The sequence below is a fragment of the Brenneria sp. L4-2C genome, from assembly GCF_040240335.1.
In the GTDB taxonomy this organism is placed as follows: Bacteria; Pseudomonadota; Gammaproteobacteria; order Enterobacterales; family Enterobacteriaceae; genus Brenneria.
This window is the reverse complement of record NZ_JBEIAC010000009.1, coordinates 172,561-218,911: the sequence shown is the minus strand read 5'-3', so window position 1 is coordinate 218,911 and position 46,351 is coordinate 172,561. Positions and strand designations below refer to the sequence as shown.

The following is a 46,351-nucleotide window of genomic DNA, read 5'->3' as shown; positions in this document are numbered from 1 at the left end:
CAGCATAACGACCCCAATGCCTATATTACCGGCGGGGGAGTACGCAGTGATAACAAAGGGCTGACCGATTACTGGCCGGAACGTTGGATGAGCCCGTCGGCGCTGCAACAGTATTCCGATCTATTCAGCCTGGGCAGTATGTACGATATGATGGTTGAGATAACCGTTGCTTCTCGCTGGAAGGAGGGGTTGTTGACCTACTTATATGATGAAGAGTTTTTTGGTCCGTTGGATTTACCTGCGCAGATCCCCCGCTATCAGTTGGATACGTCCGTGGTGCTGGGGCCGAATGACCCGGTGACGGTGACCGGGATTTACCTGCCGGATGTGGAGTATGCCTGCGCGCAGTTTTTTCATCCTTTCAGCTATTTGCCGCATGTCGCCCCGCAGGGAAAGGCCCGAAGCGACTATATCAGCCCGGAAGGGAAACGGGATTATCACTGGGAGCAAATCGAAAACGTGCCGGCCACCTGGACGCTGATCCGCCGGGTGGAGAATGAATTTATTCCGGTGCCGCCGCAGGGCTTTTTCCTGACCGATCACCCGGATGGATTGTATCGCTGGCCGGAGCGGGAGCCGAACTTTGTCGAGCACGGCCAACGCCCAGCACGACCAGATAACGCGTAGCGACGAGGCGATGGGGTTCAAACAGCCGAAAGGCTACCGTCCCGCAGGACGCTTTTCGCCAGCGATCGAAAGGGAGGCGCACTGTCGGGTCGGCGAGCCGCGCTCACCATTCAGACGTGAAACCTTTCGCTGTTTGCAAAAAGACAGGTATATGTGAATAAATCACAATGGTACGCCATTCAAGGTAATGGCGATGTTATGTTTTTGGTGCGAAATGGCGGCGTTTTTACGCGGGTATAACAATGACGTGTGAGGGATGCCACTAAATGCCCCCGTGGGCAGTAAGTTCTAGTGCTGTGCCGGCTCGGTGAGTAGAATAGGAAGAAATAACCATTTTTTTGAACCGGATCATATCTGTATATAGGTTACTGCCCGTAGAGGAGCTCAAGATGACGAACCCGATCAATAAATGTAATGCTGAAGAAACTGCCGCCTGTTGTTGCGTTGATGTCGGCACAATCATGGACAACACGGATTGCACTGCGTCTTATAGTAAAGTTTTTGCCGATCGCGCAGAGGCGGAAGCGACGCTGAAAGCGTTAACGGAAAAAGCCCGCTCCGTGGAGTCCGATCCTTGTCAGATCAGCAGTAAACTGGACGCCGTAGAAGGCGGCGTGAAACTGGATGTGGATTTCACCTTCAGCTGTGAGGCTGAAACGCTGATCTTCCAACTCGGCCTGCGGTAATTTCCCCGAAGTTGATTGTGGCGCGCCAGGGTTATCATGGCGTGCCGCCATTCTACTAAAAACTCTGCTGCATTAACCGATTACTGCCTGCCGGCAGACGCTGCGTTTTCCTTTGCGTCGCCTGCCGTGGGCGAAAAGTCCGTCAGGGCTAGTTAATCGTAACGGCGACGGTAACGGTATCGCTATAGGTTCCTGCCGGCTGATTGGCCTGGCTGCCGCTGATGCGCGCCGTATAGGGAATGCGCTGAGTCACGCCGGTGCCGGTTCCCGCGTAATCCGTGTTTTCACTCCAGGCGGTATTATCCGCATGATATAGCTGATATTGCAGATAATATTCCACGCCGTCGGCCGTATTGGTCATTCTGCGCCAGTTGGCATCGTCAGGATGTGAACTGGTCAGCTTGACCGTATAGGCGCCCAGATTGGTGCAATTGACGCCCAGACTATTACTGACCGTTGGAAAGTCAGCGGGGAAGGCCGCCGAGCCGAAGCTGACGTCGGGCGCGCTGCTGATCTGGCAGTCGTTGGTGATGGTCATCGACAAATTGAGCGTTGAGGTCAGCGTGCCGCTATCGTAGATACACAGACCCAACGCCCCCAGCGCGCACAGATTGTAATCCCATTGAATGGTTACCGTATCGGTATAGGTGCCTGCCGGTACGTTGTTGCCGACGCTGGTGCGGACATATATCGGCAAAGTACCGTCGCTGGCGTTGAACAGGCCTAATATGCCCAGAAATGTTGTTTGTTTCCAGGTATAGCTTGAGCCAATGCCATAGCGGGTTTCACAACCGGCATCGATACACAGGTCGTAAACGATGGCGTCGTTGCCGCCGGCGCCGCCTTTTAGCCGCATGCCGTCGCCGCTGGCGTTGGTATCGCCAGTGATGGTGGCGGTGATGGTATTGGTGCTGATAAGGCTTAATGCGCTGCCGCTACAGCTAAAGCCGCTGCCGGAGGTGATGATTTGCGGCGTCCCGTCGGGGCCGACAACGGAAGAGGCGTAAGATCCCAGCTCGGTTGAACTGGCCGGGGCGGCGCAGCTTGCGAGACCGTAACGTGCGTTCACCAGGCCCAGCAGCAAAAACAGCAGGCGGAACCCCAATCTTAATTTACTCATCTTTATCTCTCTGGGCGGTTAGTTGACAGGTCAGCGGGCCGACGCTGACCATCATCCGGGCTGTCGCCGGCAGGGAAAACGCGACCTGACAGGTTTGCCCGTCCTCTTGTTTAAAATGCAATCGATTGACGGTACGGAGATTGGAGAAATAGGCCAGCCCGTCATGGCCGCTGATGGTGGCGGCGCCGCTGTACTCATCGGTGATCCAGGTGCCGATCGCCAGAGGCCGACCGTGGCTATTACGTAAGGCGATATTGGCGGAAAGTACGTTGCGCACGGGGAATTTCACCACAATGCCGCTGCCTTCTTTTACCGATACGCGTTGCTCGATATTGGGCGTATCGACATTCGCGGGGAGCGGCATCGGATCGATTTCCACTTTTGCCGGATAGTTGGACGCGACCCACGGCACCAGCAAATGACCGCTGCCGTTGGTGGCGCCCACTAACTGGTTTTCATATTTAACCGGTACGCCCGCGTAGCCTGCGGTATCGACCACAATAAAAGCGTCGTTGATGCGGTTGCTGGCGTACAGGCCGCCGTCCATATATATCAGTGAGCCGCTCAGTTCCCCCCACCTTGTGCTATTGCCTTCATTACCATACACGCCGCCCTGTATCAGGTTATAAGGTCCGCGCCAGCTCAAGGTGCCTTGCTGGTAGGGATTGCCGCCTGCGGCATAAGCCAGATTCCAGCCGAATCCGCCGTCGGTCGGCGCGGAGTGCGTCATACCGACACGCGCTGAATAATTGCCGTTGGCGTCGCGCTGCACGCCGGAACTGGCGGTATTTCTCGTGCCGAAGGGCATAACGAATTGGATCTGTACGCTGTAGTCATCTTCTCCCAGCGTCTTATTGAGCGCGGCGTAAACCGAGCTGCTTTGCCACAGCTGTCGGCTGTAAGAGAGATTCAGGAGTTTTACCCGCGAGCGATCGAAAGACTGAATATCAAAATAGCCGGCGCCGACGGTGCCGTTGCCTTTGCCGAATAGCTGGCTGCTGAGGGTCGCCTGATTGCTCTGGCGGCTGAGCCGGCCTTCATTGTTGACGGCGGTTAAATCGCGATATGCCTGGTCGCGCCCGGCATGCTGAACATTCAGGCCGAACAGTCGGGTATAGTAGGAATACCCCAACGTATATTGCTGTCCGCGCCCATCCCTTTCACTCTGAGTGTAGGACGAACTGAGGGTACCCCAGCGGCCGACGGTAAAATCGGCGCCCATGCCCGCCAGATAAAGATCCCGTTCGGTTTCCACATGGGTGGATAATGTTAGCCAATTTGTTAATCCATAACGATAAATGCCGCTGAAGGCCGGCTCGGACGCATAGGCGGCGTTTCGGAATCCGTAGTCATGGCGCAGCGCGCCCATGGAAAGATCGAAATCGCTTAATCCTGCTCGCAGCAAGGTATTGGAGACATAGAATGGAATGGTGGTGGCGATCCGCCTTCCCTGGGCGTCAGTGGTGACCACCGTCGCTTCACCGGCGCCGTTGAGATACGGCGTATTGGTCAGGGTGAAGGGGCCGGGATTAAGATTTGAACTGTTCGCCTTATAACCGTTGATGAAGAGATCCAACGTGCTGGGAACGGCCGCGGAGCCGGAATATTGCAGAAGCGGGTAGGTCACAATATCAGGGCGCAGGCCGAAATTCCGGCTGATACGTACGCCGCCCATCCGCACGGAGTGACTCCAGGTCAGCGAGTTACTGACCAGATCGCCCGCCTGGTATGAAATCATCCGCCCGCTGTCGCTGTATCGCCAGTAGGTATCAAAGCGGCGATAGCGATGATATTGATCTGAATGGTTTCCCGTCATGATGTCATCAATGCCGGTGTTGGAAAATGAGCCATAGTCACTGAAAACGCGCTGTTCCATCCAGGCGCTCAGCGAATCGTCGCCGTTCGACGGCGATGAATAATAGGCGTTATAGTTAAACAGAAGTCCAAGACTACTGCTTGGGACAAGGCGTTCCGTGCCGGAGCCGTCGCTCGTTACCCGTTGCGCCGGTAGCCAGTCGACCGGCACGGTCAGTTTTAACTGCTGCTGGCTGGGATCATATTCCGCGCTGACCTCAGGCAAACGGTTTACATTCACCTGGCCGACGGTTCCCGCGGGTAATCGGATATTATTTTTGCTCAGTACGTCGGCTTCCACGTAATAATTATCATGACGATAATTCACGGGTATTACTGCATGATCGCTCTGACCATTAATCACCAGGGTTAAATAATAGACGGCTTCGTTGATTGTCGGTTTAACGCGCGGCGGCGCGGGGAGAGCGGTATATTCTTCCGCCTGAAGAACTGCGGCATAAAATAATAAGCAGACAAATATGCTCCCCAAAAAATACCGTAGCGAAACGATAAACGGTATCACATTGATGGCATGTCTCTTCATACCCCTATTGCCGGCCATTAAAAGCTATCGCCGTTTAATCAGGACGGGATCGGCAATGTCCGACAAATGGGTAAACAGGTTCAGGGCTGCGCCGGGCGTGGATATTCCCGCAGGCAACGGCCAGCGCATTTCCTGTCCCGGTAAGACGTAGCCTAAAAAACCCTGAGTCATGGCGAGATTGTGGGTTTCCCCTTTTGGCGACGATGACCAGAAAACCTGACTCAAGCGCGCATGCACCTTGCCCATATTCTGTATGTAAAGATAGGGCTTGCCTGCGACGGCGGCGATATGCCAGTACAAATCAGGCATGGCGGGATCGCGGTTAAGACGTTGTTTACCCGGTCTCGCCTGTGTCCATATCCCTGCGCCGTCGATAAACAGCGGCAGCAGGTAACGCATTTGAAACTGGATTCCTATCCGGGGCGTTGCCTGTTGCTGGGCATAGGGCGTCGTGATTTCATCAATAATGATGCGATAAGACCGTTCCGTATCGACCGGCGCCGGCGTGGCGCGCATCAGGCGCACCATATGGCGTTGTCCCGGCTCCAGCGTGGTAAATGGCGGGGTGCCGATCACCTCTTTTTGCTCTGCGTAACGATCCTGAAAATTAATCTGTTTCCAGGCCATAATGCGAATTTGCAGACCAACGGGCGCGTTTCCTTTATTTTCCAGCCACAGGGCGGAACCGTTTTCATCGGATTCAATAACCTGATAAATCGGCCAGACCAGTATGCTGCCGGCGGCGGAATAGGGGGCGAAGAAGATGGATAAAATTAAACTAACGGATTGAATAAAAATGACTAATATTCTTTTCATGTTTCTTCTATGCTGGTTTTAGTAGCTCAGGCTGACGGTTATGCTATCGGTGTATTCCCCTGCCGGCGGCAGCGACGAGGCGCCGAAATAGCGGGCATAAACGGTGTAGGTCTGAGTGGTTGCCGGAAAGGAGGAAATGCTCATCGCCAGATCGTCGCTGCCCCATACCTGGGTGCGGGCAGCATCACGGTATAACTGATAAGGCAGCAGCGCGCTGCCTGTGGTATTCATTACGTAACGCCGCTCGCCGTCGCCGCCGTGCAGTCCATAATCCAGTTCAATGGATACCGCGATGCCCGGCGTACAGGTCACGACAATCGAACCGCCGCCCACCGTGCTGGCTACGTCGACAGTCGCGGCGGGCGCGCTCAGGGTGCCGAAATCGATGGCGCCCATGTCCGGTTGACTGGCGTTGACGTCACGACCAAAAGCACAGCCTTTTTCGATGTCGGCGCTGACGGTAAAGGTATCGCTTACCGTTACTGCCGCCGCCGGCAAAGAGAACAAGACAATGGGCAGGAGCGATAGTCGCTGAGAAATCATCCTAATCCTTGCTCATCAATGAGCGAAAACAGATCGCAACGCCCAGGCGTTCCGCTCTTGGGGGTTACCACTCGACGGTGGCGGCAACCGTGTCGGTATAGGTGCCGGCGCTCGGCGATATGACCGTTTGATCGGCGGGCAGGATACGGGCATAGATGGGAATCGGCTGGGCGACGCCGGTCGCGGTGAGTGCAATACCGTTGGTATCGTTAAGCGGTATTTCCGTTGTCCGGGCCGCGTCGCTGTATAAACGATAAGGGATATGATAGCTGCCGGAACTGGGCGCCAATGTTCTGAGCGAAGAGGAATCGTTGGTGCCGGAACCGATGTAAACGGTAGCCGGCGTGCCTTCCGAGCAGGTTACCGCCAGGCCGCTGCCTGAAGTATTGGTCATCTGGCCGTCGATGTTGGCGGCAAGGCTACTGTATGAACCGAAATCGATGGTACCCCACGAGCTGCCGGAACTGGCGCCGTTTTCCACCGTACAAGCCGTGGTAATGGTTAAGGTTACGCCTATTTGACCGGTGACGGTGGAACACTGCGCGGTCGGCATGATGCCCAGCGCTAATAATGTCGCCAGCGCGGACAGTATTTTTTTATTGGCATTCATAGTGATTCCTTTATATATATTGTGTTTGTTTCACCTGTATGGAAATAGGGTAGACGAACCTATAATTGCATTTTTATTAATAATGCAGATTCGTTTATTCGCATGTTAATAATTCAGCTATTACACTATTGATTGCTTTTCTGTAACTACAGTGTATTTAAAGCGTTTTCCCATAAGGTGAAATAAAACGTCACATAAGGAAATTAATTCCTCAGTTAAGTTTTAGTCACAATTTTCCATGTTCATATAAGGTCTGTTCATCAAAAATAATGTCAGAAAAATGATTGTTATAAATAATGTTAACCTTATTTTATGATTGTAATGTCAGGCTGCCGCTGTTCGCATGTTATTGGGCGAATGAGTAAATAAAATTAATCTTTTGATGTAAAGATAGAAGCAGAATTAATGTTTAACAACATAAGCCTTCTGGTATGCAATAAAAAAGATTAAAAATAATGAATGTTATTAATTTTTATTTGTTTATGTTGAATTTGAGGATTTCACGGTTTTTTCATCCAAATTATCTCTGCTATGTTGCGGAATCCTGGGTCAGACGCGGTGGTGCGGAAAAACGCTTTCATTTAGTGATTAAATTAGCAGCGAAAATCTGCGATAATCGTTCCCCTTTATGGATCGAGATAGCGCGATTTTAAAGGATGAGTTTATTCAATTCATTGCTTTATAAGCGTTTTTCATAGCAGAGTTTTATCAACATAGCGGTGTGACATGCAAGTTTTGATTATGCGTCATGGTGATGCAGTACCTGATGCCGCCAGTGATTCGCAGCGGCCCCTGAGCACGCGCGGTTATGATGAGTCGCAGAAAATGGCGTTTTGGCTGAATAATCAGGCGATTAATATCGATCGTGTCCTGGTCAGTCCCTACCTGCGCGCGCAGCAAACGTTGGCGGCGGTCAGGGATATCCTGCCGTTGCCGGAGGAGGATGAATGCTTGTCTGAGCTGACGCCCGGCGGCAATGCCAAATTAGTCGGCTACTATCTGCAAACGTTGGCGAAGGAAGGGACTGATACGGTGCTGGTGATCTCCCATCTGCCTCTGGTCGGCTACCTGGTCGCGGAATTATGCCCCGCCGAAACCGCGCCGATGTTTGCGACTTCGGCTATCGCCAGCGTGAGCGTTGATTCACAATCGGGGAACGGGGTGTTCGACTGGCAGATCGGGCCGTCTCAGTTAGCGCGCAAGATGCCATAAAGACGAGGCTGCACAGATAACAGCCGCTACGGCGCGCGTTGACGGGATGTGTCGCCGCCACGCCGCTTTGTCTACTCCAACGACGGCGCTTCCAGCGCGACGAGCACCAGCAACGCCGCATCCCCGCCAAACTCCTTGGGCGCCTGATGAAAAGCCAGCACGTCGGGATGCTGCGCCAGCCACAGCGGCGTTTGCTGTTTCAGAATATGTTTGCCGTAACCGTGCATCACGCAGGCGCAATAAACATGTTCCCGCCGGCAGGCGGCCAGCAGTGCGCCCAACTCCTGTTTGGCCTGCAATTGCGTCAGACCGTGCAGGTCGAGAAACAACTCGGGCGAGTAATCGCCGCGGCGCAGTTTTTTCAGCTCATAGTGACTGGCGCCGGGGCGAACGTAGCGCGTCGGCCCTTCGCTTTCCAACTGCGGCTGGAATTCATCTGAAAAATAAAAGCTGGCGTCCACTTGTTCCTGTAATGCGCGTCTGGGCGGCAACTCACTGAGCTTGCGGCGCGCCGGCTTGTGGAGATAGGTATCCTGGCGTAATTTTTTCGTACCGGAAACGGATGTACGAAAAAGCTGCAATTCTTCGTCATTCAGTGAATATTTATTATTCATTGGTCGTTCACCCTGCATCAACATTCCGCCAGTTTACCTTTTCTCTCTTCCGTCGCTAAATAAAAGTCGGCCTAACCTTAGTTCGGCCGGTTATAACTACTGATTTGTCGCGGGCTTCATGGCAAACTAAGCGCTAAATTTCCATTCAGATGTGTCTGCGGAGGATAACCTTGGACAAAATTTTCGTCGACGAGGCCATCAGCGATCTTCATACCATACAGGATATGTTGCGTTGGTCTGTCAGTCGGTTTAACGCAGCCAATGTCTATTATGGTCACGGTACGGATAATCCCTGGGATGAAGCGGTGCAACTGGTGTTGCCCACGCTGTTTTTACCCCTTGATATTCCAGAAGATATGTATACTTCCCGCTTAACATCCAGCGAACGTCATCGCATTGTCGAACGCGTCATTCGCCGGGTCAATGAGCGCATACCGGTCGCTTATCTGACCAACAAAGCCTGGTTCTGCGGTCTGGAATTTTATGTTGACGAACGGGTTCTGGTGCCGCGCTCGCCGATCGGCGAGTTAATCAACAATTATTTCGGCGAGGTTCTGCCCAGGACGCCAGGACATATTCTGGATATGTGTACCGGCAGCGGTTGTATTGCGATTGCCTGCGCGCAGGCTTTTCCGCAAGCCGAGGTGGACGCCGTGGATATCTCCAACGATGTGCTGGCGGTGACCGAACAAAATATTCAGCAGCACGGCATGGAACATCGCGTGACGCCCATCCGCTCCGACCTGTTTCGCGATCTGCCCGCCATTCGCTATGACTTGATTGTGACCAATCCGCCTTATGTCGATGAAGAAGATATGTCGGACCTGCCGGAAGAGTTCCGCTATGAGCCGGAATTAGGGTTGGCTGCGGGGAGCGACGGACTGAAACTGGTGCGCCGTATTTTGGCCTGTGCGCCGGATTATCTCAGCGACGACGGCATCCTGATTTGCGAAGTGGGCAACAGCATGGTTCACCTGATCGATCAGTATCCCGATATCCCGTTCACCTGGCTGGAATTTGAGAACGGGGGTGATGGGGTGTTTATGTTAAGCAAATCTCAACTGATTGATTGTCAGGCGCATTTCAGCATCTACCGCGATTGATTCGATGCTTGAGTTAAAACCATTATTGATAGGCTAAGGAGTTGTGATGGCAGGAAACAGTATTGGACAGTTTTTCCGCGTCACCACATTTGGTGAGTCCCACGGAATTGCCCTGGGCTGTATTGTTGACGGCGTTCCGCCGGGGATCCCGCTGACGGAAGCGGATCTGCAACGTGATTTGGATCGCCGCCGCCCCGGAACGTCCCGTTATACCACCCAACGTCGGGAACCCGATCAGGTGCGCATTCTTTCCGGCGTGTTTGAAGGGGTTACCACCGGCACCAGCATTGGCTTGCTGATTGAAAATACCGATCAGCGTTCACAGGATTACAGCGCCATTAAGGACGTTTTCCGTCCCGGTCATGCCGATTATAGCTATGAACAAAAATACGGTCGGCGTGATTATCGCGGCGGCGGCCGCTCCTCGGCGCGCGAAACCGCGATGCGCGTCGCGGCCGGCGCGATAGCGAAAAAATATCTGCAACAGCGCCACGGCGTGAAAATTCGCGGCTATCTGTCCCAAATCGGCGATGTGAGCTGTGAATTGAAAGACTGGGATCTGGTTGAACAGAATCCCTTTTTCTGTCCGGATGCTGACAAACTGGACGCTTTGGATGCGTTGATGCGGGCGCTGAAAAAAGAGGGCGATTCCATCGGCGCCAAAGTCAGCGTCGTGGCCGAGTCTGTACCCGCCGGATTGGGCGAGCCGGTGTTTGATCGTCTCGATGCCGATCTGGCGCATGCCCTGATGAGTATCAACGCGGTGAAAGGCGTGGAGATCGGCGACGGTTTTGCGGTCGTGACGAAACGCGGCAGCGAAAATCGCGATGAGATTACCCCGCAGGGTTTCCAGAGCAATCACGCCGGCGGTATTTTGGGCGGCATCAGCAGCGGACAGCAGATTATCGCCCATCTGGCATTGAAACCGACCTCCAGCATCATGGTGCCGGGAAGAACCATTAATCGTCAGGGAGAGGCGACGGAAATGGTGACCCGCGGTCGTCACGATCCTTGCGTCGGGATCCGTGCGGTGCCGATCGCCGAAGCGATGATGGCGATTGTATTAATGGATCACCTGCTGCGCCAGCGTGCGCAGTGCGGCGATGTCGACAGTCAGGTTCCCCGCTGGTAAGAGATAATGAAAAAAGGGTTAATTGGGTTTATCGCTTTGGCATGCTGCGCGCCGCTATGGGCGAAAACCCCCTGGCAGGAAATCACGCGCCCGGTTGCGGGCGCCCCTCAGGCCATCGGCAGTTTTTCCAATGGCTGTATCGTCGGCGCGCAAGCGCTGCCGTTGCAATCACCGGATTATCAGGTGATGCGCGTCGACCAGAACCGCTATTACGGCCATCCCCATTTGCTGTCCTTTATCACCCGCATGAGCGCATCGGTTAAGCGCCGTACGTCCGCCCATGTGCTGATCGGCGATATGGGCATGCCTGCCGGCGGGCGGTTTAGCAGCGGTCATGCCAGCCATCAGTCCGGTCTGGATGTGGATATCTGGCTGCAATTACCGAAACAGCGCTGGAGTCCGCAGCAGCTTCTTAAACCCCAGCCGATCGATCTGGTTGCGCAGAATGGGCGCCAGATTAATCCTCGCGCCTGGCAGCCCGAGGTGACGACGCTGGTGAAGCTGGCGGCGAAAGATAACGAGGTGACGCGTATTTTTGTTCACCCGGCGATCAAAAAACAGCTGTGCGCCGATGCGGGGCAGGATCGCGACTGGCTGCGCAAGGTTCGCCCGTGGTTTGGTCATCGCGCGCACATGCATGTTCGTCTGCGCTGTCCGGCCGATAGTCTGGAATGTCAGGAGCAGCCGTCGCCGCCGACGGGGGATGGATGCGGCGCCGAGTTGACCAGTTGGTTCCAGCCCAGACAGCCGGTGCGAGAGTCGCCGACTAAAACTTCGCCGCCGCCATTGCCGGATTCGTGTCAGGCTTTGATCGACAGACATTTCGCTTCGGAATAATGTATGGACCTTTCTATTATTGGCCCGGAAATGTTGGCCATTCTCTTTTTTGTCGCCATATTGGCGGGGTTTATTGACTCGATTGCCGGCGGCGGCGGTTTATTGTGCGTGCCGACGCTGCTGGCCGTAGGGCTGTCGCCCGCGCAGGCGCTGGCGACCAATAAATTGCAATCCATGGGCGGTTCGTTTTCAGCCAGTCTCTATTTTATCCGTCGCCGGGCGGTTAATTTGAATGAACAGAAACTGGCGATAGCCTTGACGTTTGTCGGCTCGATTTCCGGCGCCTGGCTGATTCAGCAGATCCACGCCGATTTTCTGCGGCAGCTGCTGCCGCTGCTGATCATCGGCATCGGGCTCTATTTTCTGCTGTCGCCGAAAATCGGCGATGAAGACCGCCAGCACCGTCTGTCCGGTCTGCCTTTCGCATTGATTGCGGGCGGTTGCGTCGGCTTTTATGACGGTTTCTTTGGCCCCGGCGCCGGATCGTTTTACGCCCTGGCTTTCGTCACGCTGAGCGGTTTTAACCTGTCGAAAGCGACGGCGCATGCCAAAGTCCTGAATTTCACCTCTAATTTCGGCGGACTGCTGTTCTTTATGCTCGGCGGGAAAGTGGTGTGGACGGTGGGGCTGATTATGCTGCTGGGGCAGGTTATCGGCGCGCGCATCGGCGCAAAAATGGTGTTGAGCAAAGGCCAGAAACTGATTCGTCCGATGCTGGTGATCGTTTCCGCCATCATGAGTTGTAAACTGATTTATGACAGCCATGGCGCTGCGATTGCACATTGGCTGGGGCAATTTTTCTGATGACGACAAAGACAAATAGCGTTACCCATCATTACCAGCAATTAATTGATATTTTTAATGATTGCTTTAGCGAGGAATACAACACCCGCCTGGTGAAGGGGGAGGATGAGCCCATCTATCTGCCCGCCGACGAGCAGGTGCCGTATCATCGGATTATCTTTGCGCACGGCTTTTATGCCAGCGCGCTGCATGAAATTTCCCATTGGTGTATCGCCGGCGAGCGACGACGTTTACAGGTCGATTTTGGCTACTGGTACTGCCCGGACGGGCGTGATGCCATGACGCAGTCTCAGTTTGAGTCCGTAGAGATTAAACCGCAGGCGTTCGATTGGCTATTCTGCGCGGCGGCGGATTTTCCGTTTAACGTCAGTTGCGACAATCTGAATGGCGACGCTGAGCCGGATCGCATCGCGTTTCAACGCCGGGTGCATGAACAGGTCATGCTTTATTTGCAACAGGGGATCCCGGCCCGGCCGGCGCGCTTTATTCATGCGTTACAATCGTTTTATCATACGCCGCCGTTGACGGCGGCGAGCTTTCCGTACCCGGCCGATCTCTGCTGAATCGCGCTGACTATCGATTAATTGAGGATAATAAATGATCGCAGAATTTGAGGCGCGTATTCTGGCGCTGATTGATGACATGGTGGAACATGCCAGCGACGACGAACTTTTTGCCGGCGGTTATCTGCGCGGTCATTTAACCGTTTCGGTGGCGGAAGCGGAGGAAAACGGCGAACATACGCCGGAAGCGCTCTATGCGCGGGTTAGCGACAGCATTAACGCCGCGATAAAGAACGGCGAGCTTTCTCCGCCGGATCAGGTGCTGGTGAATGACATGTGGGAAAGGTTATTTCAACAGGCGAAGCGTCAGCAAACACATTAAACCTGACGAGGTTCTGGCGCATGGGACGCCGCCAGAACCAGGCGTTAAATCAACGTACACAACAGATAAAAGAACAGCAGGCTGATCAGCACGCAGATGACCATGCTGCGGATAAAAAACGCGATGATGGCGCTAAAAAGCGCGCCCCAAAAATAGGGGTTGTCGGGAAAGGCGCGTAATTCCCCCTGCGATAATAAAATAACCGGGCCGCAGATCGCGCTGAGCAGGCAGGGGGCTGAATATTTCAGCGCTTCATGCACCAATCCCGGCAGTTTTACCGGCGTTCTCGGCTCAAGGAAAATATACCGGTTAAAGAAAACGATCCCGGCCAGCGCGCACAATAATAGCCAACTCATACTTTCTCCCTCGCCAGGCGGGCAATTAAAACGGAAAATAACATGCCGCCCAGGCCGGAAATAATGATCGCGCCTTCAATGCGGTAGTAAGACAGCAGCATTGAGCCCGACAGTGAGAATATTACCCCGAACAACACGCTGAGCCGTTTAATCATCGGCACGATAAGCGTAATAAAGGTGGCGATAATGGAAAAATCGAGATGATATTTCTCCAGGTCGGGAATGGCGTGCGCCATAAAAATACCCAGCAGGCTGCATATATTCCAGCAAAGATAAAAGACCAACCCCGCGCCGATTAAATACCCCGGCGTCATGGTTTTTTTATTCTTTTGCGCCATGCTCAGGGCGAACAGTTCATCGGTGAGCAGAAAACCAATCGGCAGTCGATAACGCAGTTGCAACAGGGAAACGAATTCCCGCAGCGTCAGGCCATAAATGAAATGTTGGGCGGTAAGAAAAAAAATGGAAATAATAATCGTCAGTATGCTGGCGCCGGACATCAGCAGGCCGAGCGTGACCAACTGCGCGGCGCCGGCAAAGATGATGGCGGACATGCCGATAGCCTGTCCCAGGCTCAGTCCTGATTGGATCGCCATCGAACCGGCAAGTATTCCCCAGGGAATGACCGATAAACACAGGGGCAACATCGCCACCGCCCCGGCGGTAAAACCCCGCCACGGCGACCGCGTTTTATTCTTATCCGACGACAACAGGCCGACATCCGGCGTATTCATAGACAATGCGATCCTCAGGTAAATCTTAGAGATATAGCTTACGGTTATTGGAGGGAGATGTATTGAACAAAATTGCTCAGGGCGGCGAAGCCGATTAATGGCAAAACAGTAGGGTTATTTTGCCGGCGCGAAACTAAAACTAACAATAGTGCCGTCAACATGACGGCGCTTATTTAACCGACGGAAAAATGTAATGAACGGATAAATTCGCCCGGGGTAATGCCCTGGGCTTTTTTAAAGTGTCGGTTGAAATGGCTCTGATCGGAAAATCCGCACAGCGAGGACGCCGCGGATATACCCTGTCCCGCCAGTAACAGTGATTTGGCTTTGCGCAGCCGTGCCTGCGTTAAATAAGCGTGCGGCGTCATGCCCGTCATTTTTTTAAACTGACGTAAAAAATGCCACGGGCTGAGCGTCGCGATAGCCGCCAGTTCGATCAACGAGAAATTCTGTTCCGGGCAGGCATCCATTAACGCCTTAACGTTGGCGATATGATTACCGGAATCCGCTAATTCGCGCGCGGAAATACGGCTTTTCCCATAGCGCATCATCAGCCAGGCCAGCGAGGAAAAGAGCAGAGTCTCTTTCAGCAACGCGTTGCCTTCCTGCGTCAGCAGGGTGAATGTCAGGCGTAGCTGTTCCGACAGGCCGGGATCGTGTACCACGGCATCGGGAAACCAGGGAATCGCCCCCTGAGGTTGTTGAAAATCGCGGGAAAGGGAAAGCAGCAAATCCGGGTTGGGATAGATAGCCCGGTATGACCATCCGCCCGCCACCGCGGAATGTCCGGTATGAACTTCATCGGCATTCACCAGAATAATGTCGCCTTTGGGCGCGACATGCTCGCCGCCCGTGCGGTAAAACCGCTGCGCGCCTTCTTCAATGACGCCGATACAAAAATTTTCATGGGAATGACGGGAGAAACGCTGCCGTTTATATCGGGCTTGCAGCATTTCCAGGCCGCCAAACGCTTGCAAATGGCGAAACCGGGCTTGTTCCCGCTCTTTTTTCTTTTCCGTCATTCAGCCTCCCATGATGTGGCCGCTTTTGAACAAAATTGCCGTCCGGAGTGAACCGTTTTACCTTTAAACCGGCCTGCCTTTCAGCAGTTTTCTGATCCAGAATCGGTTAGGGTTTAGCGCCGCCAGCGTTTCGCCGTCCAACGGCTGTGGTTCATCATAAATTTGCGCCGCCAGAATCTCGGCCGCCAAAGGCGCCGAGCACAATCCCCGCGACCCCAGCGCGCCGATAAGAAACAGATTCGGATAAGTCGGCGCGGGCGGCAGATTTTCCGCGTGGTGCTGTCGTTGCAGTAGATGCTGATAATTATCCAGCGTTTGCTGATAATCCGCCACCGCGCCGACGAGCGGCAAATGGTCGCGCAGCGCGCAGCGTACGCCCTGACGCGCCTGGCGGCCGCTGATATCGATCTGCTGCGCCCACTGCGCCTGCGGCAGACAGTCCAGCAGACGCCGGCGATTCTCCTGCTGTTCTTCTTCACGATAGTCGGTGGCGCTATCGCCGCGCTGGTAGCTGGCGCCGATACAGTGCTCCTGATGCTGCGGGCTGACCGGCGTCATATAACCCTCATAGCAAAGCACCTGTTTCAGCCGCCGTAACGTCGGCGTCGTCGGGATATGACTGACCTGGCCGCGCACCGGATAGCACGGCAAATGTTGGGTCTGAGTCCAGTCCGACAGTTGATGACCGTTCGCCAGAATCAGCGCGGCATGTTCCGCCTGCCGCTGGTCAGCCAGCGTCAGGCGCCAGCCGATATCGCTTTGCTCAAGCGCGGAAACCTTGGTGCTCATGTGTACGACAAGCCCTTGCCGCCGGGCCAGTCGCAGCGCGGAGGCGGTGAGCTCCGCCGGACATAGCCAGCCGCCTTCCGGATAAGTCACGCCGCCGGCGCCGAGCATCAGACTATTCGCCTCTTCAAGCTGCGCCGCCGTGACGGCGAAAACCAGTTCCGGCGGCCATTCGCCCTGTAAAATGCGCTCAATCTTACGGGCGCTTTTTTCATCATAGGCCAGTTGACTCACGCCGCACCACTGATGTTCAAAATCGACGCCCTGCGCCGCCAGTTCGGCATACTGGCGGCGCGCGAAGGCGAACGCGGCGGCAAAGAAGCGCGAAAGCGCGTCGTGCCGATTATTAAGCAACGGATAAAGCGCGCCCTGACGGTTGCCGGACGCGCCCTGCGCCGGTTGGGGATCGGCGCAGTACAACGTGACGGCGGCCCCGCGTCTTTGCAGCGCCAGCGCGGTTAACACGCTGGCGATGCCGCCGCCGATAATCGCGATATCGTGGGGGGCGACAGCCGGCGGGCGAGCATACCAGGGGGCAGGGGAGGACACGGGAATGCATTCGGGAAGATAACCGCTCAGCATTTCACGCTTTTGGCCGAACCCTTTGACTTTACTGACGCTGAAGCCGGCCTGCTGTAGCCCGCGGCGCACAAATCCGGCGGCGGTGAAGGTGGCGAACGTGCCGTGCCGGCGGCCGAGGCGCGCCATGGCGTGAAACAGATCTTCCGTCCACATGTCCGGATTTTTGGCCGGCGCAAAGCCGTCGAGAAACCAGGCGTCGACTTTATGATTCAGCGATGTATCCAGAGTAGGCAGCAGCGCATTGACATCGCCGAACCAGAGATCGAGCGTTACGCGGCCCTGCGCCAGAAGCAGGCGATGGCAGCCGGACAAGGGCAGCGGCCACTGTTCGCGCAACGCTTGCGCATATTCGGCCAGCTCCGGCCATTGGGCGTGCGCCGCGGCCAGATCGTCCCGGCGCAGCGGAAATTTCTCGAAGCTGATGAAGTGCAGGCGACGCAGCGGCGCCTGCGGCGACCGGGCGCGAAAATCGTCGAAAGCCTGCCAGAGCGTCAGAAAATTCAGTCCGGTGCCGAAGCCGGTTTCCGCCACCACGCAGCTTTCGCGCGGGTGCGTGAGAAAGCGTTCGGGAAACCCGTTGCCGGTTAAAAACACATAGCGGGTTTCCGCCAGCCCATCCTGATTGGAAAAATAGACGTCATCAAACTGTTGCGATACAGGTGTACCCTGTTCGTTCCAACTTAACGTCGCATGTCGGATGGGGCGGTTATTCACGGCAACTGACTCATTATTCAAGCGGTGACGCGATTTTAACGAGCTGAATGTCGAGGCGCAAATTTAGTAAAAGTTCGGCTGATCGGACTTGTTCAGCGTACAACTGTACGCTAAAGTGCGATGCGAAATCCCAAACTATATAAGTGGAAGAGGTATTGAATGAAACGTGCAGTGATTACAGGTCTGGGGATCGTATCAAGCATCGGTAATAACCAGCAGGAAGTTCTGGCGTCTTTGCGGGAAGGCCGCTCGGGTATTACTTTCTCTCAAGAGCTGAAAGATTCCGGCATGCGTAGTCACGTCTGGGGTAACGTTAAACTGGACACCACAGGCCTCATCGATCGCAAAGTTGTGCGCTTTATGAGTGATGCATCGATTTATGCCTATCTGTCTATGGAACAGGCGATTAAAGACTCCGGTCTGAGCGACGATCAGGTTTCCAACGATCGCACGGGCCTGATCGTGGGTTCCGGCGGCGGTTCTCCGCGTAATCAGGTTGCCGGCACCGACGGCATGCGGGCTAAAGGTCTGCGCGGCGTTGGGCCTTATATGGTCACCAAATCCATGGCTTCCGGCGTTTCCGCCTGTCTGGCGACGCCGTTTAAAATCCGCGGCGTTAACTACTCCATCAGTTCCGCCTGTGCGACTTCCGCACACTGTATCGGCAACGCGGTGGAAATGATCCAACTGGGCAAACAGGACGTGGTCTTCGCCGGCGGCGGTGAAGAACTGTGCTGGGAAATGGCCTGCGAGTTCGATGCCATGGGCGCGCTGTCCACCAAATATAACGACACGCCGGAAAAAGCGTCCCGTACTTATGACGCGGACCGCGACGGCTTCGTTATCGCCGGCGGCGGCGGTATCGTGGTGGTTGAAGAACTGGAACACGCGCTGGCGCGCGGCGCGCACATCTACGGTGAAATCATCGGCTACGGCGCGACGTCCGACGGCGCGGATATGGTTGCCCCGTCAGGGGAAGGCGCAATGCGCTGCATGAAGATGGCGTTGCAGGACGTGGACGCGCCGATCGATTACATCAACACACACGGCACCTCGACGCCGGTTGGCGATGTGAAAGAACTGGGCGCCATCCGTGAAGTGTTCGGTGACAATATTCCGGCGATTTCCGCCACCAAGGCGATGACCGGTCACTCGCTGGGCGCGGCTGGCGTGCAGGAAGCGATTTATACGCTGCTGATGCTGGAACACGGCTTCATCGCGCCGAGCATCAACGTCGAAACGCTGGACGAGCACGCGGTGGGGATGAACATTATCACCGAGCCGACAGAGCGCAAACTGACGACGGTGATGTCGAACGGTTTTGGTTTCGGCGGCACCAACGCCACCCTGGTTATGCGTAAGTTCGATAAGTAATCGCGTTTGCCCGCGCCGTGCGGGCTGAAGCGACCTCACGCCCCGTGAACCTGGTGTTGACGGGGCGTTTTGTTATATGAGGATCCACAAGAGAAAGATCGCGACGCAGACGCCGACAATCCCCGCAAACATCGGTTTTTGCCACAATGATGGCCAGTTGAGCGGCTGAGAGGCGATGAGCGGGTTGAGCAGCGGCTGCGGCGCCGTCCAGTCGGTTTCCTGCGCTCGTCGTATGCGCTGGCTGAACAGGAAGGTCAGTACATCGCTGAGCTGAGCCGGCATCAGCGGGACGGCGTTAAAGCGATGCTGCATATAGTCCAGCAGCATCTGCTGTTCCTGCGCATCGATGGGATGCGGCAGAGCGCTCTGCAATAGCGAGAGATTCGACATCGCGACGTTAGCCGCCGTCGTCGCGCCGGGCGTATTGACGCTGCTTGCCGCGCTTGACGCAGGCGCTCCCGGCGCTGAACCGTTAGCGGCGGACGCTGTCTGCGCCGCCGGGTGTGAAGCAGGCGGGGGCGATGGTTGCAAGGTAGCCTGCGCTTGCAGAAACTGGGTCAGCAACGGCAAATTTTTCACCGGAATGGCGGTGCCCGCGCTTAAATTCTGCATCGTCATCAGCGTGGTCCAGATTTTGGCCGCCGGTTCGCCGGTTTGCGAAGACAACCGGGCGACCAGTTGATTCAGGCTATTTTGCTCGGCGGGTAAAAGCGGGCGCTCGGCAGCGTTGGACGTCGGTGGCTGTGGCGTGACGGCGGCGTTGGTGGTCGATTGCGGGATTTGCCCGTTTTGTAATAACGTCACCACCTGCCGCAGTTGGTTGCTATTGAGCGAACCCAGAACGGTATGGCCGAATTGCTGACGGATAAAATCGCTCGCCGTCCGACGGTTATCGCCCTCCGGCAACATTGCCGTCAAACGCTGCATCAACTGCTGGCGGCTGGTATTGTCCTGAGTTTGCACTTCGCTTAATCGCGTTTGCAGCAACTGCTCCGCAGGCTGATAGTGGCGTGACGTCAGTTCGGCGCTTTCCGTCAGTCCCAGTCCCTGTTTCACCCCGTTCCAGATGTCGGCGACTTTTAACGTGCTGAGCGCCGCAATTTTAACGATCAGATTTTCAAGCGACGTGCGTTGCGCCGACGTCAAGGGCCGATCGCCGCCGTCGGCGGTTGCGGGGAGAGACGCGGTCGGCGTAGTGCCGACGGCGCGTTCGCCCGGCAGTGGGACACCTGGACCGTTTACCGGCTGCATACTGTTTTACCTCACCGCTGGCTGCTGATAACGGAATCATAGCAATCTCTATAAGCGACAGATAGCCCCGAAACAATACCGGAGGTTAACTTACGGCGACCAATAGCATTGGGCTTCCTGCCTATTCAGTGGCAAAATAAGCTCCCTATTTTGAGCTGGGCAACAGGTTAGCGGGAAAGACAATGAAAATTCTGGTTGATGAAAACATGCCGTACGCACGCGAGCTATTTAGCCGACTGGGCGATGTTCAGAGCGTGCCGGGGCGTCCGCTGCCGCGCGAGGCGCTGGATGGCGCGGCCGCGTTAATGGTGCGTTCAGTGACCAAAGTCGACGCCGAGCTGCTGACCGGAACCTCGGTCAAGTTTGTCGGCAGCGCCACGGCCGGCACCGATCATGTCGACCAGAACTGGCTCGATGCCAACGGCATCGGCTTTTCGGCGGCGCCGGGTTGTAATGCCATCGCCGTTGTCGAATATGTCTTTTCTTCCCTGTTGATGCTTGCCGAACGCGACGGTTTTCAGTTGCGTGATAAAACCGTCGGGATTGTCGGCGTCGGCAATGTGGGCGGGCGGCTGAACGCGCGTCTGCAAGCCTGGGGCGTCAAAACCCTGCTGTGCGATCCGCCGCGTGCGGAACGGGGGGACGATGAAGACTTTCGCTCGTTCGAGGAACTGGTGCGGGACGCCGATATTCTGACGCTGCATACGCCGCTATACCTTGACGGTCCCTATAAAACGCACCATCTGGTTGATGCGTCGGTGCTGAATGATTTTGCCGCGGGCCGTATCCTGATCAACGCCTGCCGCGGGCCGGTGGTGGATAACGCCGCCCTGCTTGAGGTATTGAACCGGGGGAAAAAATTCAGCGTCATTCTTGATGTCTGGGAGCCGGAGCCGGCGTTATCCACGGACCTGCTGGCGTTGGTCGATATCGGCACCTCGCATATCGCCGGCTATACGCTGGAAGGCAAAGCGCGCGGCACCACCCAGGTGTTTGAAGCCTGGAGCCGGTTTATCGGTAATCCCAAACAGGTGGCATTGTCATCCCTGTTACCCAAGCCGGAAGTGGCCGAAGTGATGCTCGCGTCGCCGCTGGACGAAGCGTTATTAAAGCGTCTGGCGCATCTGGTGTATGATGTGCGTCGGGACGATGCGCTGCTGCGTCATGCGGTACATCAGGAGGGCGGATTTGATCGCCTGCGTAAAACTTACCAGGAACGACGCGAGTGGTCGTCACTTCATGTTGTCTGCGCCGACAGCGACAGCGCGGACTGTCTGAATAAGCTGGGGTTCAATGCCTCCGTGGTGGTTGATCGTTAATCACATATTTTAGTGAAATCTGTTAAAGACTCTTTATTTCACGGGCGATAGGGTTATCGGCCGTGGATGTTTCATTCATAAGTTTGGGGAGAAAACCAAATGTCTGACGGCTGGAATATTGCTCTGCTGGGCGCAACGGGCGCGGTAGGCTCGGCGTTGCTGGAGTTGTTGCAGGAGCGCGAATTTCCGGTGGGTGAACTGTATCCGCTGGCCAGTGAACGTAGCGTGGGTGAAATCATCCGTTTTGGCGGCAAGTCTTGCCCGGTGCAGGATGCCGCCGATTTTGACTGGTCGCAGGCGCAACTGGCGTTTTTTGTCGCCGGACAGGACGCCAGCGAGCGTTACGCCGAAGAGGCCGGGAATGCCGGCTGTCTGGTTATCGACAGCAGCGGTCTGTTTGCGCTGGAGCCGGATGTGCCGCTGGTAGTGCCGGGGGTCAACGCCCATGCGCTGGCGGATTATCGTAACCGCAATATCGTCGCGGTGGCGGATAGCCTGACCAGCCAATTGCTGAAGGCGATTAAACCCTTGACGGATGGTGCCGGTTTGTCCCGTTTGCACGTGACGAATATGCTGTCGGTATCCGCCCGCGGCAAAGCGGCGGTCGATGATTTGGCCGGACAAAGCGCGCGCCTGTTGAACGGCATTCCGCCCGAAGCGGGATTTTTCCCCAAACAGCTGGCGTTCAATCTGTTGCCGTTGTTGCCGGATAACGAAGGCAGCGTGCGGGAAGAACGCCGCCTGGTGGATCAGGTGCGAAAAGTGTTGCAGGATGAAGGCTTGCCGATTTCCGTCTCCTGCATCCAGTCGCCGGTTTTCTACGGCCATGCGCAGGTGGTCCATCTTGAATCGCTGCGCCCGATGTCGGCGGAGGAGGCGCGGGATGAACTGTTGCAGACCGACGACGTGCAGGTCAGCGACGAGCAGGATTATCCGACCCAGGTCGAGGATGCCTCCGGCAATGTGCAATTAAGCATCGGCTGTTTGCGTAATGATTACGGTATTCCCGAGTTATTGCAGTTCTGGTCCGTCGCGGACAACGTGCGTTTCGGCGGCGCGCTGATGGCTGTGGAAACGGCGGAATGTCTGGTGCGGGAGTATTTGGGGTAATGTCCGGATTGATTCAGGCGGAGCAACAGGCGCCGCTGAAAATTGCGTTGGGGATTGAGTATGACGGCAGCCGTTATTATGGTTGGCAGCGTCAGGCTGAAGTCATCAGCGTTCAGGCGTGTCTTGAACAGGCATTAAGTAAAGTCGCCAATGAGCCCATCGGCGTCTTCTGCGCCGGACGCACCGACGCCGGCGTACATGCGACCGGGCAGGTGGTGCATTTCACCACGCAGGCGGTACGCCAGGACGCCGCCTGGACGATGGGCGTTAACGCCAATTTACCGCCGGATATCGCAGTGCGCTGGGTAAAAACGGTGGACGATGATTTTCACGCCCGTTTCAGCGCCACGGCGCGCCGCTATCGCTATGTCATCTATAATCATCGCTATCGTCCCGCGGTGCTGGCCCGGGGGGTCACGCATTTTTATCATCCTCTGGATGCGGCGCGAATGGAACGCGCCGGTCAGTGCCTGCTGGGCGAGAACGATTTCACGTCGTTTCGAGCGGTTCACTGTCAGTCACGCAGTCCCTGGCGTAATGTAAATCATTTAAAGGTTACGCGTCATGGCGCCTATATCGTGGTAGATATCAAGGCCAATGCGTTTGTGCATCACATGGTTCGCAACATCGTCGGCAGTCTGATGGAAGTCGGATGCGGCAATCAGCCGGAGGCGTGGATTGCGGAGCTGCTGGCGGCAAAAGATCGCACGTTGGCGGCGGCGACCGCCAGAGCCGAAGGGCTGTATCTGGTCGCCGTGGATTATCCCGCGCGTTTTGCCTTGCCGCGGCCGCCGATGGGGCCGCTGTTTTTGCATGACTCGATGTAACCGATCGATTTTTAAATGATAGGCTTGTAAGTGACGCGTTTTTGACCAGCCGGACAGGTGGTCGGAAGCAAAAAACGGCGCCAAGAAAGAGATGTTTTAATGGAATTCATTCATTTTATTATTGATTTTATACTCCATATCGACGTTCACCTGGCCGAACTGGTCGCGCAATACGGCGTCTGGATTTATGCCATTTTATTTCTGATTTTGTTCTGCGAAACCGGGCTGGTGGTGACGCCGTTTTTACCGGGCGATTCTTTGCTGTTCGTCGCCGGCGCGCTGGCCGCATTGCCGTCGAACGATCTCGACGTTCATCTGATGGTTTTCCTGCTGACGGTGGCGGCGATCCTGGGCGATGCGGTGAATTACACCATTGGCCGGCTATTCGGCGAAAAACTGTTCAGCAATCCGCATTCGAAAATTTTCCGCCGCAGTTATCTGGATAAAACGCATCAGTTTTATGCTCGTCACGGTGGTAAAACAATAATTCTGGCACGCTTTGTCCCTATTGTGAGAACATTCGCGCCGTTTGTTGCAGGCATGGGACACATGAGTTACCGGCATTTCGCCGCTTATAACGTCGTCGGCGCGTTGCTGTGGGTGCTGCTGTTTTCCTATGCGGGCTATCTGTTTGGCGATTTGCCCATTGTGCAGCAAAATCTGAAATTACTGATTGTCGCGATTATTCTCGTCTCTATTCTGCCCGGCGTGATTGAAATCATACGTCACAGAAGAGCGGCGGCGCGGAGTAATGTAAAGTAAATGAAATAAACTTTAACATCCGGTTTTACCAGTTTTTTATCCACAGTACCGGAACGTTATGGTTTAATGGGCAGCATTTATGGTCTGTTCCTGAAACAATCCTTGGCGCCAGTGCTTGATATCGCCATCAACGCGTGTCTCAGGCATTTTCTAATGGCGGTGTTGTCAGGGAAAAGTAACGCATGAACAGTGGACTGGCGTGTGCCAGGTTCAAGCAGAAAGGTTATCAATGAGCTGGATTGAACGAATTCTTAACAAAAGCAATATCACGCCCACCCGTAAAGCGAATATTCCTGAAGGTGTCTGGACGAAATGTGATAGTTGCGGTCAGGTTCTTTATCGCGCAGAGCTGGAACGTAATCTGGAAGTTTGCCCTAAGTGCGATCACCACATGCGCCTCTCCGCGCGTGCTCGCCTGCAATCTTTCCTGGATAAGGAAGGGACGGTGGAGTTAGGCAGCGAACTGGAGCCGAAAGATATCCTGAAATTCCGGGATTCTAAAAAATATAAAGATCGTTTGGTTGCCGCGCAAAAGCAATCGAATGAAAAAGATGCGCTGGTGGTGATGAAAGGCACCTTATACGGCATGCCTATCGTCGCGGCGTCGTTTGAATTCGCCTTTATGGGCGGTTCGATGGCCTCGGTGGTCGGCGCGCGTTTCGTTCGCGCCGTCGAGCAGGCGCTGGAAGACGGCTGCCCGCTGGTCTGTTTCTCCGCCAGCGGCGGCGCCCGTATGCAGGAAGCGCTGATGTCGCTGATGCAGATGGCTAAAACCAGCGCGGCGTTGGCAAAAATGCGCGACCGCGGTTTGCCTTATATTTCCGTACTGACCGATCCGACCATGGGCGGCGTTTCCGCCAGTCTGGCGATGCTGGGCGATCTGAATATCGCCGAACCCAAAGCGCTGATCGGCTTTGCCGGGCCGCGGGTGATTGAGCAGACGGTGCGTGAAAAACTGCCGCCGGGCTTCCAGCGCAGTGAATTCCTGATTGAGAAGGGCGCTATCGACATGATCGTCCGCCGTCCGGAAATGCGTTATAAACTGGCGACGATCCTCGCCAAGTTGACCAACTACCCGGAACCGAGCAACGAGGTGGTGGAACATCATCAGGATGACGCCGCCGAATCGCAGGACGAAGCGTAGTTGAACCGATGAACGGGAAGCATGGGCGCTGCGCCGAGCAGAATTTATGCTTCCCGTATAAAATGAACCGTAAGCCAGTGAACGGGACTCATGGATAATCTTCAAATACCCCAAGCCACGTCGCCTTTGGCCACGTGGCTTAATTATCTTGAGCACCTGCACGGCCAGGCCATCGATTTGGGCCTGACGCGCGTCAAGCAGGTTGCTGAGAATCTTCAATTGCTACAGCCCGCCGGGGTGGTTTTTACCGTCGCAGGAACCAATGGCAAGGGCACCACCTGCTGTACGCTGGAATCCATACTGTTGGCCGCCGGATTGCGGGTGGGCGTATACAGTTCTCCGCACCTGCTGCGTTATACCGAACGGGTGAGAGTGCAGGGGGCGGCGTTGCCTGAATCGATGCACAGCCAGGCGTTCGCGGATATCGAAGCCGGAAGGGGCGATGTTTCACTGACCTACTTCGAATTCGGCACGCTGGCGGCCTTGCAGATGTTTAAACAGGCCGATTTGGACGTCGTTATTCTGGAGGTCGGTTTAGGCGGCCGTCTTGATGCGACCAATATTGTCGATGCGGATGTCGCCGTGGTGACCAGCATCGCGCTGGACCATACCGACTGGTTGGGCAGCGACAGGGACAGTATCGGAAGAGAGAAAGCCGGCGTATTCCGCCAGGGCAGACCGGCGGTCGTCGGCGAACCCGATATGCCGGGGTCGATTGCGGACGTCGCCGGTGAAAAAGGCGCCGTGTTATTACGGCGCGGCCGGGACTGGGATTTCTCCATTCAGCGCGACGGATGGAATTGGCAGAATAAACAACGCGAATTGTCCGATCTGCCGATGCCGAATGTGCCGTTAGCCAATGCGGCGACGGCATTGGCCGCATTGAACGCCTCGCCCCTGAACGTGAATGAAGGGGCTATTCGTCAGGGACTACGTCTGGCGACGCTGCCCGGCCGTTTCCAGATCGTCGGCGAGGATCCGCGGCTGATTCTGGACGTCGCCCATAATCCTCATGCCGCCGCTTATCTGGCTAGCAGGCTGGCCATGCTGCCGAAAAGCGGGAAAGTGCGCGCGGTGGTGGGAATGCTGGCGGATAAAGATATCGGCGGTACGTTGAGCCAGTTAAAACCACTGGTCGACGAATGGTACTGCGCGCCGCTGGAAGGCCCGCGCGGGGCGACGGCGCGGCAACTGGCCGAACATCTGGACGCGTGTCGGCAATATTCCGATGTGGCGAGTGCCTGGCGACAGGCAATGGCGGAGTCGGCGACACAGGATACCGTTATTGTCTGCGGATCTTTTCATACGGTAGCGCATGTTATGGAAGCGCTGGATGAGGGGAGTGCGTATGGCGAGTAAATTTCAGAATCGGCTGGTGGGTACCATCATTCTGGTCGCGCTGGGCGTTATCGTGTTGCCCGGCCTGTTGGATGGTAAGAAAAAACACTATGAAGATGAGTTCGCGGCGATCCCGCTGGTGCCGTCATCGGAGGAAAGCAATGAAATGGATTCATTGCCCGCGCTGACTCAATCTTTGCCCAGCCAGCCGCCGGAGGGCGCCGAGGCGGCGATGAACGGTAACGCGGATGAAAGCGGGCCGGGAAATAACGGCGCAGAGGTTAAACCGGAAAGTCCGCCGCCCGCAACCCATGCCCCCGCAACGGTGACGGCGCCGCCCGCCGTGGTTGAACGTCCGGCGCAAAAACCGGCTGAAGTCAAACCGCAGACGAAACCGGAAGCCAAGCCCAAACCGGAACCCAAACCGGAGCCGAAACCGGAAGTGAAGCCCGAGACGAAACCTGACAGCAAACCGACGGAACAGGCGCCGGTCGGACAGGCTTATGTCGTACAGCTTGGCGCGCTGAAAAATGCGGACAAGGTTAATGAGATCGTCGCAAAACTGCGGCTTTCCGGCTATCGGGCATATACCCTGCCGGCGACCCCGGTTCAGGGGCAGATTACCCGAATTTATGTCGGTCCGGATGCGTCAAGGCAGAAATTGCAGTCTTCGCTGGCGGAACTTCATCAGATTAGCGGTCTGAACGGTCAGGTAAAATCGTATAGCGTGCGCTAAGGGATTGACGCGCCGGTTGGCTTTTTTTGTTTGATTTCCGATTAATCAAATCGGCGGAAATACGCTACGCAAACGTTTTCTTTTTCTGTTAGAATGCGCCGCGAACAGGATGACGCGGCGACCTGACGGTCAGCATCGTTCATTATTAGGATAACTGATGATTTGGGTTGATTACGTCATTATTGGCATCATCGGATTTTCGGCGTTGGTTAGCCTTATCCGGGGGTTTATACGCGAAGCGTTATCGCTGGTAACCTGGGGATGCGCGTTTTTTATCGCCAGTCACTACTATGTTTACCTCGCCGGGTATTTCACCCGTTTTGACGACGAACTGGTACGTAATGGGATTGCCATCGCCATTCTGTTTATTGCGACATTGATTGTGGGAGCTATCGTCAACTATGTGATTGGTTCACTGGTTGAACGTACCGGACTCTCGGGCACCGACCGCGTATTGGGCATTTGTTTCGGTGCGCTGCGCGGTGTGCTGATTGTTTCTGCGCTGCTATTCTTTCTGGATACCTTCACCGGTTTTTCACAGAGTGCTGACTGGAAGCAGTCCCAGTTGATACCGCAGTTCAGTTACATTATCAGGTGGTTTTTTGACTACCTGCAAAGCACGTCAAGTTTCTTGCCGCAGCATATCTCGTTGCGGTAGCGCTGATGAGGAAAAGACACCATGTGCGGTATTGTCGGTATCGCCGGTTTTACACCGGTCAACCAGTCGATTTATGACGCGTTAACGGTGTTGCAGCACCGTGGGCAGGATGCCGCAGGCATCGTCACCATTGATGCCTTGAACTGTTTTCGCCTGCGCAAGGCCAACGGCCTGGTGAAGGATGTGTTTGAAGCACGGCACATGCAACGTTTACAAGGCAACATGGGCATCGGGCATGTGCGTTATCCTACCGCGGGCAGTTCCAGCGCTTCGGAAGCGCAGCCCTTCTACGTTAACTCGCCGTTCGGCATTACGCTGGCGCATAACGGTAACCTGACTAACGCTCACGAACTGCGCAAAAAGCTGTTTGAGCAGGAGCGTCGTCATGTGAATACCACGTCGGATTCTGAAATTCTGCTGAATATCTTTGCCAGAGAGTTGGATCGTTTTCAGCACTACCCGCTGGAAGCGGATAACATCTTTGCGGCAGTCGCCGCGACGCACCAGCAAATCCGCGGCGCTTATGCGTGCGTGAGCATGATTATCGGTCATGGCATGGTGGCTTTTCGCGATCCGAACGGTATTCGTCCTCTGGTTATCGGTAAACGCGATCTGGAAGACGGCCGCTGCGAATATATGGTGGCGTCGGAAAGCGTGGCGCTGGATACGCTGGGCTTTGAATTTCTGCGTGACGTGGCGCCGGGAGAGGCGATTTACATCACGGAGAAAGGGCAGTTGTTTACCCGCCAGTGCGCCGAAAACCCGAAGAGCAACCCCTGCCTGTTCGAATACGTTTACTTCGCGCGCCCCGACTCGTTTATCGATAAAATTTCCGTGTACAGCGCGCGCGTGCGCATGGGCCAGAAATTAGGCGAGAAGATAGCCCGTCAATGGGAAGATTTGGATATCGACGTGGTGATCCCCATCCCCGAGACGTCTTGCGATATCGCCCTGGAAATCGCGCGTATCATTAACAAGCCGTATCGTCAGGGTTTTGTGAAAAACCGCTACGTAGGCCGTACTTTCATCATGCCGGGACAGCAGGCGCGCCGTAAATCAGTACGCCGCAAGCTGAACGCCAACCGCGCCGAGTTTCGTGATAAAAACGTTCTGCTGGTGGATGACTCCATCGTGCGCGGCACGACGTCCGAGCAGATTGTCGAAATGGCGCGTGAAGCGGGAGCTAAACGCGTCTATCTGGCCTCGGCGGCGCCGGAAATCCGCTTCCCTAACGTTTATGGCATCGATATGCCGAGCGTGAATGAGCTGATCGCCCACGGTCGCGAAGTGGATGAAATCTGTCAACTGATTGGCGCGGACGCGCTGATCTTCCAGGATCTGGACGATTTGATCGCCGCCGCGCGCGAAGATAACCCGGATATCACCCAGTTTGAATGTTCGGTATTCAACGGCGTCTATGTGACCAAGGACGTCGATCAGGGTTATCTGGATTATCTGGAAGTGTTGCGTAATGACGATGCGAAAGCGTTGCGCAGCCAGAACGAAGTGGAAGATCTGGAGTTGCATAACGAAGGTTAAGCGCTGAATTTTCAGCCGGCGGCCGTTATGCCGCGCTGGGCGATGATGAAAGTAAAAGGGAGAACGGTCATACGTTCTCCCTTTTCTTATTCTTGCTTATCGGTAATCAATGCGGCAAAGTCAGCGCAAATAGATTATCCGTGTAAATTATGAATCCGCGTTAACCATCTGGCGCGATCGGTCAGAGGCACTATTGATGAAGCAACTTATTGTAGGTATTTCCGGCGCCAGCGGGGTGGTTTATGGCGTTCGCCTGTTACAGGTTTTGCAGGCGATTGAGGATGTGGAAACGCACTTGATTATCAGTCAGGCGGCACGGCAGACGCTGTCTCTGGAAACGGATTTCAGTCTGCGCGACGTTCAGGCGCTGGCGGATGTGGTGTACGACATGCGGGATATTGCCGCCAGTATTTCTTCCGGTTCATTTAAAACCGACGGGATGGTGATTTTACCCTGTTCGATAAAAACCCTGTCGGGAATTGCCCACAGCTACAGCGATAACCTGCTGACGCGCGCGGCCGATGTGGTGTTGAAAGAGCGCCGGCCGCTGGTGCTCTGCGTGCGTGAAACGCCGCTGCATCTGGGACATTTGCGCATCATGACCGCGGCGGTGGAATTAGGCGCGGTTATTATGCCGCCGGTGCCGGCTTTTTATCATCGTCCGCAAAGCGTGCAGGATATTATCGATCAAACGGTGAACCGGGTGCTCGATCAGTTTGATATCCGTCTGCCCGCAGATCTGTTTACACGCTGGCAAGGCGCTTAAGCGCTGCATACTTTTTGCGCATTCGGGTAAATCACGCGCCGTATATAGCCCGTGTTTTGCTTCATTTTGGGGCGTTTTTACGTCAATGCATCATTATATTGCATTACTGCACTCTGATGGTGCTGGTGATCCGCCATGCTGGCGTCTCTGCCGCCGACGATCTTTCCTTCTTACCGGCGGTGAATTTAAAAATATTTATTTATCAAATAATTAGTCTGCTTTGGGGCATCGAAGGCATTATGCCGTTTTATTTATACGAATTTCTTATTATGGCATGAAAACTGCAAGGAATTCGGAACGAAAAAGCGTAGTCGTTACTGACGTTAGCTGTTTTTTAAAGCCATTGATCGTCCCGATGTCGACAACTGATTTTTGACCTTCAATCACTCATTGGTAAAGGTAGCAATATGAAAAAACTGATAAAAGTTTTGCCGCTGGCATTAATTCTGGCCGCAGGAAGCGCGATGGCCGATATTCCCAAGAATATTAAATTGGGTACCGATCCCACCTATGCGCCGTTTGAATCCAAAAATGCCAAGGGGGAGCTGGTCGGGTTTGATATCGATCTGGCGAAAGAGTTGTGCAAACGTATCGAAGCCAACTGTACTTTTGTCGAAAGTGACTTTGATGCGCTGATCCCGTCGCTGAAAGCGAAAAAAATCGACGCTATCATCTCTTCACTTTCCATCACCGAAAAACGCCAGCAGGAAATCGCCTTTACGGAAAAACTGTATGCCGCCAATAGTCGCCTGATTGCCAAGAAAGGCTCGGGCATCGAACCTACGCTGGCATCGTTGGGCGGCAAGCGCGTCGGCGTCTTGCAGGGAACGACGCAGGAAACCTACGCCAATGCCCTATGGCAGCCAAAAGGCGTTGACGTCGTCGCCTACCAGAATCAGGAACTGGTTTACGACGACCTGAGGGCGGGGCGAATTGACGCCGCATTCCAGGATGAAGTCGCGGCTAGCGAAGGTTTTCTGAAACAGAGCGTGGGCAAAGACTATGAATTTGCCGGGGCGGCGGTGAAAGACGACAAATATTTCGGCGTGGGTACCGGCATAGGGCTGCGTAAAACGGATACCGAATTGAAAGCCGCATTGGATAAAGCGTTTGCGGAAATACGCGCAGACGGAACCTACGATACTTTTGCGAAAAAATACTTCGATTTCGATGTCTACGGCGGCTAAGTTCTCATTATTGACTTAGGTAGACAACGGGTGACATGACTACCGATATCTTTGTGCAAACCGCATTCATCCGTGGCGCTTTCAGGTCTCTCTTTGCGAGCAGAGACCTGTTTTATCCGTTGATTCGGCGGCGTTGCCCGCCTTATTTACGCCAGCGCCTGATGAATGCCGGTATGACAAGTTCGGTAAGACGAGATGTCGAAATATTCTTGTTCGTTATCAACCTCTGTTTCACCTTAAGCGGAAGTAAGCAATGTTCTACGGCTATTCCCAATTAATTCTGGATGGGGCGGCGATGACGCTGGAACTGGCGGTGAGCTCGCTGGTTCTGGCGCTGGTTATCGGCCTGATCGGCGCTGGCGCGAAGCTGTCCGCCAATCGATTACTGTCCGGCGGTTTTTCCTGCTATACCACGCTTATACGCGGCGTACCTGATTTGGTGCTGATGCTGCTGATTTTTTATGGTCTGCAAATCACGCTCAATAGCGTCACGGAACTGCTGGGCTTCAGACAAATCGATATCGATCCTCTCACTGCGGGCATTATTACGCTGGGGTTTATCTACGGCGCTTATTTTACCGAAACATTTCGCGGGGCCTATCTGGCGGTATCACGCGGCCAGATTGAAGCCGCCGTGGCTTTTGGTTTTACGCCGATGAAAGTCTTTCGTCGGATTATGTTTCCCTCGATGATGCGCTTCGCCTTACCGGGCATTGGCAATAACTGGCAGGTGATCTTAAAGGCGACGGCCCTGGTTTCGTTACTTGGCCTGAATGATGTGATTAAGGCCACGCAACTGGCGGGCAAAGGGGCGCATGAGCCGTTTTATTTCGCGCTGGTCGCCGGGGCGATGTATTTGATCTTTACCACGATCTCCAATGGGGTGCTGTGGTGGCTGGAAAAACGCTATTCGCAGGGAGTAAGAAAAATAAGTTATGAGTGAGATCCTGCAACAATATTGGCAGCCTCTGCTGTGGAGCGATGGCTACCGTTTGACCGGCCTGGCGATGACGTTATGGCTGCTGATTTCCTCGGTAACGATCGGCGGCGCGCTGGCGTTGCCGCTGGCGGTGGCCCGCGTTTCGCCGCGACGTTGGTTCAGCCTGCCGGTTTGGGCATTTACCTACGTGTTTCGCGGTACCCCGCTTTATGTGCAGCTATTGGTCTTTTATTCCGGGGTTTACAGTCTGGAGATTGTGCGCGGAACCGATCTGTTGAATGCGTTTTTCCGCAGCGGTTTGAATTGCGCCGTTTTGGCGCTGGCGCTGAATACCTGTGCGTATACCACGGAAATTTTCGCCGGCGCCATTCGTTCGGTTCCTTACGGTGAAATTGAAGCCGCCCGGGCTTACGGTTTCTCGCGCTTTAAGCAGTATCGCTGCATTATTCTGCCGGGCGCGCTGCGTATTGCGCTGCCGGCTTACAGTAATGAAGTGATCCTGATGCTGCATTCGACCGCGCTGGCGTTTACCGTCACCGTACCGGATATTTTGAAAATCGCCCGCGATATCAACGCGGCGACCTATCAGCCGTTTTATGCCTTTGGTATTGCCGCGGCGATCTATCTGGTTGTTTCTTTCGCGCTAATCGGTCTGTTCAAAAAAGCGGAACAGCGCTGGCTACGCCATCTTTCTCCCCGTTCATCCAACTAAACGCAGGAATAATCTATGTCGAATAATAAGCTGATGGTGACAGAACTGCGTAAACGTTATGGTCAGCATGAAGTATTGAAAGGTATTTCGTTGCAGGCGAAAGCCGGTGACGTCATTTCGATTATCGGTTCGTCCGGTTCAGGCAAGAGTACGTTGCTGCGTTGTATCAATTTTCTGGAAAAACCCTGTGAAGGGGCGATTTATGTCAACGATCAGGAAATTCGCATGGTGCGCGATAGCGATGATCAGTTGAAGGTTTTTGATAAAAAGCAGCTTCGGCTGTTGCGTACCCGGCTGACGATGGTCTTTCAGCATTTCAATCTATGGAGCTTCATGACGGCGCGGGAAAACGTCATGGAAGCGCCGGTTCAGGTGCTGGGACTGAGTAAGGCGGAAGCGCGCGATCGTGCGGTTTTTTATCTGAATAAAGTGGGCATTACGGGCGATGCGCAGGATAAATATCCGGCCAACCTTTCCGGCGGTCAGCAGCAGCGCGTTTCCATTGCGCGCGCCCTGGCGATGGAGCCGGAGGTGCTGCTGTTTGACGAACCGACGTCCGCGCTGGATCCTGAACTGGTGGGCGAGGTGTTGCGCATCATGCAGCAACTGGCGGAAGAGGGAAAAACGATGGTGGTGGTGACGCATGAAATGGAATTCGCTCGTCATGTTTCCAGCCATGTGATTTTTCTTCATCAGGGGGTCATTGAAGAGGAAGGGCCGCCGGGCGAGCTATTCGGCAGCCCGAAGAGCCCGCGCTTGCAGCAGTTCCTCTCCGGCTCGCTGAAGTAAACACCGCTGGCTGACATTGATGTCAGCCAGACTTTTTCAGATCATTGATCAACCGGCCCATTTTCACCGCTTGAGACACGTTGTCATCAGCCTCGTTTTTGGGTCGCCTCTTCCAGCGCTTCCTTCAGTTCAAAGAAGCGGAAACCGAAACCGGCCGCTTCCAGCCGCGTCGGAATAGCGCGCTGACCGCCGAGCACCAGCGTCGCGCCTTCGCCCATCAGCAGCTTTATGGCGAACCCCGGCACCCGGAAAAAAGCGGGGCGATGCAGAACCTCCGCCAGCATGGCGGAAAACTGTTCGTTGCGTACCGGGTAAGGCGAAACCATGTTAAACGGCCCGCTGAGAACGTGAGTATCCAGCAGATAAAGGATAGCGTTCACCATATCGTCAAGATGAATCCAGGGCATGTATTGCTTACCGGAACCGAGCGGCCCCCCCAGCCCCAACCGGAACAGCGGCAACATTTTCGCCAGCGCGCCGCCCTGAGCGGAAAGCACAATGCCGGTACGCAACAGACAGACGCGCGTTTTGTCGCTTTCGGCGGACTGAGCCAGCGCTTCCCAACGCGCGCACAGGTCATGCGTGAACTCATTGGCGGGCGCTTCATCTTCGGTGACCAGCGCCGCGCCCTGATCGCCATAATATCCCACCGCAGAGCCTGAAATGAAAACGGAGGGCGGTTCGCTGCTGGCGTTAATCAGTTTGGCGAGTTGTTCTGTCAACTCCCAGCGGCTCTGACACAGACGCTGTTTTTGCGCCGCCGTCCAGCGTTTGTCGGCAATCGGCTCGCCTGCCAGGTTAATGACGCCGTCGAAAGCGTTCAGTGAGGTTTTATCATGCAGCGTGGACCAATATTCCACCCGATCGCCCAGTATCGTTCGGGCGCGTTCAGGGGTGCGGGTCAGGACGGTAATGCGGTGCGAAAGTAACAGTAATCGTTGAATCAAATGGCGTCCGATAAGGCCGGTACCGCCGGTAATTAAGAGTTGCATGTCTGGCCTCGCTTATACCTTCATTTTTATGGCGGTTGTCCTGCCCGCCGGGCCGCCGCAAGCATTGGGCTATCCGCGTACTTTGCCGGTTTCCGGCGTTTCACGGCTATGCCTGGTGATAACGCGATTCTTTGTAGTAGCGCATGCTGACGGAAACGGAGTCGGCGTACCGCAGGGCAAACAATTTATCCACTTCAACTTCAGCATAGGTGATCCAGTCATGATTGCTGGCGATATCAAGCACATCCTGCGTTAATTTTTCCAGCAGGGCGAAGCGGTTCTCCTCCACGTGACGAATAATATTCTTGGTGATGGTGCGATAATTCAATGCGTCGTTGATATCTTCGCTGTCGCGCGACCTTTCCGCCGGATAGTGGATCTCAACATTGATGACGATATCCTGCTTGTTATTGATCTCTTCTTCCTTAATCCCAACGAAGGTGCGTAATCGCAGGTTTTTGATTCGAATAATGGCATCGGTATTACGGTGTGACATTTATCGCCCCTTTCTGGCTTGAAGTTAGCGCAGCGGCGCGCGGGCTGCGATCCTCTGCGTCAGAATATTTTGCCTTACCCTGACTCGCTTAGCCGCCACGCCATTGTTGAAGGGGAGTGGGGCCGTTTGCCGCTGGCTTTAAGATTGATATCTATGGGTATAAATCATTTTTTGCCGTCGCTGGCAAGCACGGTCGGTGAGCCACCGCAAATGGATTCCCTCGGGCGAATGACTCAAAATGGTGCGCGCGCGTAAATTATGCATTAAATGCTTCATGATGGAACATGCCGCCTCGATGTGGTGCAAGGCCGGCGATAGCGGTTTTTGGCGCACCCCGTCTCTCTGCGATTTAAATATCCCGCTATTTGGTACGGTCTTTGCAATACCCTGCATATTTTATTGAAATCAGGGGATGGCTATATGGACAATAATAAGGCGGAGCCGGGGTTAAAACGTACGCTCGGTAGCTTTCATCTATGGGGCATCGCCGTCGGGCTGGTGATCTCAGGCGAGTACTTCGGCTGGAGCTACGGTTGGGCGCAGGCCGGCACGCTGGGCTTTCTTATTACCGCGTTGGCGATCGCCGCCATGTATTGTGCTTTTATATTCAGTTTTACTGAATTGACCACATCGATACCGCATGCCGGCGGGCCGTTCGCCTATGCCTACCGCGCCTTTGGTCCGACCGGCGGGTTTATCGCCGGGTTTGCGACGCTGATTGAATTTGTGTTTGCGCCGCCGGCGATTTCAATGGCTATCGGCGCCTATTTGAACGTGCAGTTTCCCTCGCTGGATCCTAAATGGATCGCCGTCAGCGCCTACCTGATTTTTATGGGGCTCAACATTCTTGGCGTCGGCATCGCCGCGACCTTTGAATTACTGGTGACGCTGCTGGCGATTTTTGAACTGTTGGTGTTTATGGGCGTGGTTGCCCCCGGTTTTGAATGGAGCAACTTTACCCGCCTGGGCTGGGCCGGTTCCGACGAATTCAATTCGGTGGCGGTCTCCGGTATTTTCGCCGCGATCCCGTTTGCCATCTGGTTCTTTCTGGCGATTGAAGGGGCGGCGATGGCGGCGGAGGAAGCGAAAGATCCTCGGCGCACCATTCCCCGCGCGTTTATCTGCGGCATCCTGACGCTAACCCTGTTAGCCATCGGCGTTATGCTGTTTGCCGGCGGCGTGGGCGACTGGCGTCAACTGTCGAATATCAACGACCCGCTGCCGCAGGCCATGAAGCTGATTGTCGGCCACAACAGCGGTTGGCTGCATATGCTGGTGTGGCTTGGCCTGTTTGGTCTGATTGCCTCGTTCCACGGCATCATCATGGGGTATTCCCGTCAGATATTCGCGCTGGCGCGCGCCGGCTATCTGCCTAAGCCGCTGGCGCGCATTCATACGCGCTTTCGAACCCCGCATCGGGCGATTCTGGCCGGCGGCGTCGTCGGCATCGCCGCCATTTTCTCTGATTCGCTGATAACGATCGGCGGGCAGCCGCTGACCGCCAACATTGTGACCATGTCGGTATTCGGCGCGATCGTGATGTATATCACGTCAATGGCCGCGCTCTTCAAACTGCGTCGCAGCGAACCTGCGCTGAATCGTCCGTTCCGCGCGCCCTGCTATCCGTTCGCGCCGGCTTTCGCGCTGGTGATGGCGGTAATCTGCCTGGCTGCTATGGTTTATTACAACACGCTATTGGCCACGATTTTCGCCGCCATGATGCTGATAGGCTATGGATGGTTCCGTCTGACCCGCGGCGCGCGTGATTCCGCCGAGTTCGATCCGCAATTGACGACATCCAGATAAGCGGCTGGCGCTCAGTGATTGCAGTGATATGGCGACAGGGCGCGCTACCTCAGAATGGGGGCGTTGCGCAGTCGATATCAATCAGCATGAATTTCTGAATAAGCGCGGTCCGTTATCCCGATAGCGGGCCGCGCCAATATGAACGAGGCGAAAGCATGTATCAGACGACGCTGAGTCATCGCAGTTATCGTTTTCATGATTTGCGCGAGCTGATGGCGAAGGCCTCGCCCGCGCGCTCCGGCGATATGCTGGCCGGCGTGGCGGCGGAAAGCGGGGAAGAGCGGATGGCCGCGCGCATGGCGCTGGCCGACCTGCCGCTGACCATTTTTTTGCAGCAGGCGCTAATTCCTTATGAGCAGGATGAGGTGACGCGGCTGATTATCGACAGCCATGACCGGCAGGCCTTTAGCCTTATCTCTCATCTGACGGTAGGCGATTTTCGCAACTGGCTGTTAAGCGAAAGTACGGACAGCGCGCGGCTGGCGCAGGCCGCACCGGGTATTACGCCGGAAATGGCGGCGGCCGTCAGTAAAATCATGCGCAATCAGGATCTGATCCTGGCGGCAAAAAAGTGCCGGGTAACCACCAAGTTTCGCAATACCATTGGCCTGCCTGGCCACATTAGCGTACGGCTACAGCCTAATCACCCGACTGACGATCTGAAAGGCATTGCCGCCAGCATGCTGGATGGGTTGTTGTACGGCAGCGGCGATGCGGTGGTCGGCATCAATCCCGCCAGCGACAGCCTGCCGTTGCTGGAGAAGCTGAATTACATGCTGGATGATGTGATCGGCCGTTTCGAGATCCCGACCCAGTCCTGCGTGCTGACGCACGTGACCAACACCCTGCAATTAATGGAAAGAGGCGCGCCCGTCGATCTGGTGTTCCAGTCGATAGCGGGTACCGAGGCCACCAACGCCGGATTCGGTTTTAATCTGGCGACATTGGAAGAAGCGCATCAGGCGGCGTTAAGTCTGAAACGCGGTACGCTGGGCGATAACGTGATGTATTTTGAAACCGGGCAGGGCAGCAGCCTGTCCGCCAATGCGCATCATGGCGTCGACCAGCAAACCTGCGAAGCCCGCGCTTATGCGGTGGCCCGGCGTTTTTCTCCGCTGCTGGTGAATACGGTGGTGGGGTTTATCGGCCCTGAATATCTGTATGACGGTAAACAGATTATTCGCGCCGGTCTGGAAGATCATTTCTGCGGCAAACTCCTGGGCGTCCCGCTGGGGTGCGATGTGTGTTACACCAACCATGCCGAGGCCGATCAGGATGATATGGATACGCTGTTGACCCTGCTGGCCAATGCCGGATTGACTTTCCTGATGGGCGTCCCAGGCGCGGATGACATCATGCTCAACTACCAGAGCACCTCTTTCCATGATGCGCTGTATATCCGCGAGCTGCTGGGGCTGAAGCATGCGCCGGAATTCGGCGCGTGGCTGGAGAGGATGAAAATCATTGATACGCACGGCCGGTTGCGCGACACCGGCAGCCAACATCCGCTATTACAGCATCAACCTTATCTGGAGGCGCGCGCATGAGTAAAGTAATCCATGCGAATCCCTGGGAAACATTGCGCGAGTATACCGCCGCCCGCATTGCATTGGGGCGCGCCGGCGCCAGCATGCCGACCAGCGAGCTATTGAAATTCGGTATGGCGCATGCTCAGGCCCGGGATGCCGTTCATCAGGCGTTTGATAGTGAAACGCTGGCCGGAGAGTTGGAGCAAGCGGGTCTGAAAACCCTCACGGCGCATAGCGCGGCGGAAAACCGGCAGCAATACCTCTGTCGGCCGGATTTAGGCCGACGTCTTTCCGCTTCCAGCCGGGCGTCGCTGCTGTTAATGGCCGGCAAACCCGCTGATTTACTGTTGGTGGTGGGCGATGGTTTATCTTCCAAAGCGGTGCATCGGCAGGCCGTGCCGTTGATTAAGGCGTTACTGCCGTATATTTCCCAACTCGGGCTTTCGTTGGCGCCTATCGTACTGGCGCACCAGTCCCGCGTCGCGCTGGGCGACGATATCGGCGAGTGTTTGCAGGCGAAAGCGGTGGCGATTCTGATTGGCGAGCGTCCCGGTCTTTCTTCGCCGGATAGCCTGAGCGTCTATATGACCTGGGGGCCGAATACCCGGCGGCTGGAGTCGGAGCGCAACTGTATTTCCAATATCCGTCCTGAAGGGCTGGACTACCCGCTGGCGGCGTTTAAGCTGGCCTGGCTGCTGGAGCAGAGTTTCCAGCGTCGGTTATCGGGCGTTCAACTTAAAGATGAAAGCGATAATCCCGCGCTTCACGGACGGATTGCGCCGCCATCCGCCTGGTTATCGTCACGCTAGGTCATTCCTGATTGCGAGGGGGACGATGGGGCGCCGCGCCGTGGATTTATCCGCAATAGGTAGTAAGAGCCGCCGCGCAACTTTGTTAAACTATACTCGTCATTTTTTTCAAGTTGCAGATGCGTTGGCGGCATGACTCCGCTTTCCGTGAGACTTGCTCCGTTGGGGGCGCCGCGCTCAAAACCGTTGACCGATTCGTCATTCGATCGCCGACCCCCCGCATCTCGAAATCAATGGGGTATCTCCCGCATTGCAACTTCAGGTAAGAAGGGTATAAACGATGAAATTGATGTTTGCATCAGACATACATGGTTCGTTGAGCGCGACGGAGCGGGTATTGGATATTTTTGCGCACAGCGGCGCCGAGTGGCTGATTCTCCTGGGGGATTTTCTTAATCACGGCCCGCGGAATCCGCTGCCCGATCGTTATCAGCCGGGCGACGTCGCCGCACGGCTGAATGCTTATGCTTCACGTATTATTGCGGTGCGGGGAAACTGCGACAGCGAAGTCGATCAGATGTTGATTGATTTCCCGATAACGTCGCCCTGGCAACATGTGCTATTGCCGCAGAATCGTCTTTTCCTGACGCATGGACACCTCTATCATCCCGATAATTTGCCGCCGCTGAATGACGGCGATGTTTTGGTTTACGGTCATACGCATATTCCAGTGGCGGAAAAACGGGATAGCCTGTATTACTTTAATCCTGGTTCGACCAGCCTGCCAAAAGGCGGCTATCCCGCGAGTTACGGGATGCTGGCGCAGGGGACTTTACAGGTTCTTCCGCTGCTGGGCGGGGAGCCTATTGCGCAGGTGAGCATTAGGCATTAATTTAGCGAGCGGTAAAACCGATTATTCAAAACAGGCGCGCGTCGCAACGCGCCCATACTAAAGGGTTTCAGAGGATGGCGGAACAAAGTCAGTCAGCAGGCACCGAGTGGGTTGATATCGTCGATGAGAACAATGAGGTCATCGCCCAATCAAGTCGTCAGCAGATGCGTGCTCAGTGTCTGCGCCATCGGGCTACTTATATTGTTGTGCATGATGGTATGGGTAAAATTCTGGTTCAGCGCCGGACTGAAACCAAAGACTTCTACCCGGGATGGCTGGATGCGACGGCAGGCGGCGTGGTGCAAAGCGGGGAGAATATGCTTGAGTCGGCCCGCCGCGAAGCGGAGGAAGAACTGGGCATCGCGGATGTGCCGTTTGCCGAGCATGGCTTGTTTTATTACGAAGGGGATAACTGCCGGGTATGGGGCGGATTATTCAGCTGCGTGACCCACGGGCCGTTTGCGCTACAGGAATCGGAAATTGATGAAGTCAGCTGGCTGTCGCCGGAAGAGATTACGGCGCGCTGCGATGAGTTTACGCCTGATTCGCTCAAGGCGCTGTCGTTGTGGTTAACGCGTTACAACGACCAAAGCTATGGTAAACCGCTGGCGCGCGAAAGCAGCGTCGCCGGCGATGGGCAGAGCCGTAGCGAAGATCAGGATCCCGCCGATTTGGCAAAATGAGTTCGTTTTGATCACGTTTCCGGCGGCAGGATAAAGATAGCGTAAAAAAAAACGCCAACCTTCAGGTTGGCGTTTGTGTATCGACCATCAGGGGGAAAAATTAAAGCTGGGTCGCCTGAATCGCCGTCAGTGCTACGGTATAAACGATATCGTCTACCAGCGCGCCGCGAGACAGATCGTTCACCGGTTTACGCATGCCTTGCAGCATTGGCCCGATGGAGATCAGATCGGCTGAACGCTGTACCGCTTTGTAGGTCGTGTTGCCGGTGTTCAGATCCGGGAAGATGAACACGGTGGCCTTACCCGCAACCGGGGAGTTCGGCGCCTTGGATTTCGCCACGTCGGCCATAATGGCGGCGTCATATTGCAGCGGGCCGTCAATAATCAGATCCGGACGTTTTTCCTGTGCCAGACGCGTAGCTTCACGCACTTTTTCTACATCGCTGCCGGCGCCGGAGTTACCGGTGGAGTAAGAGATCATGGCGACACGCGGGTCGATGCCGAAAGCGGTCGCGGAATCCGCGGATTGAATGGCGATTTCAGCCAGCTGTTCCGCCGTCGGATCCGGGTTTATGGCGCAGTCGCCATAAACCAGAACCTGTTCCGGCAGCAGCATGAAGAACACGGAGGAAACCAGCGAACTGCCCGGCGCGGTTTTAATCAATTGCAGCGGCGGACGGATAGTATTGGCGGTGGTGTGTACCGCGCCGGAAACCAGACCGTCTACTTCGCCCTGTTCCAGCATCAGCGTGCCGAGAACCACGTTGTCTTCCAGCTGTTCACGGGCAACGACTTCGGTCATGCCTTTGTTCTTACGCAACTCAACCAGACGTGGAACATAACGTTCGCGAACGGCTTCCGGATCGACAATCTCAATGCCTTTACCCAGTTCGACGCCCTGTGCGGCGGCGACACGCTGAATTTCTTCCGGGTTGCCCAGCAGTACGCAGTGGGCGATACCGCGTTCGGCGCAGATGGACGCCGCTTTCACGGTACGCGGTTCGTCGCCTTCCGGCAGTACGATGCGTTTGCCCGCTTTACGCGCCAGTTCGGTCAACTGATAACGGAATGCCGGCGGCGACAGGCGACGTGAACCTTCAGACTCGGCGCTCAGTGAATCAATCCACTCTGAATCGATATGGCGGGCGACGTATTCCTGCACTTTTTCCACGCGCTGGTGGTCGTTCGCCGGCACTTCAAGGCTGAAGCTTTGCAGGCTGAGAGACGTCTGCCAGGTGTTGGTCTTGACCATAAAGACGGGCAGACCGGTCTGGAACGCGCGTTCGCACAGTTTGCTGATGCTGGGGTCCATTTCATAGCCGCCGGTCAGCAGAAGGGCGCCGATTTCCACGCCGTTCATGGCAGCCAGACAGGCGGCGACCAGTACGTCGGGACGGTCGGCGGAGGTAACCAGCAGTGAACCCGGACGGAAATGCTCCAGCATGTGAGGAATGCTGCGCGCGCAGAACGTCACGGTTTTGATGCGGCGCGTCTGAATATCGCCTTCGTTGATGATATCGGCGCTCAGGTGAGTGGCCATATCGACGGCGCGGGTGGCGATCAGATCAAAGTTCCATGGAATGGCGCCCAGAACCGGCAGCGGACTGTTGGCAAACAGCTGACGCGGATCGATGTTCGTCACGTTGGCTTTGTTGGAATCGTCAAAGATTTCAGACAGGTCGGGACGGGTACGGCCTAACTCATCCACCGGCGCGTTCAGTTTGTTGATGATGACGCCGGTGATGTTCTTATTCTTGCTGCCGCCGAAGCTGGAACGGGCCAGTTCGATGCGTTCTTTTAATTGATCCGGCGAGTCGTTGCCCAGCGCGATGACAAAAACGATTTCCGCATTCAGGGTTTTGGCGATTTCATAATTCAACGCATTGGCGAACTGATGTTTGCGGGTTGGAACCAAACCTTCGACCAGCACCACTTCCGCATCTTTCGTGTTTTCATGATAGCGGGCGATGATCTCTTCCATCAACACGTCCTGCTGGTTGGAGCTCAGCAGAAACTCAACGTGACTCATCTGTAGCGGTTCAGCGGCAGTGATGGTTGATGAATTGGCGCGAATAATGGTGGTCGTCTGGTCTGGCGATTGATCGCCGGTTCGTGGCTGTGCGATAGGTTTGAACACGCTCAGGCGCACGCCTTTTTGTTCCATGGAACGAATGACACCCAGGCTGACGCTAGTCAGACCGACGCTGGTGCCCGTAGGAATTAACATGATTGTTCGAGACACGGCTAAACCTCTTTACGGTTGCTCGTTGGTCAAAAACAACTCCGTCAGCCTAAGCTGACGGAGTCGGGATTCATTTTTTACGCAGTCAGACGGAGGGCGTCTTGTGCGATAACCAACTCTTCGTTGGTTGGAATAACCAGCGCCGGACGGCTGCCATCTTTGGCGATGTTGCCGCTATTGCCGAAGCGAGCGGCCAGGTTACGCTCGTGATCGACTTCAAAGCCCAGCAGGCCCAGTTTGTTCATCGTCAGTTCACGGACCATTGCGGCGTTTTCACCAATACCGCCGGTGAAGACAATCGCATCCAGACGGCCTTCCATCAGTGCGCTGTATGCGCCGATATACTTGGCCAGACGGTGGCAGAATACGTCCATTGCGCGTTTCGCGTCTTCTTTGGTCGTATAGTTTTCTTCAACGTAGCGGCAATCGCTGGTGACTTCCGTCAGACCCAGCAGACCGGATTCTTTCGTCAGCAGTTTGTTGATTTGCTCTACGCTCATGCCCAGCGAGTCATGCAGGTGGAAAACGATCGCCGGATCGATATCGCCGCTGCGCGTTCCCATCACCAGACCTTCCAGCGGGGTCAGACCCATGGAGGTATCAACGCATTTGCCGTTACGTACCGCAGTCACAGAACCGCCGTTACCCAGGTGGCAGGTAATTACGTTAAGTTCTTCTACCGGTTTGTTCAGCGCTTCAGCCGCGCGTTGGGTAACATAGTAGTGGCTGGTGCCGTGCGCGCCATAGCGGCGGATATGATGGTCTTTATACAGTTTGTACGGCAGCGCATAAAGGTAGGATTCTTCCGGCATGGTCTGATGGAAGGCGGTATCAAATACAGCCACGTTTTTATCAGCCAGTTTAGGGAATGATTTCAACGCCTCGGCGATACCGATCAGGTGAGCCGGGTTATGCAGTGGTGCAAAAGGTACGGCATCTTTGATACCCTGCAAAACGCCATCGTTGATAACCGCGGACTGAGTGAATTTCTCGCCGCCGTGGACGATACGATGGCCAATGGCGACCAACTGAGCGGACAGATCCGGTTTCTGGGAAAGAATGGTATTAACGATGAAGTTCAGCGCCTCGCTGTGAGCAGCGCCAGCACCCAGTGCGGCTTCTTGTTTACCACCGTCGATTTTCCATTTGATACGGGCTTCAGGAAGATGGAAACACTCGGCCAGACCTGACAGGTATTCCTCCCCGTTAATCGCATCGATGATGGCAAACTTCAGGGATGAACTACCACAGTTAAGAACCAGTACTAACTTACTCGACATGGAAGTACCTACTTGTTATATATGGTTAAAAAAATGCCAAACGGAGGATAGCGTATCTTATCTCGTGGTTGGCATTTATGATTAAAATCACACCCTGGTGTGATACACCTGATATGAAGGTGAAAAAAGCGCCAATTTCACCAAGTATGTTATACCGTATTTACAGTATAATAACAGGATACAAGCCTTATGCGGCCTACAGTCCAGGCGCAACGAATCATACCGCTGATGGCTGTATACAAAATGTGTTTCGCAGGAAAGGTATCTCTGCGCATAGCCATGCTGCATCTGTAAATAAGGCGGCTAAAAGGCCGATCTAGAATACCGATAGCGTACGGCAAACACAAAATATATTTTAACATTGTCAAAATGAGTTGTTGATTTGTGCGAAGTTTTTATTTTTTATCTGTAAAGTTGAGGTGCGCCCATGGCAACAAAGCCTAGCGGTCGAATGAGTTGGCTACAGTTACTCCAGCGTGGGCAGCATTACATGAAAACCTGGCCTGCGGATAAACGCCTTGCTCCGGTCTTCCCTGAGAACCGGGTGGCGCGCGCCACTCAGTTCGCCATCCGGTTTATGCCCCCGCTGGCGGTGTTTACCCTGACGTGGCAGATTGCCCTCGGCGGGCAGCTTGGACCGGCCATCGCCACCGCGCTCTTCGCCTGTAGCCTGCCGATGCAAGGGCTATGGTGGCTAGGACGCCGTTCGGTTACGCCGCTGCCGCCCACGTTATTACAGTGGTTTCATGATATCCGTCACAAGCTGATTGAATCCGGTCTGGCGCTGGCTCCGCTGGAAGACGCGCCGACTTATCAAACGCTGGCGGATGTGCTGAAACGTGCGTTTAAACAGCTCGATAAAACGTTTCTGGACGATCTGTGATCTTCATCAGACGGACGGCGGACGGAATGCTATTTTCTCTTTCCTGCTGTTTCAAATCAAAAAATCGGGTGCTGACGCTACCTCGATACGATGTAGTATGCGATGCTTTTTTCAAAATCCCCCAATCGATTTCAATATGCGGTCAGACGGCAAGCGAGCGACAAATTCGTCGGGAATGAATTTGTCCGGTCAAGGCGCCTGCAAATTGAAAGATTAAGTAAATCGTTGTAATTAACGGCATGCCGGAATGAGGTTCAGGAGAGCAAGATGGAAATGACAAATGCCCAAAGATTGATCCTTTCAAACCAATATAAAATGATGACGATGCTTGATCCGGAGAATGCTGAACGCTATCGCCGGCTGCAAACCATCATCGAACGCGGCTATGGTTTACAGATGCGGGAGCTGGACCGCGAGTTTGGTGATTTGAGCGAGGAAGTCTGCCGCACGATTATCAATATCATGGAAATGCACCATGCGTTGCAGGTGTCGTGGGGCAATCTGAAGGATAAACAGGGGATTGATGAGCGTCGTCTGGCCTTTTTGGGCTTTGATGCCGCCACGGAAGCCCGTTATCTTGGGTTTGTCCGCTTCATGGTGCATGTCGAAGGGCGTTACCCGCATTTCGATGCCGGAACGCATGGTTTTAACGCCCAGACTAAAATGTGGGATAAATATGGCAGAATGTTGGCTATCTGGCAGTCCTGCCCGCGCCAATATCACTTGAGTGCAGTCGAGATTGCACAAATTATTAATGCCTGAATGA

General features: G+C 54.9%; 46 protein-coding genes and 1 pseudogene. 32 read left to right on the top strand and 15 right to left on the bottom strand.

The features are described from left to right. A pseudogene (locus tag ABRZ26_RS15070) lies at nt 1-627 on the top strand (hypothetical protein); the annotation flags it as partial. A 389-nt stretch (nt 628-1,016) separates the two neighbouring features. After that, nucleotides 1,017-1,313, top strand: a complete 297-nt coding sequence (locus tag ABRZ26_RS15065; protein ID WP_319604954.1) for a YfcZ/YiiS family protein — start codon at nt 1,017-1,019, stop codon at nt 1,311-1,313. Between the two features lie 148 nt (nt 1,314-1,461). On the opposite strand, the gene ABRZ26_RS15060 is transcribed toward ABRZ26_RS15065, so the two are convergent. The 5 genes from ABRZ26_RS15060 to ABRZ26_RS15040 all read right to left on the bottom strand — a co-directional run bounded on the left by ABRZ26_RS15060 (nt 1,462) and on the right by ABRZ26_RS15040 (nt 6,800). Further along, the gene (locus tag ABRZ26_RS15060) at nt 1,462-2,433 is read right to left on the bottom strand and encodes a Csu type fimbrial protein (RefSeq protein WP_319604953.1); all 972 of its coding nucleotides are present in this window, start codon (nt 2,431-2,433) and stop codon (nt 1,462-1,464) included. Then, nucleotides 2,426-4,615 carry a fimbria/pilus outer membrane usher protein gene (locus ABRZ26_RS15055; protein WP_319604952.1) on the bottom strand — a complete coding sequence of 730 codons (2,190 nt, stop codon included), beginning with the start codon at nt 4,613-4,615 and terminating at the stop codon, nt 2,426-2,428. Before ABRZ26_RS15055 ends, ABRZ26_RS15060 begins: the two co-directional genes overlap by 8 nt. A gap of 240 nt (nt 4,616-4,855) precedes the next feature. After that, nucleotides 4,856-5,647: a fimbrial biogenesis chaperone gene (locus ABRZ26_RS15050; RefSeq protein WP_319604951.1), complete on the bottom strand. Its 792-nt coding sequence runs from the start codon at nt 5,645-5,647 to the stop codon at nt 4,856-4,858. Between the two features lie 18 nt (nt 5,648-5,665). Next, entirely contained in the window at nt 5,666-6,190 is a 525-nt protein-coding gene (locus ABRZ26_RS15045) for a Csu type fimbrial protein (protein ID WP_319604950.1), read from the bottom strand. 64 nt (nt 6,191-6,254) lie between these two features. Next, complete coding sequence (locus ABRZ26_RS15040) at nt 6,255-6,800, bottom strand: Csu type fimbrial protein (protein WP_319604949.1); 546 nt, start codon at nt 6,798-6,800, stop codon at nt 6,255-6,257. 726 nt (nt 6,801-7,526) lie between these two features. Between ABRZ26_RS15040 and sixA the strand changes: the two genes are divergently transcribed. Then, the gene (gene sixA / locus ABRZ26_RS15035) at nt 7,527-8,012 is read left to right on the top strand and encodes a phosphohistidine phosphatase SixA (protein WP_319604948.1); all 486 of its coding nucleotides are present in this window, start codon (nt 7,527-7,529) and stop codon (nt 8,010-8,012) included. A 71-nt stretch (nt 8,013-8,083) separates the two neighbouring features. On the opposite strand, the gene smrB is transcribed toward sixA, so the two are convergent. Next, nucleotides 8,084-8,626 carry an endonuclease SmrB gene (smrB, locus tag ABRZ26_RS15030; RefSeq protein WP_319604947.1) on the bottom strand — a complete coding sequence of 181 codons (543 nt, stop codon included), beginning with the start codon at nt 8,624-8,626 and terminating at the stop codon, nt 8,084-8,086. Nucleotides 8,627-8,796: 170 nt separating this feature from the next. On the opposite strand from smrB, the gene prmB reads away from it, so the two are divergent. The 6 genes from prmB to ABRZ26_RS15000 are packed head-to-tail and all read left to right on the top strand — an operon-like array spanning nt 8,797 to nt 13,387. After that, on the top strand, nt 8,797-9,729 hold the full coding sequence (gene prmB / locus ABRZ26_RS15025; RefSeq protein WP_319604946.1) for a 50S ribosomal protein L3 N(5)-glutamine methyltransferase: 933 nt from the start codon (nt 8,797-8,799) through the stop codon (nt 9,727-9,729). Between the two features lie 46 nt (nt 9,730-9,775). Further along, nucleotides 9,776-10,861 carry a chorismate synthase gene (gene aroC / locus ABRZ26_RS15020; RefSeq protein ID WP_319604945.1) on the top strand — a complete coding sequence of 362 codons (1,086 nt, stop codon included), beginning with the start codon at nt 9,776-9,778 and terminating at the stop codon, nt 10,859-10,861. Nucleotides 10,862-10,867: 6 nt separating this feature from the next. Beyond that, nucleotides 10,868-11,698 carry a penicillin-insensitive murein endopeptidase gene (gene mepA / locus ABRZ26_RS15015; RefSeq protein WP_319604944.1) on the top strand — a complete coding sequence of 277 codons (831 nt, stop codon included), beginning with the start codon at nt 10,868-10,870 and terminating at the stop codon, nt 11,696-11,698. 3 nt (nt 11,699-11,701) lie between these two features. Continuing rightward, nucleotides 11,702-12,502 (top strand): sulfite exporter TauE/SafE family protein, encoded by an 801-nt coding sequence (locus ABRZ26_RS15010; protein ID WP_319604943.1) that lies wholly within the window; start codon nt 11,702-11,704, stop codon nt 12,500-12,502. Then, a complete protein-coding gene (locus ABRZ26_RS15005) occupies nt 12,502-13,065 on the top strand; it encodes an elongation factor P hydroxylase (protein ID WP_319604942.1) in 564 nt (187 codons plus the stop codon). Before ABRZ26_RS15010 ends, ABRZ26_RS15005 begins: the two co-directional genes overlap by 1 nt. Before the next feature lie 34 nt (nt 13,066-13,099). Further along, nucleotides 13,100-13,387 carry a YfcL family protein gene (locus tag ABRZ26_RS15000; RefSeq protein ID WP_319604941.1) on the top strand — a complete coding sequence of 96 codons (288 nt, stop codon included), beginning with the start codon at nt 13,100-13,102 and terminating at the stop codon, nt 13,385-13,387. 44 nt (nt 13,388-13,431) lie between these two features. Here the strand turns inward: ABRZ26_RS15000 and ABRZ26_RS14995 are convergent, their stop codons facing one another. The 4 genes from ABRZ26_RS14995 to mnmC form a co-directional block, all read right to left on the bottom strand. After that, nucleotides 13,432-13,743 carry an AzlD domain-containing protein gene (locus ABRZ26_RS14995; RefSeq protein ID WP_319604940.1) on the bottom strand — a complete coding sequence of 104 codons (312 nt, stop codon included), beginning with the start codon at nt 13,741-13,743 and terminating at the stop codon, nt 13,432-13,434. Then, nucleotides 13,740-14,477: an AzlC family ABC transporter permease gene (locus ABRZ26_RS14990; RefSeq protein WP_413556263.1), complete on the bottom strand. Its 738-nt coding sequence runs from the start codon at nt 14,475-14,477 to the stop codon at nt 13,740-13,742. Before ABRZ26_RS14990 ends, ABRZ26_RS14995 begins: the two co-directional genes overlap by 4 nt. 173 nt (nt 14,478-14,650) lie before the next feature. Further along, entirely contained in the window at nt 14,651-15,499 is an 849-nt protein-coding gene (locus ABRZ26_RS14985) for an AraC family transcriptional regulator (protein ID WP_319604939.1), read from the bottom strand. 63 nt (nt 15,500-15,562) lie between these two features. Beyond that, nucleotides 15,563-17,581 carry a bifunctional tRNA (5-methylaminomethyl-2-thiouridine)(34)-methyltransferase MnmC2/FAD-dependent 5-carboxymethylaminomethyl-2-thiouridine(34) oxidoreductase MnmC1 gene (mnmC, locus tag ABRZ26_RS14980; RefSeq protein ID WP_319604938.1) on the bottom strand — a complete coding sequence of 673 codons (2,019 nt, stop codon included), beginning with the start codon at nt 17,579-17,581 and terminating at the stop codon, nt 15,563-15,565. A 159-nt stretch (nt 17,582-17,740) separates the two neighbouring features. Here mnmC and fabB point away from each other — a divergent pair, with 159 nt between their 5' ends. Beyond that, nucleotides 17,741-18,955, top strand: a complete 1,215-nt coding sequence (gene fabB, locus ABRZ26_RS14975) for a beta-ketoacyl-ACP synthase I (protein ID WP_319604937.1) — start codon at nt 17,741-17,743, stop codon at nt 18,953-18,955. Between the two features lie 72 nt (nt 18,956-19,027). On the opposite strand, the gene flk is transcribed toward fabB, so the two are convergent. Continuing rightward, nucleotides 19,028-20,206, bottom strand: a complete 1,179-nt coding sequence (flk, locus tag ABRZ26_RS14970; RefSeq protein ID WP_319604936.1) for a flagella biosynthesis regulator Flk — start codon at nt 20,204-20,206, stop codon at nt 19,028-19,030. 182 nt (nt 20,207-20,388) lie between these two features. On the opposite strand from flk, the gene pdxB reads away from it, so the two are divergent. The 15 genes from pdxB to hisP all read left to right on the top strand — a co-directional run bounded on the left by pdxB (nt 20,389) and on the right by hisP (nt 34,033). Next, entirely contained in the window at nt 20,389-21,525 is a 1,137-nt protein-coding gene (gene pdxB, locus ABRZ26_RS14965) for a 4-phosphoerythronate dehydrogenase PdxB (RefSeq protein WP_319604935.1), read from the top strand. A gap of 99 nt (nt 21,526-21,624) precedes the next feature. Then, on the top strand, nt 21,625-22,635 hold the full coding sequence (locus ABRZ26_RS14960) for an aspartate-semialdehyde dehydrogenase (RefSeq protein WP_319604934.1): 1,011 nt from the start codon (nt 21,625-21,627) through the stop codon (nt 22,633-22,635). After that, nucleotides 22,635-23,462 (top strand): tRNA pseudouridine(38-40) synthase TruA, encoded by an 828-nt coding sequence (gene truA, locus ABRZ26_RS14955; protein ID WP_319604933.1) that lies wholly within the window; start codon nt 22,635-22,637, stop codon nt 23,460-23,462. The genes ABRZ26_RS14960 and truA overlap by 1 nt, the downstream gene beginning before the upstream one ends. 99 nt (nt 23,463-23,561) lie before the next feature. Beyond that, a complete protein-coding gene (locus ABRZ26_RS14950; RefSeq protein WP_319604932.1) occupies nt 23,562-24,224 on the top strand; it encodes a DedA family protein in 663 nt (220 codons plus the stop codon). 229 nt (nt 24,225-24,453) lie between these two features. Further along, on the top strand, nt 24,454-25,368 hold the full coding sequence (gene accD / locus ABRZ26_RS14945) for an acetyl-CoA carboxylase, carboxyltransferase subunit beta (RefSeq protein WP_319604931.1): 915 nt from the start codon (nt 24,454-24,456) through the stop codon (nt 25,366-25,368). A 90-nt stretch (nt 25,369-25,458) separates the two neighbouring features. After that, nucleotides 25,459-26,727, top strand: coding sequence for a bifunctional tetrahydrofolate synthase/dihydrofolate synthase (gene folC / locus ABRZ26_RS14940; protein WP_319604930.1), 1,269 nt, complete (start codon nt 25,459-25,461; stop codon nt 26,725-26,727). Beyond that, nucleotides 26,717-27,442 carry a cell division protein DedD gene (dedD, locus tag ABRZ26_RS14935; protein WP_319604929.1) on the top strand — a complete coding sequence of 242 codons (726 nt, stop codon included), beginning with the start codon at nt 26,717-26,719 and terminating at the stop codon, nt 27,440-27,442. Before folC ends, dedD begins: the two co-directional genes overlap by 11 nt. Nucleotides 27,443-27,599: 157 nt before the next feature. Then, nucleotides 27,600-28,100 (top strand): colicin V production protein, encoded by a 501-nt coding sequence (gene cvpA, locus ABRZ26_RS14930; RefSeq protein WP_319604928.1) that lies wholly within the window; start codon nt 27,600-27,602, stop codon nt 28,098-28,100. A 21-nt stretch (nt 28,101-28,121) separates the two neighbouring features. Continuing rightward, nucleotides 28,122-29,639 carry an amidophosphoribosyltransferase gene (gene purF / locus ABRZ26_RS14925; protein WP_319604927.1) on the top strand — a complete coding sequence of 506 codons (1,518 nt, stop codon included), beginning with the start codon at nt 28,122-28,124 and terminating at the stop codon, nt 29,637-29,639. Nucleotides 29,640-29,835: 196 nt separating this feature from the next. After that, nucleotides 29,836-30,405: a UbiX family flavin prenyltransferase gene (locus tag ABRZ26_RS14920; protein ID WP_319604926.1), complete on the top strand. Its 570-nt coding sequence runs from the start codon at nt 29,836-29,838 to the stop codon at nt 30,403-30,405. 116 nt (nt 30,406-30,521) lie between these two features. Next, nucleotides 30,522-30,683: a hypothetical protein gene (locus tag ABRZ26_RS14915; protein WP_319604925.1), complete on the top strand. Its 162-nt coding sequence runs from the start codon at nt 30,522-30,524 to the stop codon at nt 30,681-30,683. 129 nt (nt 30,684-30,812) lie between these two features. Next, the gene (locus tag ABRZ26_RS14910) at nt 30,813-31,592 is read left to right on the top strand and encodes a lysine/arginine/ornithine ABC transporter substrate-binding protein (protein WP_319604924.1); all 780 of its coding nucleotides are present in this window, start codon (nt 30,813-30,815) and stop codon (nt 31,590-31,592) included. Nucleotides 31,593-31,845: 253 nt separating this feature from the next. Continuing rightward, nucleotides 31,846-32,535, top strand: coding sequence for a histidine ABC transporter permease HisQ (locus ABRZ26_RS14905; protein ID WP_319604923.1), 690 nt, complete (start codon nt 31,846-31,848; stop codon nt 32,533-32,535). Next, complete coding sequence (locus tag ABRZ26_RS14900; protein ID WP_319604922.1) at nt 32,528-33,244, top strand: ABC transporter permease; 717 nt, start codon at nt 32,528-32,530, stop codon at nt 33,242-33,244. Before ABRZ26_RS14905 ends, ABRZ26_RS14900 begins: the two co-directional genes overlap by 8 nt. A gap of 15 nt (nt 33,245-33,259) precedes the next feature. Continuing rightward, nucleotides 33,260-34,033: a histidine ABC transporter ATP-binding protein HisP gene (gene hisP / locus ABRZ26_RS14895; protein ID WP_319604921.1), complete on the top strand. Its 774-nt coding sequence runs from the start codon at nt 33,260-33,262 to the stop codon at nt 34,031-34,033. Nucleotides 34,034-34,119: 86 nt separating this feature from the next. Here the strand turns inward: hisP and ABRZ26_RS14890 are convergent, their stop codons facing one another. Together ABRZ26_RS14890 and folX are read right to left on the bottom strand one after the other, a co-directional pair. Then, a complete protein-coding gene (locus ABRZ26_RS14890; protein WP_319604920.1) occupies nt 34,120-35,025 on the bottom strand; it encodes a TIGR01777 family oxidoreductase in 906 nt (301 codons plus the stop codon). Nucleotides 35,026-35,131: 106 nt separating this feature from the next. Beyond that, nucleotides 35,132-35,521 (bottom strand): dihydroneopterin triphosphate 2'-epimerase, encoded by a 390-nt coding sequence (gene folX / locus ABRZ26_RS14885; RefSeq protein WP_319604919.1) that lies wholly within the window; start codon nt 35,519-35,521, stop codon nt 35,132-35,134. 420 nt (nt 35,522-35,941) lie between these two features. Between folX and eat the strand changes: the two genes are divergently transcribed. From eat to yfcD, 5 genes are all read left to right on the top strand, one after another. Continuing rightward, on the top strand, nt 35,942-37,327 hold the full coding sequence (gene eat / locus ABRZ26_RS14880; RefSeq protein ID WP_319604918.1) for an ethanolamine permease: 1,386 nt from the start codon (nt 35,942-35,944) through the stop codon (nt 37,325-37,327). A 155-nt stretch (nt 37,328-37,482) separates the two neighbouring features. After that, nucleotides 37,483-38,874: an ethanolamine ammonia-lyase subunit EutB gene (locus ABRZ26_RS14875; protein ID WP_319604917.1), complete on the top strand. Its 1,392-nt coding sequence runs from the start codon at nt 37,483-37,485 to the stop codon at nt 38,872-38,874. Beyond that, nucleotides 38,871-39,665, top strand: a complete 795-nt coding sequence (gene eutC / locus ABRZ26_RS14870; RefSeq protein WP_319604916.1) for an ethanolamine ammonia-lyase subunit EutC — start codon at nt 38,871-38,873, stop codon at nt 39,663-39,665. Before ABRZ26_RS14875 ends, eutC begins: the two co-directional genes overlap by 4 nt. A gap of 280 nt (nt 39,666-39,945) precedes the next feature. After that, entirely contained in the window at nt 39,946-40,497 is a 552-nt protein-coding gene (yfcE, locus tag ABRZ26_RS14865; protein WP_319604915.1) for a phosphodiesterase, read from the top strand. A 74-nt stretch (nt 40,498-40,571) separates the two neighbouring features. Next, on the top strand, nt 40,572-41,180 hold the full coding sequence (gene yfcD, locus ABRZ26_RS14860; protein ID WP_319604914.1) for an NUDIX hydrolase YfcD: 609 nt from the start codon (nt 40,572-40,574) through the stop codon (nt 41,178-41,180). Nucleotides 41,181-41,280: 100 nt separating this feature from the next. On the opposite strand, the gene pta is transcribed toward yfcD, so the two are convergent. After that, nucleotides 41,281-43,422, bottom strand: coding sequence for a phosphate acetyltransferase (pta, locus tag ABRZ26_RS14855; RefSeq protein ID WP_319604913.1), 2,142 nt, complete (start codon nt 43,420-43,422; stop codon nt 41,281-41,283). Nucleotides 43,423-43,499: 77 nt separating this feature from the next. Beyond that, entirely contained in the window at nt 43,500-44,702 is a 1,203-nt protein-coding gene (gene ackA / locus ABRZ26_RS14850; RefSeq protein ID WP_319604912.1) for an acetate kinase, read from the bottom strand. Nucleotides 44,703-45,129: 427 nt separating this feature from the next. Here ackA and yfbV point away from each other — a divergent pair, with 427 nt between their 5' ends. Next, entirely contained in the window at nt 45,130-45,585 is a 456-nt protein-coding gene (gene yfbV / locus ABRZ26_RS14845; protein ID WP_319604911.1) for a terminus macrodomain insulation protein YfbV, read from the top strand. A gap of 267 nt (nt 45,586-45,852) precedes the next feature. Then, nucleotides 45,853-46,347 carry a YfbU family protein gene (locus ABRZ26_RS14840; RefSeq protein WP_319604910.1) on the top strand — a complete coding sequence of 165 codons (495 nt, stop codon included), beginning with the start codon at nt 45,853-45,855 and terminating at the stop codon, nt 46,345-46,347. The last annotated feature ends 4 nt before the right edge of the window (nt 46,348-46,351 follow it).

Bases quoted from the DNA above. Each gene is read 5' to 3' on its own strand.
- ABRZ26_RS15010 (WP_319604943.1), top strand. From the start codon at position 11,702: ATGGACCTTTCTATTATTGGCCCGGAAATGTTGGCCATTCTCTTTTTT.
- ABRZ26_RS15040 (WP_319604949.1), bottom strand. From the start codon at position 6,800: ATGAATGCCAATAAAAAAATACTGTCCGCGCTGGCGACATTATTAGCG.
- ABRZ26_RS14990 (WP_413556263.1), bottom strand. From the start codon at position 14,477: ATGAATACGCCGGATGTCGGCCTGTTGTCGTCGGATAAGAATAAAACG.
- truA (WP_319604933.1), top strand. From the start codon at position 22,635: ATGTCCGGATTGATTCAGGCGGAGCAACAGGCGCCGCTGAAAATTGCG.
- yfbV (WP_319604911.1), top strand. From the start codon at position 45,130: ATGGCAACAAAGCCTAGCGGTCGAATGAGTTGGCTACAGTTACTCCAG.
- ackA (WP_319604912.1), bottom strand. From the start codon at position 44,702: ATGTCGAGTAAGTTAGTACTGGTTCTTAACTGTGGTAGTTCATCCCTG.
- dedD (WP_319604929.1), top strand. From the start codon at position 26,717: ATGGCGAGTAAATTTCAGAATCGGCTGGTGGGTACCATCATTCTGGTC.
- ABRZ26_RS14890 (WP_319604920.1), bottom strand. From the start codon at position 35,025: ATGCAACTCTTAATTACCGGCGGTACCGGCCTTATCGGACGCCATTTG.
- eutC (WP_319604916.1), top strand. From the start codon at position 38,871: ATGAGTAAAGTAATCCATGCGAATCCCTGGGAAACATTGCGCGAGTAT.
- ABRZ26_RS14920 (WP_319604926.1), top strand. From the start codon at position 29,836: ATGAAGCAACTTATTGTAGGTATTTCCGGCGCCAGCGGGGTGGTTTAT.
- ABRZ26_RS14995 (WP_319604940.1), bottom strand. From the start codon at position 13,743: ATGAGTTGGCTATTATTGTGCGCGCTGGCCGGGATCGTTTTCTTTAAC.
- fabB (WP_319604937.1), top strand. From the start codon at position 17,741: ATGAAACGTGCAGTGATTACAGGTCTGGGGATCGTATCAAGCATCGGT.
- purF (WP_319604927.1), top strand. From the start codon at position 28,122: ATGTGCGGTATTGTCGGTATCGCCGGTTTTACACCGGTCAACCAGTCG.
- ABRZ26_RS14840 (WP_319604910.1), top strand. From the start codon at position 45,853: ATGGAAATGACAAATGCCCAAAGATTGATCCTTTCAAACCAATATAAA.
- flk (WP_319604936.1), bottom strand. From the start codon at position 20,206: ATGCAGCCGGTAAACGGTCCAGGTGTCCCACTGCCGGGCGAACGCGCC.
- folX (WP_319604919.1), bottom strand. From the start codon at position 35,521: ATGTCACACCGTAATACCGATGCCATTATTCGAATCAAAAACCTGCGA.
- ABRZ26_RS15060 (WP_319604953.1), bottom strand. From the start codon at position 2,433: ATGAGTAAATTAAGATTGGGGTTCCGCCTGCTGTTTTTGCTGCTGGGC.
- ABRZ26_RS14985 (WP_319604939.1), bottom strand. From the start codon at position 15,499: ATGACGGAAAAGAAAAAAGAGCGGGAACAAGCCCGGTTTCGCCATTTG.
- cvpA (WP_319604928.1), top strand. From the start codon at position 27,600: ATGATTTGGGTTGATTACGTCATTATTGGCATCATCGGATTTTCGGCG.
- yfcE (WP_319604915.1), top strand. From the start codon at position 39,946: ATGAAATTGATGTTTGCATCAGACATACATGGTTCGTTGAGCGCGACG.
- ABRZ26_RS14910 (WP_319604924.1), top strand. From the start codon at position 30,813: ATGAAAAAACTGATAAAAGTTTTGCCGCTGGCATTAATTCTGGCCGCA.
- aroC (WP_319604945.1), top strand. From the start codon at position 9,776: ATGGCAGGAAACAGTATTGGACAGTTTTTCCGCGTCACCACATTTGGT.
- ABRZ26_RS14900 (WP_319604922.1), top strand. From the start codon at position 32,528: ATGAGTGAGATCCTGCAACAATATTGGCAGCCTCTGCTGTGGAGCGAT.
- ABRZ26_RS14960 (WP_319604934.1), top strand. From the start codon at position 21,625: ATGTCTGACGGCTGGAATATTGCTCTGCTGGGCGCAACGGGCGCGGTA.
- ABRZ26_RS15045 (WP_319604950.1), bottom strand. From the start codon at position 6,190: ATGATTTCTCAGCGACTATCGCTCCTGCCCATTGTCTTGTTCTCTTTG.
- hisP (WP_319604921.1), top strand. From the start codon at position 33,260: ATGTCGAATAATAAGCTGATGGTGACAGAACTGCGTAAACGTTATGGT.
- ABRZ26_RS14905 (WP_319604923.1), top strand. From the start codon at position 31,846: ATGTTCTACGGCTATTCCCAATTAATTCTGGATGGGGCGGCGATGACG.
- eat (WP_319604918.1), top strand. From the start codon at position 35,942: ATGGACAATAATAAGGCGGAGCCGGGGTTAAAACGTACGCTCGGTAGC.
- accD (WP_319604931.1), top strand. From the start codon at position 24,454: ATGAGCTGGATTGAACGAATTCTTAACAAAAGCAATATCACGCCCACC.
- ABRZ26_RS15050 (WP_319604951.1), bottom strand. From the start codon at position 5,647: ATGAAAAGAATATTAGTCATTTTTATTCAATCCGTTAGTTTAATTTTA.
- ABRZ26_RS15000 (WP_319604941.1), top strand. From the start codon at position 13,100: ATGATCGCAGAATTTGAGGCGCGTATTCTGGCGCTGATTGATGACATG.
- ABRZ26_RS15005 (WP_319604942.1), top strand. From the start codon at position 12,502: ATGACGACAAAGACAAATAGCGTTACCCATCATTACCAGCAATTAATT.
- sixA (WP_319604948.1), top strand. From the start codon at position 7,527: ATGCAAGTTTTGATTATGCGTCATGGTGATGCAGTACCTGATGCCGCC.
- mepA (WP_319604944.1), top strand. From the start codon at position 10,868: ATGAAAAAAGGGTTAATTGGGTTTATCGCTTTGGCATGCTGCGCGCCG.
- smrB (WP_319604947.1), bottom strand. From the start codon at position 8,626: ATGAATAATAAATATTCACTGAATGACGAAGAATTGCAGCTTTTTCGT.
- ABRZ26_RS15065 (WP_319604954.1), top strand. From the start codon at position 1,017: ATGACGAACCCGATCAATAAATGTAATGCTGAAGAAACTGCCGCCTGT.
- ABRZ26_RS14875 (WP_319604917.1), top strand. From the start codon at position 37,483: ATGTATCAGACGACGCTGAGTCATCGCAGTTATCGTTTTCATGATTTG.
- pdxB (WP_319604935.1), top strand. From the start codon at position 20,389: ATGAAAATTCTGGTTGATGAAAACATGCCGTACGCACGCGAGCTATTT.
- ABRZ26_RS14915 (WP_319604925.1), top strand. From the start codon at position 30,522: ATGGTGCTGGTGATCCGCCATGCTGGCGTCTCTGCCGCCGACGATCTT.
- folC (WP_319604930.1), top strand. From the start codon at position 25,459: ATGGATAATCTTCAAATACCCCAAGCCACGTCGCCTTTGGCCACGTGG.
- ABRZ26_RS14950 (WP_319604932.1), top strand. From the start codon at position 23,562: ATGGAATTCATTCATTTTATTATTGATTTTATACTCCATATCGACGTT.
- yfcD (WP_319604914.1), top strand. From the start codon at position 40,572: ATGGCGGAACAAAGTCAGTCAGCAGGCACCGAGTGGGTTGATATCGTC.